The organism is Mycobacterium sp. ABE4_509 (assembly GCF_056160785.1).
In genome coordinates, this window is sequence record NZ_JBSWXU010000012.1 from 1 (window position 1) to 57,671 (window position 57,671).

Sequence of the window (57,671 nt, forward strand, 5' to 3'; positions counted from 1 at the left end):
GCGCGGCGATCGGCGGCGGAGCGGGGGCAGCCGGCACCGGCGGCACGACGGCGGCGGCGTTGTCGACGACCGCGCGCTGCGGAGGTGTCAACGCCGCATACTGTGCCTCCGCGGCGAGTATCTGGCGCTGCAGATCACCGTATTTGGCCTGCAGGTCCGCGCGCACCGTGGCGGAACGCTCGGCCGCCTCACGCGCCTCAGCGGCCGAGTTCTCCGAAGCCCGGACTGCCGCCGCGGCGCGCTCCCGTCCGGATCGGAACGCCTTCACCTGTTCGACCATCTCAGCGGCGACCACCCGCTGGACTGAGAGCTCGTCGATCAGCTGTTGCGGAGAGGATGCGCTCAGCACCGTCGCCAACTGCCCGGTGCCGCCACCGACGTAGGACGCCGCCGCCACCCGGTTGACGGCGGCTTGATAGGGCTCGAGCTGTGCGTTGGCGGCCTCAAGGGCCTGCAGGTCAGCGCGATGATGGTCTTCGGCCGCCGTCTGGGCGGCCAGTTTGGCCTCGGCATCCCGCTGGGCGGAGGTGACAGCCTCCCTGCTCTGCAGGGCCTCACGGGACAGTTCGTCGAGCCGGGACAGCGCATCCGAGGCCGGGTCTGCCGCGACCCGGCTCACCGCCAGCACCAGCACCAGGACCGCGGCCGCCGAACCGCACACCGTTCGCCGAAGCGAACGGCGCACCCCGGTCATACGGATGTCACGATCCTTTTCTGCAGGGACCACCGTGGTCCGGCCGATAGGTCCCGCAAAGGGTACGAAGTGGCCCCGATGATGTCTACTCAGCAAACAAGTCGGCGGCACCCGCGACACCATTGCGGCGCCTGCCGAGAGCGCAGTTCGGCGACTTCGGCCCCGATGCGTGAGCAACTTCCACCATCAGGGCACGATGGGACGAATGGACGTGTTGGTGGTCGGAGCGGGGCCGGCGGGGCTGGCGCTGGCGGGGCAGTGCGCTCGCAGCGGTCTGACGACCGGGCTGGTCGACCCTGCTCCGGAACGGCCGTGGACGGCCACCTACGGCATGTGGAGCCCGGAGCTCCCCGGCGATCTGCCACCGTCGGTGATCGCCGCCCGGGCCGCCGGCCGGGTGTTCGCGCAGACGCAGCACCACCTGGGTTGGGAGTACGCAGTCGTCGACGTGCCCGCCCTGCACGCGCACCTCGTCCGACAGCTGACCGGCGTGCACATCCATGCCGGCCGGGTCGTCGGCTCACCGGAGCGGGGCATGGTCGCCCTGGCCGACGGGTCGTCGCTGCGCGCCGAGGTCGTTGTCGACGCCGGGGGCCGATGGCGGCCGCTCGACCCGATTCCGGCGCGCCGCGGAGCGGCGGAACAGACCGCCTACGGGCTGATCGTCAGCGAGGACGACGCCGCTGCCCTGCTCGGTCCCGGCGACGCGCTGTTCATGGACTGGCGCCCGGACCATGGTGAGGCCGGCTGGCCGACCTTTCTCTACGCCGTCCCGCTCGGCGGCGGCGAGGTGCTGGTGGAGGAGACCTCGCTGGCACGCCGGCCCGGGCTGCCGATGCCGACGCTGCGCCGGCGGCTCCACGCCCGGCTGGCGCGGCACGGCATATCGCCACCCGAGGACGCCCGCAGTGAGAAGGTCTGGTTTCCGGTCGACCATCCGCGCCACGAGGTGCGGGGGGTGCTCGGCTTCGGTGCGGCCGCGCCGCTGATCCACCCGGCGACCGGTTTCAGCCTGGCGGCGTCGCTGCAGCTGGCACCCCAGGTGGCCGAGGCGCTGGCCGCACATCTGCCGGACGGCCCCGGCCGAGCGCTGACAGCGGCCCGGCGAACCGTCTGGCCACCGGCGGCGAAGGTGATCCACCGGCTCCGGCGGATCGGTCTGGAAGCACTGCTGCGGATGCCGCCGGACGAGGTTCCGGTGTTCTTCGAACAGTTCTTCACCATGCCCGAGCGGCACCGCTGGACCTATCTCACAGCCCGCGACGACGTGCGCGGCACCGCGGCGGCGATGGGGTGCCTATACCGAAGCACCGGCGGGCCGTTGCGTCGTCGCCTCGTCACCTCGGCGGTGCGCCGGCCGGTGAAGTCCAATGACGCGTCGGCGACGGGTGACCCACCCTCCGACCGGTGACGAACCATCCCGGCCTGCGGCGCGTCTCCCCTGTTCACAACAGTCACTCTGTTAACATCGCGCGGTGCGAGACGCGTCGGGGACCACGGGCGGCCGCCCACCGCGCCCGGTTTCGCGGCGTGACGTGCTGCGCTACGCCGGCGCGGTTCCAGCCCTGGCCGGGTTCGGCGCCGTGGCGGCGGGCATCGACATGCCCTCGGCCTCCGCCGCCTCTGCGACGCTGATCGACTACGCCATGCGCCAGATCCCCGCCGCCGACATCCGCGCCGCCGGTCACGCCGGGGTGATCAACTATGTCTCGACATCGAGGCCCGGCTCGAACTTCGGCGCGAAGCCGATCACCCTGCCCTACGCCCGGTCACTGAACGCCGCCGGCCTGGTGATCGTCAGCAACTACCAGTACGGCAAGCCGGGGGGCACGGCACCGTCGGACTTCACCCGCGGGTTCGCCGGCGGCGTCGCCGACGCGCGCACCGCCTGGCACCTGCACACCGCCGCCGGCGGGGGCCGCACCGCTCCGATCTTCTTCAGCGTCGACGACGACATCGACCGCACCACCTGGAACGATCTGGCACTGCCGTGGTTTCGCGGCATCAACTCGGTGATCGGGGCACTGCGCACCGGGATCTACGCCGGTGTCAACCCCTGTATGTGGGCCGCCGCCGACGGCGTAATCGGGCGCTCGAGCTCGCCCGGCCACGTCTGGGCGTGGCAGACCCGGTCCTGGTCGCGCGGTCAGATCTACCCCGCCGCAGTGCTCTATCAGCGCATCATCGACACCGCGTCGAATCCGGGACCGGTGGTCGGCGGCATCCGCGTCGACGTCAACGACGTCCTGGCCCAGGATTGCGGCCAGTGGAACCTGCACCCCTGATTCCCGGCGATTTCGCGTCTTTGAGATCGGGCCCGCGCGGGTAGCCCACGTAGAATCGCGGTCCATGCCGGCGAGCCGGCAGTTCGGGCACGGCCGGCGGGCCGGCAGTCCGGGCAGCGATGCGGGAGCGCACAGCGTCCGCGGGCTCACGATCATTCGGAGGACTTATGCGGCGCCAGCTGTCGACATGGGTGGTGGCGGTCGCCGGGGTGGCCATGCTGGTGAGTTCCTGTGCGGCACCGGCCGGCGAGGCGCCGTCGGGTTCGGCGAGCACCGCCGGCGCCCCCGTGGTCGCCCCGAAGGCCACGTCGGCCGAGTTGCCCCAGCAGCCGCCAGCGCGGCCCGCCGACCCTTTCGCCGGACTCGATGCCCGTACCCGTGCAGCCACCGCCGATGCAGCCGCCGCCGGGGCCGACGTCACCGTCGAGGTGTTGGATCGCAACACCGGCCAGGTCGTCTCCCACAGCGCCAACCAGCCGTTCCCGATCGCGTCGGTGGTGAAGCTGTTCATCGCCGACGACCTGTTGCTGCAGGTGTCCAGGGGCGAGACAGAACTGACGCCGGCTGACCGCGCGTCCCTCGACGCCATGCTCCGGTCCTCGGATGACAGTGCGGCCCAGATGTTCTGGGACCGCAGCGGCGGTAGCGCGATCATCGGACGCGTGGTGGCGCGGTACGGCCTGACCGGAACGACCGCGCCCTACAACGGCAAGTGGGACGTCACTCAGAGCACCGCAAGCGATCTCGTCCGCTACTACAACGGGCTGTTGAGCGGCAGCGGGGGCCTGCCGCCCGAGCAGGCTGACGTGATCATGCGCAACCTCGCCGGACACACCCCGACGGGAACCGACGGATACCCACAACGATTCGGCATCCCCGATGGACTCTTTGCGGAGCCCGTCGCGGTCAAGCAGGGCTGGTTCTGCTGCTGGAACGGCGCCAACCAGTTGCACGTCTCCACCGGCGCGATCGGACCCGAACGCCGCTATGTGATGGCCATCAGCTCACTGCAACCGGTGAGCGCCGCCGCTGCGCGCGACACCGTCACACAGGTGGTCAAGACGATGTTCCCGGACGGCCGGATCTAAAGCCGCGCCACGAAGGGGTCGCGCGCGTTTTCAGCGCTTCTGGCGCGGGATGCCCGTGGCCCACAACGCCCAGGCGATCAGCACGGGCTGGAACAGCAGCCGGATGAAGCGGCTGGTGTCGCTGTTGAGCCCGAACCCGTCTGCCTGGTTGACGAACTGGGCGATGTTGCCGGGGAAGATCAGGATGAAGAACGCCGCCAACAGCCGGCCGACCAGAACCCGGTCACGGTTGAGCAGGGCCAACCCGACGCCGAGGGTGATCTCGACTCCGCCGGAGGCCATCACCACGCCGTCGGCGTCCATCGGCACCCAGTGGGGCACCTGGGCCTGGAACTCCTCGCGGGCCCAGAACAGGTGGCCGAGCCCGGCGAAGATCATCGCGAAAGCCAGTGCGAACCTGCCGATGGTGCGGGCGCAGGTGGTCGGGGGCGGTGGGGGCAGTTCGGACAACGATCCAGCCTTTCGTGGTTTCAGCTGCCGCTGCGGGCGTGCAGCTCGGCGGTGATCAGATTGAGTGCGTCGCGCAGCGCGGCGAGGTCGGCCGCCGCGGAGTCGGTGGATCCCAGCAGTCGATCCGGGATGCACGCCGCCCGCTCCTCGAGGGCGCGGCCCTCGGGTGTGAGGGTGACGCTGACCCGTCGCTCATCGGCTGCGCTGCGTTGGCGGCGCACGAACCCCGCCGCCTCGAGCCGCTTGAGCAGCGGTGAGAGGGTGCCCGAGTCCAGATGCAGCCGATCACCGAGGTGCCCGACCGTGCAGGAATCCTCTTCCCACAGCACCAGCAGCACCAGGTACTGCGGATAGGTCAGGTTCAGTTCGTCGAGCAGTGGCCGGTACGCCGCCGTCACCGCCCTCGACGCCGAGTACAGCGCGAAACACAACTGGTCGTCGAGCCGTAAGCGTGACACGACCCAACCATATCGCACGCTGTTTAATTGTGCACAACCATTATTCCGGCGGGCCCTGCCGTGGACATGCTCCAGCGGTACCGCGCCGTAAGGTCGATGGGGTGTGCGCCGTCGACCTGCCAGCGCTGCGTCGACGACGAGGCTGGACCCAGCCCGGACGTCCGGTGCCCGCGTGATCGGCCTGCTCGTGGCGTTGGCGGGGCTGGCGTTCCTCGACTCCCTCAACGTCCTGAACATCGGGGTGGTCTCCGCGGTCGTCTACGGCAGCCGCCTGAATCGGCAGTCCGCGCTACCGGGAGGTCTGAGCTACGTCACCGGGGTCTTCGCGGTCCTGTTCACCTTCGGCGTCAGCGTCGTCCTCGGAATCGGATTCCTGACCGAGCTCACCGACTTCGAACTCACTCCCGCCGTGCGGTACTGGGGCGAGCTGCTGATCGGCTTCACGCTGATCGCGCTGGCGTTCTTCCCGCTGGTCGCCCAGACCGCGGCGCCGGGCTGGGCGTTGGCGACCATGCGCGACCGTCCCTGGCTGCTCGGGTTCGTCGGCGTGGCGGTGGGTGCGGGCCAGGCGCCGACCGCGGTCCCCTACCTGGCCGGCCTGGCGATGATCGCCGCTCGCGATCCACTGCCGCCGGCCTGGCCGGTGATCGTGCTCGCCTACTGCCTCATCGCCGTGACGCCCTGCCTGCTCGTTCTGACCCTGTCAACCAGCCGGAACAAACGAGCAGACCGCGCGCAGCGCTGGTTGGTGCGCACGCTGACCCGATACGGGCCCATCGCGGTGCGCGTCCTGTTCGTCATCGCCGGGGTGGCCCTCGTCGCCGACGCACTGATCCACCGGCGCCTGTGGTGGTGAGGCCCGCCTACGTTGTCGCACCGAGCGTTTCGGCGGTGGCGCGCGCCGCTGGGAGGCGTCGCCGGTCACGCAGCAGGGCGCCAAGCGACGTCTCCGCGGACAGGTGTGCCAGCTCGCTCACCCGGCCCGGAACCGACCCGTCGCGACGGTAGCGGTACTGCAGCCCCTCGTTCATCGCCAGAGCGGCCGCGGTGGCCGAATCGGGTTCGACGCCGAGGAACTCACCGGTGTCCTGGCCCTGCTGGATCACCGTGCTCATCAGTTCACCGAGTTCGCGGTAGTCGGCGAAGAAGTACTTGCCGAACTCATCGGGCTGGGCGAGCGCGACGCTCTCCAGATCGTAGAAATCCAGCGGCGCCGAGCACATCTGCACGACGTCGATGTAGATGATCCGGTAGAGCCTGGCCGAGGCCGGCTCCGGACGGTCCACCATCTCGCGGGCGATCTCGAGCGACTCCCGATTCTTGTCGATGAGCTCCTGCACGATGGCCTCCTTGTTGGGAAACCAGTAGTACAGCGAGGACTGACGCAGGCCGGCTGCGCGGGCAATGGCGCTCACGCTGGTCTGGGCGTAGCCGTCGGCGGCGAACAACGCCGCCGCTGCGGCCACGATGTCCTCGCGTGGCGATTCTGCGTGCACGTTGCTGTTGCGCGGTCGGCCGACCCTCGGCACGTCACCCTTGCCCATACCGAGATAGTGGATCATCGGAGCACCCTTTACCACTCCGAAACAGCCAGGACACGGCCGTGAAATCGCCCACCAGCAGGGTTTCGATAGGTCATCGAAACCGAGTGGAAGTGCGATGCGCGAAGGAGTCCTCATGACCACCACCGAGCCGACCGCCGACATCGACGTCGTCAAGGACCAACTGCGCCAGTCCGGCGTCAAGTACGCCATCGCGAGCTTCGTCGACATCCACGGAATCTCGAAGGGAAAGTTCGTCCCGATCGACCATCTGGACAACATGATCGCCGGATCCGAACTGTTCACCGGCGCCGCACTGGACGGCCTGCCGCAGGATGTCAGCGACGAGGAGCTCTCCGCGCGCCCCGACCTGTCCCGGTGGTTCCAACTTCCGTGGAACAAGGAGTTCGCCTACTTTCCCAGCAGCCTGTACACGGCCGGGCAGCCGTTCACGGCGTCCTCGCGCGACATCCTGAAGCGCCAGCTCGGCCTCGCCGCGGACCTCGGCTACACGTTCAATCTGGGCGTCGAGACCGAGTTCTTCGTCCTGCAGGACTCCGCGGCCGGCCCGACAGAGGTCAGCGACCGAGACACCCTGGCCAAGGCGGCCTACAACGTGACGACCACCCTCGACAACGCGGGATGGCTCGGCGAACTCGTCTCGTCGATGAACGAACTGGGTTGGGATGTCTACTCGTTCGACCACGAGGACGCGTGCGGCCAGTTCGAGATCGACTTCACCTACACCGACGCGCTCCTGATGGCCGACCGCTTCGTCTTCTTCCGCATGATGGCCAACGAAATCGCCCGCAAATACGGCCACTTCGCCTCGTTCATGCCCAAGCCCTTCGCCGACCGCACCGGTTCGGGGGCGCATTTCAACATGTCCCTGGCCGACATCGACAGCGGTGCGAACCTCTTCGCCACCGGCGACGACCCCCGCGGGCTCGGTGTCTCCGCGCTCGGCTACCACTTCATCGCCGGCGTGCTCCGACACCTGCCCGCCATCACCGCGGTCATCGCGCCGACGGTCAACAGCTACAAGCGCCTGGTGCGCCAGGGCAGCATGTCCGGATCGACCTGGGCTCCGGTCTTCGTCAGCTACGGCAACAACAACCGGACCAACTCGTTGCGCATCCCGTTGGCCGGCGGCCGGGTCGAGTGCCGCGCGGCCGACATCAGCTGCAATCCCTACCTCGGTGCCGCAATCGTGCTTGCGGCGGGCCTGGAGGGTATCCGCGAACAGCTCGACCCCGGTGAGCCGCGCACCGAGAACATGTACCGCTACACCGACGCGCAGATCGCCGAACTGGGCATCTCGCAGCTGCCCCGCAGCCTCGGTGAGGCCATCGACGAGTTCCGCACCGACAGCCTCTCGCGTGAGGTCTTCGGCGACGAGCTGTATCAGGCCTTCATCGAATACAAGACCGAAGAGTGGGAGTCCTACCAGGCACATGTGTCGTCGTGGGAGACGGACCGCTACCTGAAGTTCTTCTGAGATGTCCGCGGCGCGGCGGTTCGGGCTGGGCGGCTTCGCCACGGAGTGCGGCGCGCAGCTCCCCGAGGCGGCGCTGTCCTATCGCACCCACGGAGAACTGAACGCGGCGGGCACCAACTGTGTGCTGCTGCCCAGCTACTACACCGGAACCCATCGCAGCTACCAGCCGTGGATCGGCCCGGGCGCCGCGTTCGATCCTGCGGAATGGTTCGTCGTCGCCGTCGACATGTTCGGCAACGGCCTGTCGACCTCACCGTCGAACACGGCGGGAAACCAACGCTTTCCGCTCGTCACGGTGGCCGACAACGTGCGGGCTCAACGGGTGCTGCTCGACTCGCTCGGGGTGCGCAGCATCGCGCTCGCCGCGGGATGGTCGATGGGGGCGATGCAGTGCTACGAGTGGGCGGTCCGCTTCCCCGACATGCTCCGGTCCCTGTTGCCGATCTGCGGCAGCGCCCGGTGTTCGGAGTTCAACCGGGTGTTTCTCGACGGAATCGCCGCGACTCTGCGCGCCGATCCCGGGTACGACTGCACGCCGACGGCGGGGCTGCGGGCGTTCGGAATCGTCTACGCGGGGTGGGCCTATTCACGAGACTTCTTCGCCCACGGCATCTATCGTGAACTGGGGTACGAATCGGTCGCCGCGGTCCTCGACGGTTGGGCCGACGACCATGTCGCGATGCACCCCGGGGATCTGATGGCCATGCTGGCCACCTGGCGTGCGGCCGATGCGGGGCGCTCGGTGCCCGGCGGTCTGGACTCGGCGCTGGCCGCGATCCGCGCCCAGACCATCGTGATGCCGGGAACCACCGACGCCTATTTCACCCTCGCCGACAACGCCGCCGAATGCGCCCTCATCCCCGGTGCCGAGCTGCGGCCCATCGAATCGGGTCTCGGTCACATCGCCGGCCGGCCCGGGATCCGGGCGCGCGAGACGGCGCATATCGCCGCGGCGGCACGCGAGCTGCTCGGACGGGTTCGGCGGTAGGCGGCGGGGGTCAGATAGGGAAGGGTCCACCGGTCACCTCGTCCAACACCTCTCGCAGGTGAAGGAGAACCCAGAGGTGCCCGGCCCCGGGAATCACGTGGACCCGACAGGACGGGATCGCTTCACTCAAGTACCGCCCCATGGCGGGTGGAACGCTGCGATCCAGCTCGCAGGACCACAACAGCACCGCACTGCTGATCTCCTCCAACGGAAAACCCCACGGACGACCGTGATTGGCGGCCATGTCGTCGGCCATCCCCGACCCACCGCCTCGCACCGCTTCGGCGAAGTCGTCGACCAGCATCCGGTGAATCTCCGGCCGGTCGAGGACAGCCCGGTCCACGTCGTGGACCTTGTACTTCATCGTGTCGAGGTACCGCCCCGGATCACGTCGGATGACCGCGGCCAGCAATCGGGTGTTCGCACTGGACAGCGCGGGCAGATGCCAGGCCAGCTTCATGAAAACCCGATTGGTCGTGCTGATTCCGTCGAAGACGCCCGGTCCGTCGGTCGGTGCGGGAGACGACACGAGACCCACCGTTGTCACGCGCTGCGGCATGCTCCAGGCGCATGCCAGCGCACCGGGGCCACCACCGGAGACACCGACGACCGCGAAGCTCTCGGTCTCCAGCGAATCCGCCAGCTGCCCGACGTCATCGGCCCAGTCCAGAAGTGTTCGGCCGGGGTTGGGGTCCGAGCCACCGTAGCCGGGGCGATCCGGTGCGATGATGCGCGCTGCCGGCGGAAGCGAACCGTCGGGCAGCAGACCCCAGCTCAGACGTGAACCCGGTAATCCGTGGAAGACGAACACAGGCACACCGGCGGCATCGCCGTATTCCGCGTAGGCCAATCGCCGACCGTCGGACAGGCGAATCACAGCATCGAGGCGCGGCCCGGTCACGGCGACCGCGCTCCCCGGCTCATCACACGCATACCGCCTGCCCGTACCCCAGGATCGTGCACTCGACGCCCAGCAGCTCGACCTCCCGCTTGAACCGCTGAGCATCTGCCACCGCAAACCGGCGCTTCCAGAAGAACGGCACGCTGTAGTGGCACGGAATGACGCGCTTGGGGGCGATCATCCGCACCGCCTCGACGGCCTCATCGACGTCCATCGTCCAGGTGTCGGCGCCGAGTCCGCCGATCGGCAGCATCAGCACGTCCGCGCAGACGTGTTCCCAGTCGGACACCAACACCGAATCGCCGAGGTTGAAGACCGAGGTGTCGCCGATGGTGATCTTGAATCCCATCGAGCCGATACCGACCCGCTCATCGGGTCCCGGCTGCGCACGAAAGGTGAAGCCGAGCAGGGGTACGGCGATCGGGCCGTGCTGAGTCCGGACCGCCTCGATGTGCACGCCGTCGAGCAGGATCGACTCACCCACGTCGAGGGGGTGCAGATCGTCGAACGGCATCCAGGAGGTCAGCGCGCGGCCGCGGGGGTGGACGACCAGAGTGCGGCCGGCGACGGTACGGGTGAGGCCGGTACCGCAGACCACGTGTGCACCTGATGCTCGTGCGACGCGATCGGACTGCCAGTGGTGGTCGGGGTCGCCGTGCGTGATCACGACGTGGGTGACGCTGGGCCACTGCGACTTCGGGATCAGGCTTCGAAGTCCGAAGATCCACAGGTTCTGCCCCGGATCGAGCGCGACCTTGACGTGACCCTGCTCGATCAGGAATGCGTTGTACAGGTAGTGGGTGATCTTCATGGTTACCCGGGCTTTCCGATGTCCAGGCGGACTTTACTCGGGTGACAGACATCCGGTCGACCTCGTCAGGGACCGCATCGGCTCGCCGGGAGCGGCTGCACTCCGGCGCATCCGGACGTTCGCACGCCCGCTGCTGTTGGTGGGACGTATCGTTCGCGGTATGGAGTCCCACCCAGAGGACCGCCTGGATCCCGTTGCGAAAACCGCCAGGTGGACCGCCGCCCAACGGGCGCAGGAGTCCGCCCGCCCGGACGGATTGTTCACCGATCCCCTGGCCGAGGTGCTTGCCGGCGATCACAACGCGGCGCCGGCAACGGATGGCGACGACGCGGATGGCAGTCCATTCATCGCGGTTCGCACCCGCTACTACGACGACGCCGTCACCGACGCCGTGACCGCACGCGCGATGACCGCGCAAGTCGTGTCGGTTGCCGCCGGTTTGGACACGCGCGCCTATCGCCTCGAGTTGCCGGTCGAGGTGGCTTGGTACGAGTTGGATCGCCCCGAGTTGCTCGAACTCAAGGATCGGGTTCTGACCGAGGCGGGCGCCGCGCCGAGGTGCGCACGCCGCCCGGTCGGAGTCGACCTGACCGGCGACTGGGTCAGCCCGCTCACGGCCGCCGGCTTCGATCCGGACCAACCTACGTTGTGGCTGGTGGAGGGGATGATCTTCTACCTGGATCAGCCCGCGGCTGACGCACTGCTGGACAAGATCACCGAACTCTCCGCGCCCGGGAGCGAGTTGCTCATCGACATCATCGGCCAATCCCTGCTCGACAGCCCGCAGATGCGGCCCCTGTGCGAGCAGTTCGCGCGCGACGGCGCAGCCTGGCAATTCGGCACCGACCGTCCCGAGCAGGACCTGTTGCAGCCGCGGGGCTGGCGGGCAACGGTCCAGTTGTTCTCGGAGGTGGGCAACCAGTTGGGCCGCTGGCCCACCCCCGCCCTGCCGCGTGACACCCCCGGGGTCCCCCAGAGCTTCCTCATGCACGCCACCCGGTGAGATCCGCGTCGCCGAACTCTCGCGCTTTGTGACAGCCGACCGAGACGACCAGACGCCGTTGGCTCACAGCACCCCGGCGAGCCAGTCCCGGGCGTCGATCATCATCTCGATGGTCTGGCTGTGAGCCATGTCGTAGGCGTGGTGGCGCACATCCCACCCACCGGATTCGAGCAAGGCGACCGCCTCGCCGGGTTGATCGGGACCGATAACCGGATCGCGAGTTCCCCACTGGAACAGAACCGGTCGGCCGCCACCGCTGGACAGATCGACATCGAACCCCAACCTGCTCGGGACACCGCAACAGATCGCCCACACACCCCCGTACCGTCGGCCACCCGGCTTGCCGGCCAGAGCGAGCGCCAGATATCCACCCTGGCTGAACCCACCGAGGATGCACCGCTCCGGTGGGATCCCGGCCTTGTCGGCCTGTTCGGCCACGAACGACTCGAGCGTCGCCAGCGCCGGCCCGACACCCGACAGATCAGGTTCGAACGTGTCGAGATCCATCGGCCACCAACCGGCACCATCACCGTCGGGCATGGTCAACGGACCGCGCGGAGCGATGGCAGTGAACCGCTCGTCGGGGTCGACCAACGGGACATACGACGCGAGGTGATGCTGCTCAGCGGTATAGCCGTGCATGAGGAACAACAACCTGTCGACACCGTCTCGCTCGATTCGATACTGAGTCAGCGGCATGGAACGAGTCTTTCATCCGGCTGCCACGGCGACCACCCGGCCCGCCCTGCGCTGCCGTAACGCTGCGGTTCTGCCGTGTGCCCTCGTGTCGTCAGTGCAGGTTGCGCCTGAGCAAGTCGTGCACACGCTCCCAGTGCAACTCGGAGGCGGCCCGGTCATAGCGTGGCCCCGCCGGAGCGAACCCGTGGACAGCGTCGGTGATGACATCCACCGTGTACACCGCCCCGGCGTCGTCGAGCGCGTCGCACGTGATCGCCCGGGTTTCGGCCGGTGCTGTCTCGTCGGGATCGACCCAGGCGAAATAGAGCTCGGCCTGGGTCGGGTCATGGTGCAGATGTGGCGAGTCGTCGGAGTCACGAACGATCCAAGCGCCGTGGATCGACGCCGCGGCCCGCACCCGATCGGGGAAGGCGCGTGCCACCGACAGCGCCAAACCGCCGCTCATGCAGAAGCCGACCACCCCGGCGGGGCCGTCGCCGGCCGCATCCGGGCGATCGCGACCGCGACCACCGCAGGTTCGCGTTCCCGGCGACGACGCGGGCTCCCACGCACCGGCGCCGGCAGCTGGCACTGGCGCTAAAAACTTTGTCCTGGTGAGGTTTTGCTGACGTCTGCGGGATCGGAACTGATCTCAGTAATGAAAACTGTTTCCATCACGGTAGGCTCCGGCCGTGAGCGAACTCCTTGCACTGAAGTTGCTGGCGATCGTCTTGATCTTCGGGGCGGCGATCCTCGGCGGGCTGCTGCCCTGGCGCGTGGCCGGCGCTCGCCGAAGTGAGGTCTATCTGGGTTGGGGCAACGCATTCGCCGGGGGTGTGCTCCTTGCCGCCGGCCTCGTTCACCTGTTGGGCGATGCCGCGACAGGATTCGCAGGACTGTGGCCCACCGTCGACTACCCCTGGGCTTTCACGATTGCCTCCGGAGCCTTCCTGCTGGTCCTGGGGATAGAACGAGTGCTACCCAGGCTGTCTCGGGTTCCGGTGGGATCGGATGGTCTGGGCAGCGATCCGTCGTCGGACCCGATCGTGTCAGCCGCCGAGGAATCCGAGCGCTACCCCTACCTGCTCCTGTTGACGCTGTCCGTCCATTCCGTCATCGCGGGCATGGCCCTGGGCGCTCAGCGGTCCCTCGCCGGATTCCTGGTAATCGTCGTCGCGATCTTGGCTCACAAGTCGGCGGCGAGTTTCGCGCTGGGGGTGAGTTTGCACCGCATCGGCATCGACCCGTCCCGCGCACGCGCGCTCGTAGCCGGATTCTCCGTCACGACTCCTGCTGGGATCCTGCTCGGAGCCGGTATTTCGGCGCTCCTGGATTCCACCGGTGAGCAAGTGTTCGAGGCGGTCTTCGACGCGATCGCCGGCGGCACTTTCATCTACATAGCCAGCTTGGACATCCTTCGCGAGGAATTTCTGCCGCCCCGAGCAGACCGGCGCATCAGATGGATGTGGGCTGCGGTCGGCCTCACCCTCATGGCTGTGGTGGCCATCTGGACATAGCTGGGCGACGGTCAGGACATCAACGGCGAATCCGACCATCGCCGGGGTCCCTCTGCACCTGACTTCCACCCCGGTTCTCCGCCAATCTCCGCACGGTGTCTGCTCTGCCCCCGCCAGCGCGCGCCGTTGAGATCACGCTGAAAAGAAGTTCGGGCGAACTTCGAACCTTCCAGGGCTGCCTACCGTTAAACCGAAGGTGAACGCTCCGGTGTGGGCGCCAACCTGCGCACGGTCCGGTGCGCGCCATTGAGCGACGAGGAAAGGCACTGCTGTGACGTCCGCACTGACAATGCTCGGTAGGACCGACGATCTGGGATTTGTGGCGTTCCGGATCGGCGGCATAGGAACCAGCGCGATCGGACAGGATGTAGGCACCACGGTCCTGAATGGCGCCGCTATCGCCGCCCAGCTCGCGTGGTTCGCCCGTCCGGATTGGCTGGCGGACCAGATCGAAGAGGCCACGAAGGGCACCAAAGCGCCAGTGGCGATCATCCATGTCACCCAGGCCATCGTGTTGATGATGAATTTGTTGTACGGATTCGACTCCCCCGACGACGGCGCCTCCTTCGAGGACGGCGCCGACGAGTACGACGATCTGATCTTTCACTTGGAAAATGCCTTTCCCGACCCCCGAGACTGGAGTGGCGACGCCGCCGACGCCTATACCGCACAGAACATCGCGCTCCTGGGTCTCGTCGAAGAGTTGGCCGCGCTCGACCGGCAGGTCAAGAATCTCGTGGCGGGTCACGCCGACGAAGTTGCACGGGCACACCTCACCCATTCCAGCCTTGCATTCAGTCTCGTGATGGCCGAGTACACCGCGCTGTGCCTGTTCACGATTCCGGTCTGGGGCCCGGCCATTTCCTACGCATTCCAGAGCGCCATGGCCATGACGTCGCTGGGAATCGTGGTCGACCAGCTCCAGCGGGTGTCCTTCTCGGCGCGAGAGGTTTCCGATGCAGTGGAGGTCCTCGACGCGCAGTACGATTCGGTCGCCGAGCGGGCCCAGAAGGTCGACAGCTCCTACACGGTCTACGTGCCGGTGTCCGAGCAGACCTCGGTGGGCACCTTCGACACCGCCATGTCCGGCCCCTCGGCGCTGACCGCCCAGATCGCCGCTCGCGCAGCAGCAGTGCCACGCGCGGCCACTTCCAGCGCGGCCGCCAACAACGTCACCGACGATGCCCCCGGTACCGGCGGGTCAGATGACGCCCCTGATGGCGGCGGCACCGGTACCGAGGGCCCCGAGGGCCCCGAGGACGGAGCCCCGGCAAATCCGGAGGCCGGCACACGAGTTCCCGGCCAATTCGTGAACCGGGCGATGACTGTGTCGTCGCGGGCGGCCCAAGTCTCCGCAGATGCCTCGCAGCATATGGCCGTCGTCGAACAGGTCACCGGACAGGTCGAATCGGTCTCGGATATGGCTCAGGGGTGGCAGGACGCGGCGGCTACCCCGGAAGAGCCAGACGAGGAGCTGTTGCCCGCCGAAGAGACTCCGGCCGAGGAGATTCCGGCTGAAGGGATCGACGCCGCTGCCGGTCCGGAAGCAGGGCAGCGTGCACCGGTGGGGGACCCGGCGGACCCGTCCGCGGAGCCGACATCGGTTGCCCTGTAAGCACAGGACAGCCCGGGCCGGCAACGCTGCCGGCACCGGTCATCGACCACACCGAGAAAGAGGGACCCTTCCATGACCGGAATGACGGTAGACCCGGAACACCTGAACGGACTAGCCGACCGCCAGCAAGAGGCCGCCCTGAAGGCCCAAGAAGCCGAGGGCGAGGTCTTCCACATCGGCACCCAGCTGTGGCTGACACACGGTGTCTTCAGCGAGCTGTCCAACGAGGCGGTCCACCACCTCGAAGCCCACCGCCGCACCGCGGGCGAGCGGATCGCCGCAGTCTGCACCGCGCTGGCCGAGAATCTGAGCTCCGCCGCGCAGGCCTACACCGTTGTCGACGAGCAACTGGGCCCCAATCTCAACGGGCAGCTGCAGGCCCGCGCCGGCGAGTAGCCGTCGCGTCGCTGCGGCTCCTCGGCCCCTGGGCTAGGAATCACGGGCTTGGTAGATGTGCTGCAGGCCCGCGCACCGGCCGACACGTGCCCTCGCGTCGTCAGCGAAGGTTGCGTCGCAGCAGGTCGCGACCCAGGAGAAATGGGGCTCGGCCTGGGTGGTGTCGTGCTGCAGAGGTGGCGAGTCGTCGGTGTCACCGACGATCCAGGCGCCGTAGGTCGACGCCGAACAGAGCCGCGGCGTCGCCATTTCGACGTAGCGGTCGCTCAGCACGCGTCTGGTACGCCTGTGCGTGCACTCCTGTATCCCTTTGGGGAGATCTTCGCTCCTCGGCATTGACCCCCGCGGTGAACCGACGCAGCATCGACTACACGGATGTGCGCTGCGCCACACGTGGGCCACCAGAGACCGGGCGGATCCGTCATCTATAGGAGGTCACTGATGTCCCTCGTCGACGCGAACGGCAAGACGCAATCCCAGCGCCGGGACGAGTCGGTGCAGCAGTTCATCGATCGGTTCGTGCCGGCTGCCGGGTCTTGCCTGCCTGCCTATGACTGCGTGGTCATCGCAGGCAACGGTATCGGCGCTCAAACGTTCGCCGCTCAGCTGGCCAAGCATTCGCGGTTCGCGGGAAAGGTCACCCTGGTCGCCCCGCCGGCCCAGGAGTCGCGCCGACTCATCAACGGGGTCAGCCTGCGCGGGGTTGCCGCTGACTTCCTGAGCTCAGCCGTCGGGGTCGACCATGCGGCTCTCGTACAGGCCGCGACGGGCACCGCCTTTCCCGGCCCGGTCGCCCACCGCCAGACTGCTGCGATGGCCGTCAGCCGCAACGGCGAGTGGACGTTCAGCAAGGCCGGTCCGTGGCAGGGCGGAAGCAAGGGATCTCCGGCGCCGCTCGTCTACGGTATGCGCAACAGCCGCCTGGTTGTGGGGCTGCGTGAACTGCTCGCCGAGCATCCTGTCGAATACGTCGAAGACATGGTGGAATCCGATGCCCACCTCCGAAGCCACGCCGCCGGGAGGCGGCCGCTATTGGTCAACGCGACCACCAAACCCACACTGCTGGGCGGCGAGTCCAGCCCGCCACGGCGGCTGGTGCTGGCCGTCCAAGCCCCCATGATCGAAGCGGCGGCGGGGATTTCGTACCCGCTAGAGCGGGATACCACCTTCGCCCCGCTGATCCGGCGCGAAGGCATCATCGACGTCGGGTACTTCACCCCGTTCGCCGACCCGCTGTCACCGCGCTCGAATTGGTACGGGATCTTCGCCCGTGTCGTGGACGCGGATTCCGGCTTCGACAAGGACGCAGAGCTGGCAACGATGACCGACCAACTGTACGGAGTTGCCAAGAGCCTGGGACTGGTGATCGACGACGCGGCCGAGACCCTGGCCGGAGCCCTGGTGCCGGCCTCGTCATGGGGCAAGGTGGCGCCTTCAAAGCCAGGCACCCTCGAGCTCAAGCGGATGTATTCGGGGGGCGCACCGTGCTACTACGCCGACGGCATGGTCTCCGCGGCCATCGGTGGCGTCATCGGCGCAGAAGCCGTCGTGCGCAGCCAGGATCCCGACGCCGCGATCCGGCGTGCGCTGCGCCCGTGGCGCCGGCACAACTTCCTGTGGTGGGTGGAGACCAACAAGATCTCCCCACTGGCCGACCGGTTGCTCCGCGTCAATGTCCAGGTGGCCATGGCCTACCCGCACAGCGCGGGCCTGCCCATGTGGAAATCGGCGGCATGACCGGACTCGCGCCGCCCCCCGATCGGACCCATCACCGACATCCGGACGAGCACAGTGGGTGAACCGCTCATCTACTGCGACGGCGCCTTCTGCGGGGTACTTGCGCTCTGACTCCTTGGCACCCTGCGGCGAACGCCCGGCGTCAGTGTTGGTCCATACTCCGCATCAGGTTGGTGTACTGTGCGACGGCTTGGCCCCGGTTGCCGGCGTTGAGCTTTCGCAGAATTCGCTTCACGTGCGTCTTGATCGTTCCCTCCGCGACGACCAGCCGTGCCGCGATGTCGGCGTTCGTCGCGCCGGTACTCATCAGTTGCAGCACTTCGACCTCGCGTCGGGTCAGACTCCGCACCGATCGCATCGTTCGGGCCGCCTGGTCTGCTGCCGTGTCCGGCGCGGGCACCAGATCGGGCTGCATGGTCAGATGGCTCATCGCCACGTTGGTCAGCTCGCCCGAGCCGGCGATGGTGCGCAGCTGCGCCTCGGTCCGGCAAGTCAGACTTTCGAGGACGGCGCGCTGGCGCAGAAGCTGTTGCAGCGTCACGGCGCGTTCCAGCGCCTGGCCGATCGAGGAAGCCAGGTCGGCGGCGATGTCACGGTCGAAGGTGTCCAGATTGCGGCCACTGTCATAGGCGTCGAGGTGCAACGTGGCCTCGACCTGCCCGTTGACGAAGATCGGTGTGGCCACATACGCCCTGGTCCGGATCATCCCGACGATCGGCTGGTAGGCCTGCGGGTCCTGCTGGGCGTCGAACACCAGCGCTGGCATCCGGCGACGGACCACCTCTGCCTCCAGCACTCCGGGCACCAGCGGTATCGCGATCTGCTCGGCGCGGGTCTGGCAATCCGCGGCCCACCGTTCATCGGACGAGAAGTAGGTGGAGGTGGCGCGCAACCGACCGTCGTCGAGTTTGAACACCATCGCACGATCCAGACCGGAGGCTTTGCACGCCGCCCCGGCGGCGGCCCTGAGCAGGTCGGCCGGATCGTTGTACCCGGAGAACGCCATCTGCTGGCGGATGCTGCCGAGCGCGCGGATCCGGTCCTCGACCATCACCTGCTGGTGTTTGGCGGTGAGTTGCTGCAGCGTCAGCGCGACCTCGCAGATGGTTGCCATCCTGGTCGGGTCATCGGTGGCGGTTGCCATCTGCCGGCGCAGTGCTGCGATGACAAGCTCGACGTACTCCCCGAGCTCGCCGTACCGGGCCTCGCCTACCGACGGTGACCATTGCGGGACGTCCGCGACGGTACGGGCGCGCGCCAAGGTCTCAGCCAGTCGCACGGAGAAGGGTCGGCCGCCGGAGTCGCCAGCCCCGTTCCCTGGCGAAGTCCGCGCGGAGGCGAACCTGATCGGCATGTGACCTCCCTCACGACCGAGGACATCCTCGCAGGATGCACGCTGCGCGGATCCTTGCGCAACGGATTCGGCCCGATCTATCTCGAACTGGGTACTCTCGCACCCGTACGAACTGCTGACCATGGAATCTCGACAGTCAAGCGGGGGTCGGTAGACTCGGGAAGCACTATGGTCGCGAAGCGCGCCGTCCTCGGATTGGCGCTCATCCTCACCGTCCTGGTCGCCGGCGCCGGCCTCGGGTCAGTTGCTGCCGGTGCCGCCGAGCTGGGTGACTACCGCTGGGAACGCCGCCCCTTACTGCTGTTCGCACCCACCGACAACGACCCGCGAGTCGTTGAGACGCTGGGCCTAATCGAAGCCAATCGATGTGAGTTCGTGGACCGCGACATGGTGGTTGGCCTTCTCGTCAACGAAGGCACCAGCACACTCGATGGTCAAGTGATCGACGCCGAGCAGTCACAACGCCTGGCCGACCGGTACGCGGTCGGTGAGAACGACTTCACGGTGCTGTTGATCGGCAAAGACGGTGGCGAAAAACTGCGCGTCGACGAGGTCCCGGATCTTCGAATGGTCTTCTCCGTCATCGACGGGATGCCTATGCGAAGCCGCGAGATGGCTGCCGACCCCGGCCGGTGTTGACGGTGGAGGCCGGGCGCTGTGCAGCAGATGCGCCGGTTTGAGCGTGCGCTAGTCGTGTGCTCGGCCGTTCTGGCTGTGTCGTGCGCCCAGGCCGCTGCGCCGCCAGGGTCCGACGTCACCCTCGTCAACCTCGACGACGCCGACGAGGTGGCGACCTGGACAACGGTCAACGACCCCGTCATGGGCGGCAGGTCCACCTCGAGCATCGCGTTCGGGAACGGCGGCCTCGTCTTCTCCGGGACCATCTCACTGGAGAACAACGGCGGGTTCGCCTCGGCTCAGAGTCCGCCCGACCCCGATATCGGACGCCGGGCAGCAGGCGCGAAGTCGCTGCGCGTGCACGCGCGGGGCGACGGAAAGACATACCTGTTGAAGGTGGGCGCTGCGGGGCAGCCCTGGTCCTACATCCAGCGCTTCTCTACCGAGGCCGGCGTCGCGCGGATCTACGAACTGCCCGTGGACGATTTCGATCCGGTTGGCATGCGTCTGGCTCCCGCACCCGATGCGCCTGCGACTCTGGATCCTGCGAGCCTCGACGAGGTGTCAATCTACATTCTCGACAAACAGGCGGGCCCCTTCGAAATCGCCGTCAGTGCCATCGACGCGGTGACATAGCGCAGCCCGATCTGTGGTTTCGTCGGTCAGGGTCGCTCAGCGAAAATAGGGTTCAACCGTGCCACTGCGCTTGACGACGATGGGATTTCCGCGGCGGTCCTTCGCGGTAGGAATTTCAACACGCACCCAACCCTCTGTCACGTCGTATTCGTGAACATTGGTTGTCTCGACGCCGTTGAAGCGAACACCCACATCGCGGCTGAGGACCTCTTCGCTGTAGAAATCGCTGCGCGGATCGATGGAGAGGTGCTTCGGTGGAACGTCTGGGTTCTGATCGTCGGACATGATGACCTTCGTTGAATGCTGCGTCAGGTACTCGGATTGCTCGTCGAAGAATCTACGCGACCGCCGCGCAGCTAAAAGCCCCTACCCGGCGTACATCGTCTCGATGATGCCCCTGGCGATGGAGGTCGCCGGGTCGTGCCCGTCGACGCCTGGGGCGAGATTCGCCCAGACCACGAGGGTGACGGCGTTTTCCGGGTCCGATGCCATGAACGAGTTGTAGCCGGGCAACTCACCGGTGTGCCCGTACATCGGGCCGAACTTCGCCATCCCCCAGCCGTAGCCGGCGGCTGCCGGGTTGGACGGGTCGGTCGATTGGATACTGGCCATCCGCTGTTGTTGGATCTGCCTGTCGAGTGCCTTCCCGCCGGCGAGGGCTTCCACCCAGGTGGCCAGGTCGTTCGCGGTCGAGATGCCGGCTCCCGCCGCCCACGTCCAGGACGGGTTGTTGTGGGTGACGTCGGCCGGTGCAAGGGATCCGTCCTTCGCGGCGGCCTGAATGTCCTCGGGCAGCGCCGGATCGCTGATGGTCAGCAAGTTGGTGCCGTAGAAGTAGCCGTGCGAGTAGGGATCCGGCAGCGACGTGTCGGGAAGCTCGGGGAACACCGTGCTGGTGAGTCCGGCGGGCGTGAAGATCCGCTCCTGGTACATCTCGGCCAGCGGCTTGCCGTCGAGTTGCTCGGCGATCAGCCCGAGGAGCACGTAGTTGGTGTTGGAGTAGTGGTATCCCTCACCGGGCGGGAAGTAGGGCGCGTTCTGATAGGCGATCGTCAACAGTTCGTCCGGGGTCCACACCCGCTGCGGGTCGCTGTCGAGCGCCTCGTTGACCTCTGCTGCCTCGCTGTAGTTGTAGAGGCCGCTGCGCATGTTCAGAAGCTGCTCGATCGTGATGTTATCGCCGTTCGGCACGTCCGGGCGGTACTTCGAGACGGGGTCGGTGACCGCGAGCTTGCCCTCCTGCACGAGCTCGAGGATGACGGTCGCCGTCCACGTCTTGGTGTTGGATCCGACCCGGAGGTGGTCGTCCACGGAGACGGGGGTGCCGCCGCCCCGCTCCGTGGTGCCGTAGGTCGCGGTGACCGTGCCGGACGGAGTGCGAAGCAACGCCAGTGCGCCGGGCAGCAGGAACTGCTGGGCGCCTTCGTCGAGGGCTGCCTGCAACGCGGCCTGATCGAGGGGTTCGACGGTCGGCGCCCCGGCCGTGGTGGACGAATCCGCCGACGACGACTCGTCAGCGGAGTCCGAGCAGGCTGCGACGATGAGCCCCAAGGCCGCGGCGGCGCCGAGCAACCGGAAAGAATGGGCACGCATTGCTCGACGGCTCATGTCCAAGAACGGTACGCCGTGGAACCCGACGGTGTGAAGGCATCCGAGTGCGTCGTGAAGCCCTGTTCCGCAGTGGTTTCTGTCTTGCGCACTCGACACCGATCAGGCACCGCGACTCCCGGCACAATCAGGTTCGGCTGTCGAGATCCATCGGCCGCCAACCGGCACCGTCGGGCATGGGGAACGGACCCCGCGGGGCGCGGTAGCCGTGTGCCCTCGTGTCGTCAGTGCAGGTTGCGCCTGAGCAGGTCGTGCACACGCTCCCAGTGCAACTCGGAGGCGGCCCGGTCATAGCGTGGCCCGGCCGGAGCGAACCCGTGGACAGCGTCGGTGATGACATCCACCGTGTACACCGCCCCGGCGTCGTCGAGCGCGTCGCACGTGATCGCCCGGGTTTCGGCCGGTGCTGTCTCGTCGGGATCGACCCAGGCGAAATAGAGCTCGGCCTGGGTCGGGTCATGGTGCAGATGTGGCGAGTCGTCGGAGTCACGAACGATCCAGGCGCCGTGGATCGACGCCGCGGCCCGCACTCGATCGGGGAAGGCACGTGCCACCGACAGCGCCAAACCGCCGCTCATGCAGAAGCCGACCACCCCGGCGGGGCCGTCGCCGGCCGCCGGATCGTCGGCCGCGACGTCGAACAGCGCCGCGGCGTCGCCGACGATGTTGGCGGGTGTGATCGAATCCATCAGCTCCTTGCGGGCATGCATGTCCTCATCGCTCATGCCGAACTCCCGGAACGGGCCGCCGCGGTAATAGAGGTACGGCAGCATCACGTAGTAACCCGCCGACGCCAGACGGGTGGCCATGTCCACCAATGCCGGCCGGATGCTCGGCGCATCCATCAGGTACAACACGACCGGATGGGGACCTCCGTTGGTCGGGTGGAAGATGAACGTCGGCATGGTCCCCTCAGCGGTGGTGACCTCGACCCTGCGCTCGATCATCGTCTGAGTGTTGCATGGTCACCCCCGCCGGCGGCGCCAGCGTGGGGCGCGACGAGAACGTGAGAAGTGTGTGAATCGCGGCGCGGGTTTCGGCGCCTGTCGGGGCGGCACGGCACAATGCCGCAGAAAGCCTGGGCCGATCCCACGCTGTCTCACCGGAGGGAACGAGCAGTGAGTTACACCGCCGCCGACATCACCGAGCTCGATGATGTCCAGCACACACGCCTGCGGCCAGCGGTGAATCTGGGCCTTGACGTGCTCAACACGGCGCTGCGCGAGCTGGTCGACAACGCGATCGAGGAGATCGCCGAACCCAGCCACGGCGGCACCCAAGTCACGGTAACGCTGCACACCGACGGATCGATCAGCGTCGCCGACGACGGCCGGGGCCTACCCGTCGACTCCGACCCGGCCACCGGCAAGAACGGCATCGTCAAGACGCTGGGCACCGCGCGGGCGGGCGGCAAGTTCTCCGCCCACTCCGATGCCGCCGCCACCGGCGCCGGGCTGAACGGCATCGGCGCCGCCGCGGCGGTGTTCATCTCCGCGCGCACCGACGTGACGGTGCGCCGCGGCGGAAAGACCTACCTGCAGAGCTTCGGCCGCGGCTACCCCGGCACATTCGAAGGTAAGCAGTTCGACCCAGACGCCGGGTTCACCCGCGCCGACTCGCAGAAGTTGCGCGGCACCGGCAACCGCAAACAGGATGCGCACGGCACCACAGTGCGCATCCTGTTCGACCCGACCGTGGTGCCGGATACCACCATCGACATCGGCGAGGTGCTGTTGCGGGCCCACGCCGCGGTGCGGATGTCACCCGGTGTGCACCTGGTCGTCGTCGACGAAGGCTGGCCCGGCGAGGAGGTCCCCGCCACGCTGCTCGAACCGTTCAGCGGCCCCTGGGGCACCGACGCCCTGCTGGATCTGATGTGCACCACCGGCGGCACCCCGGTGCCGGGCATCCGGGCGACGGTGGTGGGCCGCGGCGAATACACCACCGGCCGCGGGCCGACCCCGTTCCGGTGGTCGTTGAGCGCCGGCCCGGCTGAACCCGCGACGGTGGCGGCGTTCTGCAATACCGTGCGTACCCCCGGCGGGGGATCACATCTGAACGCGGCGATGAAGGGGTTGTCCGAGGCGCTCGCCGACCGGGCATCGCGGGTCCGCGACCTGGGCCTGGCCAAGGGGGAAGAGGGCCCCGAGCCACAGGATTTCGCCGCAGTCACCGCACTCGCGGTGGACACTCGTGCCCCCGATGTCGCGTGGGATTCGCAGGCGAAGACGGCGGTGTCGTCGCGATCGCTGAATGTGGCGATGACCCCGGATGTGGCGCGCTCCGTGACCATCTGGGCGGCCAACCCCGGCAACAGCGACGCGGTGACGCTGTGGACCAAACTGGCACTGGAATCGGCCCGGGCGCGGCGCAGCGCCGAGGGCGCCAAAGCGCGTTCTCGCGCGGCCTCGAAGGCCAAGGGGCTGGGTACCAACCTGTCGCTGCCTCCGAAGCTGTTGCCCAGCCGGGAATCCGGCCGCGGGTCAGGTGCCGAACTCTTCCTGTGTGAGGGTGATTCGGCGCTGGGCACGATCAAGGCGGCCCGGGATGCGTCGTTCCAAGCCGCGTTCCCGCTGAAGGGCAAGCCGCCCAACGTCTACGGCTTCACGGTGAGCAAGGCGCGGGTCAAGGACGAATTCGATTCGATCGAGCGCATTCTGGGCTGCGGGGTGCGGGACAGCTGCGACCCGGAGCAATGCCGCTACGACCGCATCCTGTTCGCCTCCGACGCCGACCCCGACGGCGGCAACATCAACTCCAGCCTGATCTCGATGTTCCTGGACTTCTACCGACCGCTGGTCGAGGCCGGCATGGTCTATGTGACGCTGCCGCCGCTGTTCGTCGTCAAGGACGGGGGCAGCGAGCGGATCTACTGTCACGACGAGTCCGAGCGTGACGCGGCGGTGGCCCAGTTGAAGGCCACGTCCAAACGCAAGGTGGAGGTGCAGCGTAACAAGGGCCTCGGAGAGATGGACGCCGACGATTTCTGGAACACCGTGCTCGATCCGCAGCGGCGTACCGTCATCCGCGTGCATCTCGACGATGGCGAGAACAAGCTGCATCACACGCTGTTCGGCGGGCCGCCGGAGGGGCGACGCACCTGGATGGCCGACATCGCCTCCCGTATCGACACCGCCGCGCTCGACCTCACCTAGGAAGCACCCCTGTGACCGCCACCCTCGATGTCCCAGAGCAGAACCCGGACCTGGTGCTCGACCAGAGCGCCGAAGAATACTGGAACCACTACCAGCTGACCTTCGCGCTCTACAGCGTCAGCGACCGCGCCATCCCCTCGGCGTTCGACGGGCTCAAACCCGGCCAACGCCGCCTGCTCTACCAAATGCACGACTCCGGTCTGCAACCCGGGAACAAACCGCAGAAGTCCTCCAAGATCTGCTCGGCGGTGACGGGCAACCTGCATCCGCACGGGGGCGCGTCCATGTACGGGGCCGCAGCCCTGATGGCCGCCGAGTTCCAGCGCGTGAAAGTCATCGACGGGCAGGGCGCATTCCCGCGTATCCAGGGCGATATCCCGGCCGCTGACCGCTACACCGAGATGCGGCTCTCCGCTCCCGGCGCCGCGCTGACCGCCGAACTCAACGACCATGCGGTGCCGATGGTGCAGACGTTCGACGGCGAGTGGACCGAGCCGACGATGCTCCCCGCTCAGTGGCCGGTGCTGTTGTGCAACGGCGCCGTCGGTATCGCCGAAGGCTGGGCCACCAAGGTGCCCGCCCACAACCCGCGTGAAGTGATGGCCGCCTGCCGCGCGTTACTCAAGACCCCGAAGATGACCGACGACCGGTTGGTGACGATCATTCCCGGACCCGACTGGGGCTGCGGCGCCACCGTGGTCGGCACCGAGGGGCTGCGGGAGTACATCACCACCGGCCGCGGCCAACTCACCGTGCGCGGCACCACCTCGGTCGACGGCAAGAACTGCATCATCACCGAGCTGCCGCCCGGAGTGGCGAGCAATACCGTGCAGGACCGGATCCGGGCCCTGGTCGAATCCGGCGAGATGCCGGGTGTCGCGGACATGTCGGATCTGACCGACCGCCGCAACGGGCTGCGCATCGTGGTGACCGCCAAGCGCGGCCACAGTGCCGAGCAGATCCGCGACCAGCTGCTGGCTCTGACCCCGTTGGAGTCGACGTTCGCCGCCAGCCTGGTGGCCCTCGACGAGGATCGGGTGCCCCGGTGGTGGAACGTGCGCGAGTTGATCGGGGCATTCCTCCATCTGCGCGACTCGGTGGTGCTGCACCGCAGCGAATACCGACTGGATAGGGTCACTGCGCGAAGGCATCTGGTGGCCGGCCTGATGACGATCCACCTCGACATCGACACCGCCGTCGCGATCATCCGCAGGTCCGACACCGTCGACGACGCCCGCCGCGGCCTGCAGGACCACTTCGACATCGACGAAGAGCAGGCCAATTACGTTCTGGCGCTGCAGCTTCGCCGGCTGACCAAGCTCGACGTGATCGAGCTGCAGGCCGAGGCGGACAAGCTGGATGCCGAGTTCGCCGAGCTCACCGAGCTGGTGTCGAACCCCGATGCACGCCGCACCGTGATCGACCGAGAGCTGGTGGAAACCGCGAAACTGTTCAAAGGACCAGAGTTCGACCGCCGGACGATGCTGGACTTCGACGCCACCCCGGTGTCATCGGGTGCCGACGGCGACGGCCCACGGGAGCGCAAGGTCAACACCTCCTGGCGGCTGGACGACCGCGGGGTGTTCTCCGACAGCCACGGCGATCTGCTCACCGCCGGCCTGGGTTGGGCGGTGTGGACCGACGGCCGGGTCAAGTTCACCAACGGCAACGGTCTACCGTTCAAGATCCGCGACATCCCGGTGGCGCCGGACATCACCGGGTTGCTGCGCTCCGGCGTGCTGTCCGACGGCTACCACCTCGCGCTGGTGACACGGCGCGGGAAGGTCCTGCGCCTCGATCCGGCCGCGGTCAATCCGCAGGGCGCCGCGGGCAACGGGGTGGCCGGAGTCAAGCTCGCGGGCGACGGCGACGAGGTGGTCGCGGCGTTGCCGGTGTCGGGCGAGAACGGCGAGGCGATCCTGTCGATCTCCGAAAAGGGTTGGAAAGTAACCGAAGTCGCCGATATCCCGGTCAAGGGGCGCGGTGGGGCCGGCGTCGGATTCCATCCGTTCGTGGGCGGCGAGGAAGCGCTGCTCGCGGCGTCGATATCGGCGACCGGGTACGTGCGGGGCAGCAGGCGGGTGCGGGCAGAAAAGCGAGCCAAGGCATCGATCAAGGGGTCCGGTACGGATGTCGCGCCGGCCGGGTAGGGCGAAGAACCGTTGCAGTCGACCCACTGGCGCCGCCTCGTCCCTGCACCTGGCGGCTGATCCCCACCTGGCCAGCCAGTCTTGAAAACGCCCGGCGAGCATCGGCACAGTCTGAGTTGCTGGCGGGTCGATTTCCCGATTCCGTGTCAGCCCTTGCTGCTCCGAACCGCGGCAACCTACCCGGCCGCTGGACGCCGGCCCGTACACGTTCATGGCCGCTGATGCCCTGACAGGGGTGGCCTGGCAGCGCCGCCGTACGCACTACACGACCAACTTGATGGCCGTCATCCCGAAGGCGTCCTGGCCGTGGGTCACGACGCTACTGCACTCGGTGTTCGGCCAATCAGACTCTGAATCCATTGCTGCTCAATATGATCGGATCATCGATGCACTCGCCGACAAGCTGCCCAAGACCACTGGACACCTGGAAGCGGCCCGCCCCGATCTGCTGGCCTTCACCGCGTTCCCCAAACAGATCTGGCGCCAAATCTGGTCGAGCATCCCCCAGGAAAGTCTCAACAAGGAGATCCGCCGGCGCACCGACGTCGTCGGGATCTTCCCCGACCGCGACGCACTGTCCGTCTCGTCGGCGCCGTACTGGCCGAACAACACCACGAATGGGGCGAGTCCCGCCGCTATCTAGCCCTCGACGTCCTGAGCAAATCACGCACCGTCAACGACACCGCAACAGAAACAGGAGGACGACCCCGCGGCACTAACGGCCTGAACCATCACGACGACGAATCACACGACGACGTCGTACACCACGTCCCTGGACTTGACCAGACAGCGCCGGCGATCACCTGCGCCTGGACTGCAAACACGGCCAACCGAACAATCAGCACCACTGCCAGCATGCATCACGAAAGATCGAGGCTAGCCGGCGCTGCGGCTCTGCGCCAGCGACAGTGCAGGCGGACGCCACCGCGGCAGCGGGGACGTTTGCCAGATGAGGCAAGACCAGTCCTACGGGGCCGCTCAAGACCGAAGCCAGTGCCCGCAACCCCCTCAGATTTGCACCGGCGACCGCCTCGTCAACCGCCATCAAGATGGCCCCCAACCGGCAGACCAGCGTGCCCCATCCTCATGGGCGAACCAGCGGTCCCCTCACCCCGGCAGCCAACGGCCCGTGTCGGAGTCGGGGTCACAGGAGCGGTTCGTTGGTGACGATGTATTGGCCGGTGCCGTTCGGATTGGGCGAATCCAGGGTGACTCCGACCAGCTGCCAGGTGGTGTTGCCGACGGTGACGGTCATGGTGCCCGAATCCCGATAGGCCGGCGCCCCGCAATAGATGTAGGCGGTTTCCCCGGCCGGGATCGGGACCTTGATCGTGTCGGTCCAGGTGTGGGTTTCGGTGGTCGAGTGACTGTATGTCTGACTGATCTGAACGGAGAAGAGATCCTTGATCTTGCCGAGGGTACCGGCCTTGACTTGGACCGACGTCGCCCATGCGATCGACGAGCTTTCGGTCACCGACGCGCTGTACTGGTACTCGATCTGGCTCCCGGTGTTGTTGGTCACCGGTGACCCCGCCGCGACGGGATCCAGGTAGATCTGTTGCTCGGTGGCCAACAGCAGAGGTGCCGGTGCCGCTAGCCGACGGTGCCGTGGCCGCGATCGCATTTTGCACCGCGGTGGACGAATACGGAATTTGGTAGGTGATGGGGAAGGTTTCTCCGGGGTGGATGGAGCTGCCCACGACGGGGGATTGGGTCAGATACTTAGCCGTGGTGGACGCCGGGGTGGTGCCGTCTTTGGTGGTGTAACCCAGGAACATGGCGGTCTCGCCGGTGAAGTTGGCAATGTCGAAGCGCGACGTGTAACCGCCGCCGACGGTGTCGGGGGCGGTGATGTTCACGGTGATGGTGTGTTCGGTGCGGTGAAGACCGAACGGGTCCCATCCGGGTCGGTCGGTGGCGGCGACGACGAAGGTGTCGATGCCGCCGTTCTCGGCTAGTTCGGTCTCGGGGGTGTAGGTGAACGCGCCATGCTGGTCGATCTCGACGCTGCCCTGGGCCGGTCCGGAGATGACGGTCAGCGTGGTGGGGTCTGCGTCGGGGTCGGTGACATGGATCTGACCGGCCACGGTGCCCTCGAAGGTCTCGACACTGGCGTAGGGGTTGTAGGTGATGGTGGGTGCTTGGTTGACCAACAGCCGGTGGACGCGTTCACCGATGTCGGTGGCCAGGGTGCGGGTGCTGTCCAGCAGGCGGCGCAGAAGCCCTACCGGTTGAGCGTCGTTGATCTCGGCCGACGCCGATAGGCCGGGTTCGGCGGTATCGGAGAGTTCGGCGACGCTGATGGTGGCGTCCGCACTGTTGGGGGTGAAGAGCAGTCCCTCGGGGCTGACCGCGACCGCGTTGGGTCCACCACCCACCCCGACGGTGAGTACGGTCTGTTCGGTGGTGGTGTCGATGACCCGCACAGTGTCATCGTGGAACTGGCTGACGAACAGGTACTCGTATTCGACACCGAAACTGTCGGTGAGGGTCTTGACCGTGTCCCCGCTGGGGGCTGAGCCCACCGCGATCGTGTAGTAGTTGTCGGGATCGTCGACCGGGATCACCGAGACCGTGTTATCCAGACCGTTTGCCACGTAAAGGGTTTCACCGTCGGAGCTCAGCGCGATCCCGGTGCCGTACCGGCCTCCCTCGAACCCGGCGTGTTCGACCGAACCGTCGCTGCTGATCACGCTGATGTTGGCGGTCAGAGGCTCACGCGGGAAGAAGTTGGCCACATAGACCTCGCCGCCGGGACCCACCCACGACCAGCTCGGTGGGTCCGCTGAAGCCGTCGATGGAGTCCACCGATCGGTTTGCGGTGTTGACTTTGGCTACCGTGTTATCGCCGGTGACCGCCACGTAAAGCCACTGGCCGGTGGAGTCCAGCGCCAGCCCAGTGGGATTCGACCCCACGTTGATAGTGGCCGAGGCCGACCCGTCGGTTTTCCACATCGTGACCGAAGCGCTGTCGTAGTTGGTCACATACGCCGTGGCGCCATCAGCGCTGAGCGCCACCTGCTGAGGACGTCCCCCGGTCGGTAGCCCGTAGCTGATGGCGTTGCTGTCGACGTCGATGACCAGCAGTTGATTAGTGTTCTCGTCGACCACATAGGCCTGGGTGCCATCCGGGGACAACACCACATCACCCGGCTCGTAGCGAGGATTGGACGGGGTGTCAACCAGCCGGTAGGAATCGACCTCGAAATCGGTCGACTCGGCGGTCACCACCACCGTGACCGTCACCTCGATACTCTTGGCATTCCCGAGCAACCCCTGGGGTACATCGGTGACGGTGACCACGAAGCTGTCCACCCCACCGGTCTGGGCCAGTTCCGCGTCGGGGGTGTAGTAGAACGTGCCACCACCGTCGACCGTGGCCAACCCCTCACTGGCCTGTTCGCTCAAACTCACCGACACCGGATCGCCGTCGGCGTCGGCGGGATTGAGGAACCCGGTGATCGTGCCGTCATCGACCACACTTTGGGTCGGGTCGTAGTTGATCGTGGGCGCCACGTTGGACAGATCGCCCAATTCGCGGCGCACCATCGCCAGCACCGACCACAACCACGGCAACTGCGCCGGCGACTCGGGTGTCTGCTGGCTGGCCGGGGTCACCCCGAAAACCGACAACACCGCGCCCACCAGCGTCGAGACCGGACGCTGCACCGTGCTTGACGCCGCGGCCTGTGGAGTCGACACCACCACCGCGGCCCGAGCGGCCGACCCCGAACCCGTCAGAGTCGCCACCGTCTGCGATGACGCCGAATCATCAAGCCCAGCAACGGACTCGGCGCCGTCGTCATCAACACTTACCGAATCGTCAGAACCCTGCACCGACACCACGACAGAGTCATCAGCGTCACCCGAATCAGAGCCAGACCCACTGCCGGCATCGGCCCCTGCATCAGCATCCGGCCCCGAATCCGAATCCGACCCATAATCGGAGCCACTGCCGGAACCGACATCAGCATCCGCGTCGGCATCAGAACCGGAATCGGCGTCAGCGCCGGACCCGGTATCGACATCAGCATCCGCGTCGGCGTCAGCGCCGGACCCGGTATCGGCGTCCACATCGGAATCGGCATCGGCGTCCACTTCGGACCCGGTATCGGCGTCCACTTCGGCGTCGGACCCGGAATCCGCGTCGGCATCGGAATCAGAGTCGCTCGCGGAGTCCGGGCCCGAATCAGTGCCCACACCCGCATCCTCGCCGCCCGAAGACGCCGCCCCCGACCCCGACGACACCGACGACACCGACGCGGCATCATCAGCATGCGCCAACCCCGGAGTGCTCAAGAAGGCCAGGCCCACCCCACACGCCAACGTCAACGCCCACAACCGGTCCCGCACCACCCCTGACGCAGCGCGCCCGCCCCACTACTCCGCCGAACACGACCCCTGATACACCACGTCATCCCCTCTTGCTATTGGCACGGCACTCAACTCAAATACCGACGAATTCGCACTGCGAAGCCTCCCAAGAACGCAAACATATTGCAAGTCTAGTGAATTGGAGTGCGGCGCTGTTAATCTCTTTTACATGGTCTAAAACGTGAAGACCGCACTTATAGCTAACATCGAGCCAAACTAAGCGTGAATACCGTCTTACAGACTGGTTCAACCAGCATCGAAACGGATCGTTTCTTTGCTATCGTCACATAACATTGCAGAGAAGGGCGGGCAAGCGTTCCGTCAGTCTTGGGCACGCGCGAACAACGTTTTCCTGCATGGCATATCACTGCTCGCACTCAGGAGGGTTGGCATGAATAGGTCCCACGGGAATCGCGGACGCCGCGCCCCCATTGGACAACAGCAGCCAATCGTTTCCATACCCGACAACCACCTGGTAGCGGAGAGCGCGCGGGACTCGACAGAGTTGCCGAATCGCTATGGGCGATACATTGGGCGCGTCGGGGCATTGGCGGTGGCGTTGGGTGTGGCTGCTGCTGGCGCCGCCGGCGCAGCCGTGGCCGACGCCGATGCCGACAGCGACGGAAGCCAATCAGCCGGTTCATCCACTAGCTCGACCGCGGGACGGGACGACAGCAGCTCCTCGGAGCAGTCACAAACCGACAGCACGACCGGGCACTCCGGCTCGACATCAAGCGGCACCGACAGTTCCGCAGGATCCTCGCGCGAGGACTCGGCCGACAGCGACGCTGACACGGCTGAACCTGTTGACGGCGAATCCGAGGACTCTTCCTTGGCTACGGATTCCACCGACGGCGAGAATTCCGACGACGACTCCGGTACCACGACGGAATCCGTCGTCGAGATCTCGTCGAACCCGGAAACGACCACCGATCCCAGCATCGGGATCGTCGACGACGAACCTGGTTACACCACAATAGATTCCGAAGCACCAACCGAAACCGGTCCCGATCCCGCCGTGCTGGAGAGTCCGCCCGCCACTGCGGCCGAAGCCACCCCGCCCCTTGCTCAGTCGCCGACCAGGGCCGATGACTCGCCGGCACAAGCTGCCGGCGCACGCATTGGTCATCGCGTCAGCGACGACGACGCCGAGGAAGCTAGCGCCCCACCGGCGGACACCACGCCGACGGCGGCAATCTCCGTGGTCGCTGACCCTGCGGTCACCGACGCGGGAACGACCGATTCCGAGGTCGCGCGCGATCCCCAGATCGCGCGCGCAATGAGCTCGGCGGCGCTCGCCGACGTTGATGCTGAATCCGCTGCTCCGCAGAGCATTCCGGCGAAGCTGGTTGCTGCAGTGCTGGCACCACTGGTCAATCCGGCGCCAGCAGCCCCGGCGCTCCCCTCACTGATGCACTCATTCCTCGGCTGGATCGTCACCGAGGTCCGTCGCACATTGTGCAACCAGACCCCCAATGCTGTCGATCAGCAAGTGGTCGTCGAGCTCGAAGAACCCAGCGACGTGAGCGATCCGATAGCTTTCGACGTCAGTGATCCAGACAGCGAGATCCTGACGTTTTCCGTGCCCGCCAACGGAGAGCCTGGTGGCCCCAGCCACGGCACCGTCACGGTCGACCAGACCACCGGTGCCTTCATCTACGACCCCGACAACGACTTCGCGATCACCGGCGGCACTGACACGTTTACCTACACCGTGTCCGACGCGAACTCCGGCTTCCATCTACACGGACTGTTCGGATTCCTCAAGCCCGGCTGGGGCCACACTGACACCGCCACTGTCACGATCACGGTCGCCCCTACCGCCGTCAACGAACCTCCGGTCGCTAATGACGACACCCTTACCGTCGCCGAGGACGGCACCGCCAGCATCGATGTGTTGTCCAACGACACCGACCGCGACAACCCGGTTGACGAGTTCAGCGTCGCTGTCGTGGCCGGACCCACCCACGGATTGCTCACCGAAACGTATAGCGGGCTTTTCTCCTACACCCCCAACGCGGACTACAACGGCCCGGACTCGTTCACCTACGCCATCACCGATCCGGCGGGTGCCACCGACACCGCGACCGTGTCGATCACCGTCACCCCGGTCAACGATGCCCCCATCGCCCGCGACGACACAGTCACCACCACCGAGGACACCCCGGTCACTATCGACGTGTTGGCCAACGACGCCGACATTGACGATCGCCCCAGCGACTTGACCGTAACCGTCGGCATCGGACCCGCCAATGGCACCCTCGGCATCAGCGGGACAGGACTGCTCATCTACGTTCCCGACGACGACTACAGTGGCGACGACTCGTTCACCTACGCCGTCGCCGACCCCGACGGCGGCACCGCCACCGCCACCGTGTCGATCACCGTCACCCCGGTCAACGATGCCCCCCTCGCCGGCGACGACACGGTCACCGTGATCGAGGGTCAGCCCCGTGACATCGATGTCCTGGCCAACGACTACGACATCGACGACGCAACAGTGGATGTGACGTCGCTGACGATCGTGCGAGCACCGACTTCGGGCACCGCCACAGTCAACCCCGACGGCACCATCGCTTACCAATCCGACGACGCGAACGTCACCGCGGACTCGTTCACCTACACTATTGCCGACCCGAGTGGTGCGATCAGCCAGCCCGCCACGGTCAACCTGACTGTCATCGCTGAGCCCGCCGAGTTGCAGGCTTCCTTCAGCATCGGTATAGCAGTTTATCCCAATCAAATAAGCGTCGATGGCACTGACACCACCGTTGTTGATGACGGCATTCTGATCACCAGTCGAGAGTGGGACCTCGCGGATGCCGATGGCAACACTGTTGCTTCTAGCAGTGGCACCGCATTCTCCCATTCGCTAAAGGCCCCCTTTTCCGGCCCCTATGCTCTGACCCTGAGTGTGACGGACAATCTGGACAGGCAGGGTTCTTCTGTACAGATCATCCCGGTATTTGTCCTATGACCTTCCGGGACAAGCGGGCCAGCAGGTCTTCGGCGACAACCCCGTACCGATTCTCGGCAACGCGATGCTAGCCGCCACAGGCGGCCACGGGGCACTTTCTTGTGGCATGCCAACACCATCAACTACATCCCACCGTCAACGGATATCGCAGGCGGAGAACAGGTGCCCGACCAATTCACCTACACCGCCACAGACATCACCACCGGCGCCACAGCTGTCAACACCATCACCGTGACCATTGATGTGCCAAGTCCCACGCCATGAACACCGATGACATCGCGTGAGACTACCGGGATCCATCGCAGGTCAACGGTCGGTAGGCGCGCACCGAAACGAACTCAGTCTGCCTGCGACCCAGTTGCTGCAGTCATAGGTCGGGGCTGGCCGGATTCGGCGTTCCTGACCGTCACAGTGGTTGACCGCAAAGCTGTTTGGAGTTCGCGTTCATGTTTCGTCGCCGCCTCGGCAGCAGCTTCGCCCTGCGAGGTCGACCTACGGAGATCGGGAAACAAGAGCGGCACAACCCGAGGGCAAGCTCCAGCGGGCGCCCACACCGATAGTCGAACCAGTTAGATTGGGTGTCGACGAACGGCGGACAATCCCGGCGCCGGGACCACAAATCTTAGATAGGCTTCGGCGAGTCATGCCGCGCTACAACATTCGGTTTGGCAGTCGCATATCGTGGGAGGCCGGTTGTATGGGACGCTATCGGTTCCTGCTTACCCGGGGCATCCTTTGGGAGTACGGGATGCAGGTCGCGAGCGTGCCGGTCGTCATGACCTTCATCCTTGCGCAGCAAGGCCTTGCGTGGGCTGCGGGCATGCTCTTCCCCGTGTTCAACGCTGGCGCAGTAATTGGTAGTGCGCTTGCCCCGGGATTCCTCGAGCGATCTCATCAAAAGAGAAATGTCTCGCTGGCGGGGACCGCTTTCATCATTGCCGCCCTGATCGCGCTTATCGCTGTCTCCGCGCGGACCAACGCTTCCACCGCCTTGGTATTCCTGTGCTTGTCGGCCGCCATCGGCGTGGTGCTCACCATCGCCGATGTCATCTTCTCTCAGATCATTTCCGATACTCTGACACCAGCTCGTGGCCGAAACCTGATTCTCGTCCAGGGAGCCATCGGCAGCGCGATGACGATCGTTACGGTACTGATTGCGTTGCCCTGGATTGCCGACCGCGACCCCGCACACGGTCACGCAGACCTCCTGTGGCTGGGGGCGGTGGGCGTGGCCGCGGCCGGCCTGACTGCAATTTTCGTTGGGCAACCCAAGCGAATAGCGGTTCCCCGACGGCGCCTGCGTGACACCTATCGCGACGGCATCTCCGCCGTGCGCTCGGAACGATGGTTCCGAACCTACATCGTGGCGCAATTCTTCTTCATTCCAGTTCTGCTCAGCACCACATTCTTGACTATTCACGCCTCCGGCCAGCTCGGCGACCGAGCCGGCAGCCTGCACTTCTTGGTAATCGTCGTCGGCGTCGGCTGGATTGTCGCCGCGCCACTTCAACACGTCATCGGCCGACGCTTCGGGACCCGGGGGATGCTCGTCACGAGCGCATTGTTATGCATGGCCGCAGCGGCAATATCGGTCGTGGCAGGGGTATTCCACGCGTGGTCTCATCCCCTCGTGCATGGCATCGCCATCGGGTTTTCGGTGATCGCAGGGCAAGGAGCGTGGGTAGCGATCTTCGCATGGCTAAGCTATTTCTCCACTGACAAAGACCGCGGAGCCCTCACCGGATTCGCCTCGATCCTGATAGCAATCGAAAGCGCCACTATAGGAGCTGCACTGGGAGCCATAGCCCACAATATTCATGCAGTGTGGCCGGTCGCCGTGGTTCTTACCCTAAGTTTCGCCGCGGCCGTTGTCGCCCTATCCACGCCCGATGTGGCAGCCCAGGAACAACGAGGAGAACCGGTGGACGCATACCAGAGATCTTGTCGGACAGAGGATAACCGCCACAACAGAGGTTCGGCATCGATCAGGCGCGAACCGATCGTCGGCAGCGGAGGGCCGGGGCGATCAAACCTCTGACAGGTCCCGCGTTCGGCTCATATGATTCCGACGAAGTGCACTGGCTATTGCGCGACCTATCTGACTGGTACCCAGATACCGACGATTCTGCCCGCGAGTCAGCCATACTGCCCGGCCGCACGAACCTCTACGAGTCTATTCCCGCCGAGTTCGCACCCGACCAGGATTGCCGCGACGTATTCGCCTCAGTGCTCACTGAGTCTGCTGCCCGCCTCGCCCACACCGTGGGGGTGCTCACGGAGCGCATCTTGACAAAACGGGGTCACAACATAGTGCTCGCCTCGCTGCTCCGCGGCGGTACCCCCTTCGGGATCCTCATCCGTCGGTGGGCACAGCGGGTCCACGGACTCACGCTCCCGCACTATTCCGTCTCCCTGCTCCAGGGTCGCGGAATCGACACTGCCGCGCTGGATTATCTAGCATCGAACTATGATCCGGCGGCGGTGGCGTTTGTCGATGGGTGGAGCGGAAAGGGCACGATCGCGGGTGAACTGAAGTCGGCGCTGCGTTCTTACGGAAGGGCCACCGGGGTCGAGTTCAACAGCGATTTGGCCGTCCTCGCCGACCCTGGCCGCTGTGTAAGCACCTTCGGCACCCGGGACGACTTTCTCATCGCATCGGCCTGCCTGAACTCAACTGCAACCGGGTTGGTGTCCCGGGCAGTCCCGACCCCAAGAGCTATTCGCTCCGGCGACTTCTACGGAGCGCGTTACTACCGAACTCTCGTCCACTGCGATGACTCCGTGGCCTTCCTGGATTCAGTATCGGGTTGCTTCGACTCAGTGTCGGAATCGGTTCGGCGCGACACAGTGGACAGTCATACGCGCCACAGCGCGCCGAGCGCGCTAGCCATCGGCGCAGCTCGACGCATTCAACGCCAGTACCAGCTCGACAATGTCAATTTCGTCAAGCTCGGACTCTCCGAGACTATGCGAGTTCTTCTGCGGCAACGTCCATTCCGAATCATTTTACGTGAACCCAACGATTTCGTGCATAGGCACCTTCGAGCACTTGCCGCCGCCCGACGAGTTGAGATCATCTGCGATCCCGATCTTGTGGTCTCCTCGGCCGGTCTGATCAAGGATTCATCGGTGGCCGCGCCGGGGGATCGCCAATGAGGTGAGCCCGTCGCCGTGGTCCAAGCGGTTGTGTGATGATGCCTGCGAAATCGGCGAACCTGACCGGACCGTAGGGCCCAGCGGGCATCCGCCCTTACCTCCTCAGGGCAGTTCTCCGTCTGTTTAGTGATAGGCCACTGCACTGACAACGACACGCTATTGACGATCCGCTGCGGTCATCCAGAACGCGCCGGGATAGTTTGACAAGATCGCGGGGGCTTGGCAGTGTTCGTGCAGAACCCAGCCGTGTGTTGGCGATGTTTGAAAGTCCGGTCCGCATCTTCGGCGATTTCATCATCTCGCCGTTATAGGACTGTCCCGGACGGTGCGAGAACATGTTCGGGGAGCGCGCGGTCCAGGTTTGCCACGTGTGGAACACCGCTGTGGCCTCGTCCGCGCCCGATTGATCGAACCGGAATCGTAATGGGGATGCGCGAGACGGAATACGAGCAACGCGCGATGATCGCCGAGGCGCTCCTCGCCGGGCTGACCACCTCGGTGAGGGAATGGGCGGTGACCGCAAATCGCGTTCGCCCGGAGCGCACGCCGATTGCAGTTCGCGCGGACGGCCGTGTGTTGGACCTGATCCTCAAGGCCGGAGAAGTCCTCAATTGGTCGCAGACGACGGTCTCGATGGCCAACTCCCTACCCCGCGCCGCGCCGCATGGTTCTACGAAGGGGCCCATCATGTCCGTCTTCAACCCCGAACAGCGTTCGATCGAGTACGTCCCACACCATGAGCGCCACGGCCGTGCCCGCAGCCTTTTCACCCTGTGGTTCGGCGCGAACCTCCAAGTCACCGCCGTCGCTGCGGGCGCCATATCCGTAGCCATCGGCCTGTCCCTGCCATGGGCGCTGCTGGCGTCGCTGGTCGGAAATCTGATCGGTGCCGTATTCATGGCGCTGCACTCCGCGCAGGGGCCGATTCTCGGTATCCCGCAGATGATCCAGAGTCGGGCGCAGTTCGGCTTCTACGGTGCAGTGCTGCCGCTGGTCCTGGTCATCCTCATGTACATCGGATACTTCGCCACCACCGCAGTGCAGGGCGGAGCCGCGTTCTCGAGCTTGACCAGTGTCAACATCGACGCCTCGATCGTGATCGTCGTGGCGTTGACCGCGGTGCTCACCATCTTCGGCTACCGACTGATCCACGCCTCCGAGAAGTTCCTCTCGGTCGTCAGCGGCCTGGCGTTCCTCTACTTGAGTTACCGCTTAGTGACGACCAACAACCTCAGCGCGGTGTGGCACGCTGGCGACTTCTCCTGGGCCCTGTTCCTGGCCGCAATGGCGATTGCGGCGACCTGGCAGCTGACTTACGCACCGTACGTCGCTGACTACTCTCGCTACTTGCCCGCCGACACCTCGGTGCGCGCCTCGTTCTGGTTCACCTATGCCGGCTCTGTGCTCTCGACGATGTTCATGTTCGCCTTCGGCGCCACCGCGACCGCCATGGCCGGCGACGCGTTCGACGGTGGATCGGTCGACTTCATCGTCGACCAAGCCGCCGGCTGGCACACCCTGTTCTTCCTGATCATCATCGCCGGCGTCATCGGCGTGAACTCGCTCAACCTGTACGGGATGTTCATGTCAACCACCACGGTGCTCAACTCCGTCTTCAAGATGAAGGTCTCCCCGCTGCTGCGGGCTGTCCTCATCATGGTCGTCACTGCCGTTGCCACCACGGTCGGATTGCTCGGCAAAGACGACTTCCTGACCAACTTCAGCGATTTCATCCTGCTCCTGGCCTACTTCCTCATCCCGTGGACCTCCATCAACCTGGCCGACTTCTACCTCGTCCGCAGAGAGCGCTACAGCATCGACGACATGTTCAACCCTCGGGGCCACTACGGCGGCGTGGACTGGCGGGCCATGACCGCCTACCTCGTCGGCATCATCGTCGAATTGCCGTTCATCGCCAGCCCCTTCTACACCGGTCCGGTTGCCATCTGGCTCGATCGCGCCGACATCTCTTGGATCATAGCGATTTTCGTCGCTGGCGGTCTCTACGCCTTCTTGATGAGGCACTATCCCAACCGTCCCGGCTATCCCGAGCCCACCTACGCGATCCCCTCTACCGCGAGTGTCCATTCCACGGCCGCCGCCGGCGAACAGGAAGCAGCACCAGCATGAACGCACGCACGTGGAGGCCGTCCTCCATTGCGGCGCCGCGTTGAGGAAGTGCGCCGCTCTCGGCAACGGCGTGGGCATGGCGAATCCCCCGTGATACGGGCTGGCGAAATGCTCATTCGTGATCAGTAACTGGTGGATCGAGGCGTTCTTTGGGACATGCGGTCTCCAGGACATGCGCCGCATCGACGCGAAATTGGGCGGCTCTTCTGATGCTGACGTTCGCCGGTGCCCTGCTCCTGGATCGTATCCCTCCGATGCAATTCTCGATGCGCAGGGGATCGAGCTGCGCGACATGCCCCCTGTTCACCGCTTGGTCGCGGGCGCGCTGGCGACCGACGGGCAAGCTGGAGTAACGCCTGCATGCCGCCTGTGCCGCCCACTACGAGACCGAGGTGTTCGTACTTCCGGCCGAGTGAGACAGGCGGGGTAGACCGCCATAGTCAGCCCTATGCCTGGCCGGGACGGGTGCTCGGCAAGGTCGCCGGTGAAACTCCGCTGGAGAGCAGAACGGGCAACCTGCTCTCGGATTGACGCTTGTCGCCAAGGCGGCGTCGGCTATTGCGCTCCACGGAAATACGGCTCGACCGTGCCCTTGAGCTTGACGACCATGGGTCCAAAGCACCAACTGCTCGGATTACTCCCCGGAGAATCTAGGCCACCCTGCAGCACCAAACGATCCACTCCACCCAGCCCCGCACTCATCCCATCAAGAGATTGCGGATCCCGCCCTCGCCGGTCGGGCCGACAGCCCCGCAGCAGTTCGTCGCTTCTCGGAAGATCGACGTTCCGCACCCCCCGGCGGACGTCACGGTGAACGGCAGTCGGACGACGAACTTCGCGCCCCCGGCACGCTCGTTGGTCGCTGACAGTTCGCCTTGGTGACGGTTGTCGATGATGTCCTTGCAGATGGACAGCCCCAGTCCAGTACCACCGCTGTCGGCTTTGGTGGTGAAGAACGGCTCGTAGATTCGTGGCAGCATCGCTGCGGCGATACCCGGGCCGTTGTCGGTGATGGCGATGAGCGCCGCGGCGGCGTCGTGGCTGACGACGACACGGACCTCAGGGGGTCCCTCGACACCCGAGGCGGCGGCCTCCATGGCATTCATGATGAGGTTGATCACCACCTGGGCCAGGTCACCCTCGAACCCGTCTACGACAGGATCGGAGTCATCGAGTTCCACACTGATCGCACACTGGCTGTCCCGGTTCTCGATCCGCCACGATTGTTCGGCCAGGCGGGCGCTCTGCTCGACGATCCCATTGATCTGGCACGGTGCGCTTTCGCCCGATCCCTTGCGCCCGATCTCGAGCATCGTCTCCATGACCGCGAGAGCACGCTGAGCATGGTGCAACACACGCTTGTTGTTGCTCTCGATCTCCTCGACCATGGCCTTTCCGTCGGGACCGAGGCCGACGCGCAACTCGTCGAGCAGATCGAGATTGCCTTCGGCGAAATTCACCACGAAGTTCAGCGGGTTCTTCGTCTCGTGCGCAACACCCGCAGTGAGCGTGCCGAGCGCTGCGAGTCTGGACTGATCTATGGTCGCCTCACACATGGCGATATTCGCCTGGTTCAGCTCGCGTTCGGTGATGAGACTCGATTCGAGTGCGTCCAGTAGGTAGTTGTAGGCCTCGACCAACCGGCCGAACTCGTCGTCGCTGTCGACTTGGACGGCATGCCTATCCGCGAACCCCGCCACCGAGTCGGTGCCCGCACACTCGGCGATTTCGCGCTGAGCGTCGACGAACAGGCTCGTCAGGCGCCGCAAGCGGTGTTTGACGATGCGACTGACCAACAGGTAGTTGACCAAGGCGACAGCGACCGCCGAGGCCACGCTGTCCAGGAAGTAGCTCGGATGCAGAAATTCTTCGGACGGCACGCCCCACCACCTGGCGAGCGCGAACGGGAGCAGACCGCCGACCACCAACCCCGCTCCGGACATCACAGCGACGATGTTCACGAAGGTATTCCTCGTCGGCCACTGCGAGGGGAACCTCCGCGTTCCCGCGCCCGTCGGCGCGATGCCTTTGATTGCTAGCACCGTTCGAACCTTTCCCGATCCGACGGCGCCCCGTCGGCGACACTGCTGGAGCTATCATCAAGATACTCAGCGCATATCACAATCGCTTCTCGACAATGCGACGTCCGGAGCAGCTCACCCGCGCGGCACCTATGAGATTGCTACTTTCGCCTCAGGGTTCCCTCAGCCTCGGCCGACGCTCTGCCCATCGTCCGAAGTGTGCGGACCTGCGGCTAGACGTCCCAGGCGGTTGCCGCAAAGGAGGTCGCCGTGATCGCCCATCGTGGACTGGCCGGTCCGGCACCTGTGATTTCACACCGATGACCGAAGTGTTGTCCAGATGACACTTCGTCGAGAAATGACACGGATCGGAGTGCCCGCTTTGGACGGCCGACGCGACGATCGCCCTTGTCGAAACGTTCCGGTTTCGGCCACAAGGCGCGCTGGTGTCGTTCTCCAAGTCCGCCGTTCCACCCATTCAGGCTGGACCACTTCCGGTCCTCATCAGGGAAAGATCGTGTTGACCCGACCCTGACGGCATGCGGCCACGCGTCATACTGGCCATGCCTGGGCTGTTCCCGGTAGGCGATCGCCGTCGCCCTCGACATTCGCACGAAGTGGGCAAGGTCGGCCGCAGCCAACGTCACTACATCGTCCACAATCGTGACGATGTTCCTGTAGCCGACGCTCTGACGGATCCGACCCTAAAGTTTCATCGCGCCTCAGCGAGCCGAGGCTCACTACCCATTCGTGAGCTCGAGCCACCACGCCGAACACCAGGATTCGGCAGTTCGTGGAGCGCCACGGCGCCCGCGGAGTGGGCCTGCGAGTGCCTACACATCGTCGTGATGCACGCCGGCCTTCATCACGTTGCCCCGTTCCCCGGCGAGGGACGGTCAGCCCAGGTACGCGATGATGGGGAAGCTGAAGCTCAGGCTGCCGTTCTCCATGAGATGGAACATCGTCTGGATGTAGTCGGGCGATTGGGGCATGTAATCGCGGGCGGTGGCGCCGGAAATGTAGGGGTTGTTCTCCTGTAGCCGGCTGACGTTGGCCCACAGGTAATCTTGAATCTCTTCGAGAGAGTCGAGGCCGGCAACGTCGGAGAAGACCTCGTAGATCGAGTCGGGGTCGTCGCCGTCTTCGATCAGTTCTTCGACCAGTGCGTCGAAGGTGTCCTCGTCGACGGTGAACACGTTGGGCTCGCTGGCGGACTTCGACGGAAGATACCCTTCGAGAGCGGCGATCGCGAGCTGGGTCTCCTTGAGCGCTTCTTGAGCGTCGGGTACATATCCCAAGTCATACGAGGCGATTTCGGTGTAGGGATTGAAGATGTACACCTCGGCCCAGCGGGTGTGACCGTCGACGATGTACGTGCCGAAATCCGACGTCACGATGGGCGAACCGGGGTTGATCAGTCCACCGTCGAGGACCACTTCGAGGAAGTCGGAGTTCTGCAGTGGATAGCTGATCGCACTCGATACCGAGATCTCGTTCTGCGACGAGGTCAACGACCCCACGTTCGGTGTCATCGCCGTGACCTCGATAGCGGCGTTGGGGATTCCCCGGTCGGTACCGCCGTACGCGATGAGGTCATAGAGCGCGGTGTTGCAGGGCTCGTCGACGCAGACCTCCCCCGAGGACGACGTTGCCAGCAACGTCGAGAGCAGGTCGACGAAGCCGGTTTCCTCCTCGTTGTAGGCGGCCATCAGAATCTGCGCCAGCTGGTCGACGGCCACCATGTCAGGCAGCGGGACCTCCGAGGTCGTCATGCGCGTGATGTTCTCGGCGCTGTTCAACAGGTTCCGGGTGATGCCGGATTGCCCGCCGTAGCGCCACCAGCTGTCCACATAGGCGGCGACTTCTTCCTCCGTGCCCGCGCGGCCCAGCACGACCCAGTAGGCCTCTTGAACCTTGACCTCGCGGTATTCGCCGCTGGTGACGAACTGAAGCGCCACCCACAGCCGAGGAGCGCCGCCCTGCAGTTGCTGCACGTAGGTGGGTAGAACACTCTCGTCGACGTTATCGCCCAACACGCTTCGGTACATGTTGTACACGAAGTCTGTGGCCGTATCGCCGCTGTCCTCGTAGTACTCGGTGGTGCGCATTATCGAGGTAACCACCAGCGGCTCCGGCAGGCCGACCCTGAGCAGGAACGTCTTCCACGCCAGCTCCGGCGCCGAGGGATCACGGCCCAGCAGTTCGTTGTAGTAGCTCTGCACCTGACCCTGGCGGAATTCCCTGGAGTTGTAGAGCCTGTTGACAACCCACCCCGTCCCGCCAATATTCAGCAGGGTGGTGTCGAAGGCGAGTTCGGAGTCGCTGGGATCGCGGCGCAACATCTCCCGGTAGAGCCCGGTGACGATGTCGTCATCCTCGTCTCCCACTGTCGCGTCGGCCGATGCGGTCGGGGCAGTCTCGACCTCACGGGTCGCTCCCGCAACTGTGGCCGCCAACGCCACGGGGTCCACCGGTGTCGCCGGATCAAGTGTCGTTCCGGCTGAGTCGCCGGTGGGAGCTTCGTCCTCGTCCGCGGCAACGCCGACTGATTCGGGGTCAGTACCGATACCGGCTTCGGTGGTATCGCTGGCCGGGACAGACTCCTCGATCTCGGAGTCGGCAGACTCGATCAGCTCATCTCCGCCTGAAGCCGTCTCGGCATCCACAGTCTCGGAGGCGAACTCATCATCATCGCCCGGGTCCGCCTCGTCGGTGTCGATATCACCGACGCTGTCTTCGTCTTCGGCGTCGCCATCGGTGTCCGAGTCGTTCGTCGTCGAGTCGGCGGCCTCCGATGACGGCGCTTCGTCACCATCGCGGGGGGATGTCGATGACTCCGGTCCCGACGACGACTCCGCCGACGACTCCGCCGATCGAGGGGACCTGTCGGTGTCCGCCGCTGCCACGGCCGCCTGCGACACTGCCATGCCCACACCCAGTGCCACCGCCAACGATCCGACATGGCCGATGTACTTGGCATAACGCGTCACCGACAGCCTCCGGCCGGTCATCGTCGCGTCGCTACGTCGGGTCAGGGCCGCTGGGCACGGCTGTACACCCTCCCACGAAATCTCGCCACACGCATCGGGTCCGGAACTCATCGAGTCAGCACTCCGGCTACCATCAGCGCCCATCGCGAGCTCCCCTTGCCTCGGTCCATCCACACCGGGATACGGTTCTTGTCAGGAGTATTCAGGGTTCAGCCAGCTCTGCTTCTGGGCACGCGCAGTGTTCTCCCAGGGTTCACTTTCGACGACTTTCCTGCCACGGTTACGCCACCAAACCCAACCCCTGCGTGACGACCGACGTCGACGTAATCGAGGTCACCACCACCGAGAGCTGACCGCCAACAAACACCCCTTTACTCCAACCTGACCGAAACTGTCACCAGATCGTGCAGCACACCCCTGCAGCCGCGACCGTCGACTGGGACACCCTGTGACGGCACTGCTTCCAGACTCACCCTCGGCTGCCGCCGACCTCGCCGACATGGTTGTCGGGGATCGAAGGGTCAGCCGGTCAACACCTGTTGCGGATCGTGCCCAAGGTAGGCAGATGTCGCCCGTCCGGAGCTTGGGGTGTGAAGTCACAAGGCACGTCTATTTCGGCGCCGCAGAGAACTTTCCGGGGAAGGCGACGTCGTCTCGGGCGATGTCGCCGGGAAAGCACGGGGACATCGCGTTGACGGTCGGTGGGTACCCCGGCGGGTTGGCGGCCACGATCTGCAGGCGGTATCCATCCGGTGCATAGCCGAATTGGTTCGGCCTTCTGAAGCCGTCCCGTTCGACGACGTACCAACCCCAGCTGCGCCAGATGTCGCCGGTTTCGGCGATGAGCGCGGCGCTGTCGACGGGTTCGGGTGCGATGAGTTCGCCGGCCGTGGTGAAGTACGTGGGTGACTCCCCAGGGCCGGTGAAGTCGTCGTCACACGAGATGTTGTGACCGGTCATCGGATAGCGCCCGCTGTCGTAGACCGTTCCCGGTGGCAGCGCATCGATGGTTTTCTGCAGGTACTCCGCGATCGTGTCCTGGGCTTGCTGTTGGCTCTGCGGGACGACATCGTGCGGTTCCCAACCCTCGGGCGGTGGGGGCAGCTCGGTCATCGGTGGTCCTCCAATATCGGTGGCGCCCGAGGGGGTAGGTGGGCCGAGCCGGTCGTCGTTGCCGCAGCCGGCGAGCAGCACAGCGCAAGCCAGTAGGACAGCGATCGCGCCGGGAGGCGCACAGAACCGAGCGTTGGTCATGGGCTGGTGACTCTTCCCTCCGGTGTGACGATCTGCAGCGGTGGCTGTCCGGCGATGAGCGCGCCGAGGTTGGCCAGGCCCGGGTTGCCGGCATCCCAGTAGCTGCTGTGGGCGGCGACGTCACCGATCATGCCGGTCGGGTCCCAGCTCGGTCCCGGATCTGCCCAAAGGCGTGTCGCGCCGTAGTTGATCCCGAACGGGTCGTCACCCAGGCTGGTGTCGGTGGCCCAGCTGATGATGTCGTTGCGCGCGGTCATCGAATACACCTGAGATCCCGTGCCGAGGTTGAGTTCGCTGGCATGCTCGACCAGCATGCCGGGGCTGCCGACCGCGATGACGTTGTCCGCGGCCAGATCGTTTCCGCCGGTGGCTGCGCCGCCGACCACCGTTGATCCGTAGCTGTGTCCCACGACGGTGTCGATGGCCGGTGGGCCGACATGGGAGGCGTGCATGCCGTCGAGGAACTGGTCCAGCGAGGTGCCGCCGACCTCCGCGCGTCCAGGGAACGCGGCTTCGCCGAGGTTCATCGGCCGGTCGTAACCCATCCACGTCGTGACGGCAAGCTTGCCTTCCAGGCTGCTATCGGCTTCGAGCGCTGCGCCGTACATGCTCAGCGACTTGTCGAAGGAGCCTTCGAATCGGGTGAGGTCCTGGCCGGTCCCGGGCACCAGGATCGCGTTGCGGGTCGTGGTGTCGGGGTCGCCGAGTGACACCGCTGCCCTGCCCTGATCGTCGAGATAACCCAGTAGCCTCGGGATGTCGTGTGCGTTCGGATTGTTCGGGTCGACACTCAGGGTGTTCTGCACGGCTCGGTAGCCGTCCAGTTCGTGCCGTGCGGCGCTCAGTCGGGGGCCCAGCGCGGCCAGTTCGCTGCCGGTGGTGCTGCTGGTGTCGCCCATGTAGACATCGCGGGCCAGCTCGTCGAAGCGCTGCTGCATGCGGTCGACGTCGGCCTGGGTGGTCTCGATCAGTTCGTGGAGATGCCGCTGGTTGTAGAGGTCCTTGTCGTCGAACGGCATCCCGGGGTGGTTGCCGACGAACGGGTCGTGCTCGTAGAGGAAATCCTTCTGGGCCTCGGTCAGATCTTCCCACATGTCGTGGAACTCATCGGGGTCCTGCGGGATCGGCTCGGAGAGGATGTCCTGCAGGACTGGATCGTTGGTGTGCGGGCCTTCGGGGATGGGTGCGGCGCCGGTGGCCATCGCAATCGCGTTTGCGAGTTCTGTGTCGATGCCGGCGGCCTCGGCCAGAATCGCTGTCAATCGGGCCTGCAGCTCCTGGCGGGTCGCCTCGGCGGCGAGCATCTCGATCATGTCGGCCTCCAACGCCGGGCCTGGCAGCACCTGGTTGCCGATGGGGTCGATCTCGAAACCGGCATTGGCGGCGTCGAACCGCAGGTGCGCCAGGTGCGATTTGACCGTCTCGATGTCGTCGGCGGCCTTGCCGGCCGCTTGCGCAACGGCCAGAGCCTCGTTGCCGTGGGCATCGAGATCCTTGCGGGTCTGTCCGATGGCGCCTTCGGCCGTCTCGGCGGCTTCGCCGCCCCACGTTCCGAACGCCGGCAGCTCGGCGATGCCGTCGGCGGCCTCGAACGCCGCCTCCGCACGGCTGCGGGCAGCGTTGAACACCTCGCGGACGTCCCCGGCGTCCCACCGGTCGATGTCTTCAACCGAGACCGTCACCCGTTCGACCGGCTACACGTCGATGTCCGGCGGGAGCTGACTACCGGCCGTGTCGAGGTCGGCCGCATTGTCTGAATCGGAGCCGACGTAGGCCCAAGCGCCACCCCGCAAGCCGGTGCTGTGATCGACCATCCGGCCGAACAACGCGGTGCTGTCGGCCTGCCACTTCGTCACCGTGGCACTCAAAGCCGCCGCCGACGCAGCAGGAACACCCCGCTGAGCACCATCGATGCGACCGTCGGCGGTAGCATGCGCGACCCGCACAGCATCAGCGTGCGCATCAACGGTCGCAGCAGACAAACTCAGACCCTCCGGAACCACACGGACGCTCTTCGCCACAAGCCCTCCCCGCTTCGCACGACGAAACACCCCTTTCAGAACGGTACCGCCGTTTCGTCGCATACCGGCACACCAATGTGTCAGACGGCACGAACTGAACCACCGATCCTCGAGCTCGTCGTAGAAGGTGCGCGCCCACAGACGCGGGTCCTCGATCAGCCCGGCGGTGACGTAGTCGACGCACGGATGGAGCGGGTCCGGACCCGGACGGGCCGGCGCCCCGGGTCAGCCATCACCAGCCAGGCACTCGGAGACCGTCTTACGGCCGAAGCCGGTGTGGCGGGCGATCGCCGAGACCGCCCGACCACGATTGTGTACGCGATGTACTTCCACATCGTTTTCCCGGGTGAGCATGAGCAGGCGGGCGTCCCTCGGGCAGCGCTGCAGGCGTCAGACACCAGCAGACATCGAAGGAGGCCCGACCTTCTCGGCGGAGCCACACCGGTGGGGAATTTCGATGAGTGCCAGCAGGAGTTTCAGCGCGCGCGGCCAACGCACGCTCCGGGTCTGTCGACAGCATCCTCCAGGGCATGTCGTTGCTCGCACAACCGGCCAGTGACTAATCGGTCGCTGTCGAAGAGTGTTCCTGGCCCAATAGTTACACCCCGGGTCCTTCGAGCTCGCCCACGACAGCCGAATAGCGCCCGGTCATGACCAAGGGCAACGCCTCGCCCGTTCCGCGCACTTCGGGCCCTTTGCCGGCGGATCAATCGATGTCGCTGGCTTCCAGTGGCACACCGTGGGTGCGGCGCGCGGTGCCGATCACCGGGCTGATCCGGGCATAGTTCAACGAGACACGAAGCCGCTCATGCGGAATAGCCCGCAGGAGTACCAGTGGACGGCGAACGTCTTGGTGGTGGATGACGCACTCGATGAGTGCCACCCGGCTGCCGTAGAGCGCATCCGCACATGAGGGCTCGATACCGCGGCGCATCAATGCGACGAGACGCTCGGGCGTCTGATCGGCGACGTTCTGCAATACTCTCGCGTTGAGGCGGGCGCGCAGGCGCGATAGCTGCCTCGATTCTCGGGAACGAGCATGCATACGGCGCCGCGCCTCTGGAACGGGCCCATCCCTCCCGGCGGTTCAGGTCGCACTAGTCGTCGAGGGAATCACGGCGCACCACCACCAGGTACTTGGCTGTGAACGCCACGATCGGGTCGTGATCCTCGCTGAGCTCCGTCAGGACTCGAAGTGCCTGGGAACCGGGGATCTCTGCGAGCGCCTGGGTTGGTCGCCCTCGCGCGTCGAGGGTCGTCTCCTCCGCGCGAAGCTGGTCACTCATGGTGGCCGCGATCTGGCCACTCATGTTGTGCCGACCCGCGAGGTCGCCTAGCGCCGCTGCGGATTCGACGTCTCGGGAACCCTGCACGATCGTGTCGAGTAACTCCGGAATGACACACGCTAACCGCTGATACCGGGCGGACGTTCCGCTGCGCGCGGTCCCATCCGGCTGAGCTGCAGCTGCTTGCGTGGCGAGGGCTGGCCGTTCTCGACGTAGTGGGCCAGATCGGCCAGCAGCTGACGGCCCGTGCGGCTCAGCTGCACCCACAACACCGGGACCGCCGCACGGCCCAGCAGACCCCGGGTAGCCAGTTCGGCGTCAAAACTGACCCGCGAGCGGTTGCCGTCCACCGGTGACACCGTCCACCGATTGCGCGCTTCGGTCACAAACGACGGCCCGGTGGCCTCGTATGTCAGAGTGCGGTTGCCATCGTCGTAGGCCACGATCGTTTCCGATACTTCCGGAAGTATCGGGATACCCGTATGGCAGACGCGACCGTCTACCGGTGCTGCAAGTTCTGTGGAGGTCTTCGATGTCGGCGCTGACCAACTGATCGCGGTGGCCCACTGCCCGATACGGTCGAACTGAGGCCCGATCACGTCCCATACGACGTCAGCGGGTGCTTGGATGGTGGCGTGTTTCGATATCTTCATGGGGACACCATGGTGTCGTGCGGGGTGGCCAGTCGATTCCCTATCGGGGAATGGACCCGGCGTGCCGATGCTGTCAGATTGTTGGTATGACCGCGGCCGCCCCGTCGAGCCCTTTCGGCATTCTGCTGCGCCGTTGGCGGGCGCAGCGCAACATCAGCCAACTTGCTCTGGCCACCGAGGTCGGTTCGACTTCGCGGCATCTGTCGTTTCTCGAGACGGGACGCTCAAGGCCGACCGTGCAGATGGTGCTACGTCTCTGCGAGGCGCTCAACGTTCCACTGCGGGAACGAAATCGGTTTTTGGCCTCCGCGGGACTGCCCAGCGTCTACACCGAGCAGCCGCTGGAAGATCCCGATCTTGCGCCATATCGCTCGGTGGTTCAGCAGCTGCTGACCGCGCACATGCCCTACCCGGCGTTCGCACTGGACGTGCAGTGGAACGTCCTGTTCGCCAACGCGGCAACATCGAGGATGTTCGGGGGCGAGATAGCCGACTCCAACCTCGCGCACCGCTTCTTTGCCGACCCGGAGGCTGCGGCCGCGGTCTTTGTGAATTGGCCCGATGTCGCGTGGGCCGCGAAGGAGCGGCTGCGCCATCAATTGGCCGAGCGTCCCTTCGATTCGACACTGCGCGAGCTCGCAACCATGGCCGAGCGGGCCACCGCCGGACTGCCGCGGCCCACACCATCCCCGCAGCAACTGGTCATTTGCCCATGGTTCATCGTCGAAGGACAGGTCATCCGGACTCTTGGGATGGCCGCCCGTTTCGACACCGCCTCCGCGGTGACGCTCGACGAGCTCCGCGTCGAACTCTTCTATCCGCTGGACAGCGACGCCGAGATCTTCTTTCGAGATCAGTAGTCGGCACCCGCGGCGCCATGGTTCGGGCAGGGTCAAGTCGACGTGCGCGCCACCGGATTGCTGGTCGACCGCCTCGACGCGGGTCGTCAGCTACCCGTAAGCGGGACATGTTTGTCGAAAGCGATCAGGTCCTGCTGGCCGTCATCGCATTGGCCGCGCCCCGCCAGCTCTTCGCGCCCGGGGCCATTGTGCTGCACGCAATGACTTGGGCATACCAGCGGCGAAGGACGCGTGCTGATAGTTGTCCGTTCTCATCGAAACTGAGGCAGGCGATACAGCCCGTGACCTGCATTGCCTCTGTACGGCTGCGTACCAGGCGTTCGCGACGCATTCCGCCTCAAGCTCGTCAGCGGTCCTTACCATCCATCACGGGGCCAGACGATTCACGAGCCACACCCCACCAGGACGGCGACACCGATCCTGCCAGCCAGCATCGGGCCAGCCATGCAAATACTGACAGACGGTTCAAGGTTCGTTGAGAACCGGAGTGCCGCGTCCGTCATGACACGTCCTGAGACACAAGACAACAGCATGACAACGCCGCTGAGAATACGACACGCGCGCTGAGACCCTACAACAAGTGTTGCTTGTTGAATCTCGAGATGCGTGTCAATCTCGCAACGCCATGACCTGCGGCGATCGCTACTGTCTCACTCCGTGTCATGGGTTCTTTGTCTCATCTGCGTGTCATTTTTCGAGGCTGCCGACGATGCTCGGGTGACAATGTCGTGGTGTCAGAGTTGGTGGTTGCGGCGGTTCAGCCGCGCGTCGTCGATGGTGACGTCGATGCGAACATCGCCTCGCACGTGGAGTCCATCCTGGGGGCCCAGGCCCGGTTGGTGGTGTTCCCCGAGTTGTCGCTGACCGGCTATCAGCTCAATTCCGCACTCGTCGACATCGATGGAGCCCGCCTGCACGCCCTCGTCAGAGCCTGCGGGGAAACGGGTTCAGTGGCCCTGCTCGGAGCACCGGTAGAGGCCGCGGGTAGCCGATTCATCGCAATGGTGCGCATCGACGGTAGCGGCGCGGCGGTCGCCTACTGCAAGACATTCCTCAGCGGCGACGAACACGAGTCATTCCGCCCCGGTGGCGGGCCGCGCGTCATCGACGTGGATGGCTGGCGTGTCGGCATCGGGATCTGCCGAGATACCGGGATCGCAGAACACGTGCATCGCACGGCTGCACTCGAGATCGATGTCTATGCATGTGGCGTGCTCCACCATGAGACAGAACTGGCTGAGCAGCAGCGCAGGGGACGCAGTATCGCCACGGTGTGTCACGCCCCGGTGGTGATGGCCAGCTTCGCCGGCCCCACCGGTGGCGGATATTCCAGAACCGCAGGCCGCTCCGCGATCTGGTCTGAAGACGCAACCATCCTGGCGGAAGCCGATAGCCGCCCCAGCAGCATTGCTCGCACCAGGTTGAGGCGACCATCATCGACGGGCGCTGGCCAGCCAGGCGCCTAGCCCGGTTTGCCGAACTCTCGGCCGCCACCTTCGTCTGGTTCCCCGCCAGGGCCGCAGATGTCGCCGTCGTTCGGATGTCGCGGCAGGATCGCCGGTGCCAACGGCTGGTACACCGTGGCTGTGTCTGACGCTGATGTTGCTTTCCGCCGGTTCAGCTGTCTCGGGGCTGCTCGATACGTTGCATCCGCCGTGTCAGGGGGCGCTGGGCGAGCGGCGTCGCTAGCAGTGGTTTGAGCCAGCGCGCCGCCGCAACCCATCTCGGAACATCGACATGGCGTTTGCGGTGTTCGATCGCGGCGACGAGGCGTGCCGCGCATGTTTCGGCCGTGACAGGGCGTCGCATCGGCGGCGGTAGTGCCTTGAGCAACGTGGTGAATTCTGGAGATGCCGAGCTGGTGTGGCGCAGCATCGGGGTGTCGACCAGGGCCATGTGGGCTGAGCCCACATCCACGCCATAGTGGGCCAGTTCCATTCTCAGCACCGTCGCGAACTGCTCGATGCCGGCCTTGCTGGCGGCGTAGGACGCCATGCCTGGCATCGCGGTGTAGGACGACACCGAGGCCACCACCAAGACGTAGCCGCGCTGATCGATGATCGATGGCAGGGCCACGCGGACGGTGTTGAACGCGCCGATCACGTTGGTCTGGATGACCTGGGCGAAGTCGTCGGGGTCAACGGCCTGGACGGGCGCCCACTGCTCGATGCCCGCATTGGCCACCACGACGTCGATCGCGCCGAAGCGGGCCACCGCCGTGTCGGCCGCTTCGTGCATCGCATCAAAATCGTTGACATCACAAGTAATCGGGACAACATCGTAGTCACCGAGCTCAGCCACGAACTCCGTGAGTGCGTGCTCGTCGACGTCGGCGAGCACCAGGCGCGCACCACGCTGGTGCAGGAGCCGCGCCATGCTCGCTCCGATTCCGCGAGCGGCTCCGGTGATCATCACCGATTTCCCGTCAAGCATTGGTGCCCCTGCGCAATGGATCAGTCAACGGAGCCAGCCGCCGGGTTGGGAGGCGGCCCGCCGCCGGGCGATGGCTCTGGCTCACAAACCGTGATTATCGCGTGCGGCACCCGATGGATACCTTCAGCCGCGCCCAAGATGGCCTTGTCGTCTCACATCTAGAGCAGGTGCGCGGCTCAGGTCCTGTCTCACATGGTTGATGGCAATGGCGTGTAAGCGCCCTCTCGACTTCTACTACCTCTCGTCGTAGCGTTGGGTGATGCGAGGGGTCTGCTGCACGATCCCATTTCAACCGCCAGGCGTGTGTCACTCCACATAGCGGAGCGTCGGTAAGAGGTCGTCGATCACCGATAACACCCGAATACGTCAGCTGATCGGGCTGGGATGGCCGCTGATGGGCGGGCGCCAATCATCAGCCCCGCACCGTGCTGTCTCGACCATCCGCGGACACGTGATCGACCTAGCAGGCAATGGGTGATTGGGCTACAAGCTGCCAGCTTCGATCGCCGCGACTCGTTCTGCGGCTTCAGGTCCGCAGATCGTCTGTAGGTTGACTGGGCCGGCGGCTAGCAGTTCGTTGACGCGGCGATCGAGTTCTCCCGATGCGACGTGGGCGTACAGGTCGGCTCCGGGGCATGCTGTGGCAGCGAAATCCCGGTGTCCATAGACGATGCTGGGGCTGATCGGGAAGGTGGAGGCGGCCCAAGCGAAGGCCATGGCCGCGCCGTGGAGTTGTTCTGGTGTGACGGCTTCTTCGTCGAAGTTGCCTTCGCAGAGGACAAGGAAGTGGCCGGTTGGGTCGTACTCGGTGGCGGTGTCCCCGACGAGTCCCGGATCGCGGAGTTCGTAGATGTTGCCGTTGCGGTCGACGCCTACGTGGTAGGCGATGTCGATCCAGCCTCGTTCGTTCTGGTGGAGCTGTTGGTGCTGGCGCAGTCGGGCCGGTGCGTTGCGGTTGTCACCGAGGGCTGAGCCTGTGTGGTGGATTGTCATCTGGGTGAGGGTGTGTGGCACCCCGCCGGGCCGGGCGGGCAGTGCACCCCATCCAGAACGACAGATGATGGGCTGCGAGGCCGCTGGGGCGGGTGGTGGCGTCTCGACAGGTGGGGCGACCGGGGCAGCGATTGACGGCGTCACCGTCGGGGGAGGCGGATTTTGCGGCGGTGCCGAGTTCGCCACCTGCGTCGGTTTCGAGCAAGCTCCGAGCGCGGCCGCTAGCCCTGCCGTGCCGGCGAAGGCCAATAGCCGTCGACGGTTCACAGCGCCGTCGACGGCGCTGTCGGTGCCGTCTGCCCCCGCGTCTGCATGTCAACGACGATACGACTGTTGCCGCCGGTGCACGGTGTCTTCCTCCAGCAGCAGTGCGACACATTCGCTTGGCGGCAAGATCGCCGCAGGCCAACCGGCCCGCGGCACCCCTTCGGGGCCGGACACCCGCGGCTGGCCGAAGCGGTCGTGCGCGTCGGGCATGCTGGTTAAGATTCGGCCATGCCCATTGCTGAAGGGGCGGTCTTTGCCGGATACACCATTCAGCGCTTACTGGGCAGCGGGGGGATGGGCGAGGTCTATCTTGTGCAGCACCCTCGGCTGCCCCGCCGGGAGGCGCTCAAGATCCTCCCGGCCAGCGTGAGCGCTGACCCGGACTACCGCCAACGGTTCGCCCGCGAGGCCGACATCGCCGCCTCGCTGTGGCATCCGCACATCGTCGCCGTCCACGATCGTGGCGAGGACGACGGGCAACTGTGGATCGCGATGGACTACGTCGAGGGCACCGACGCGGCGCAATTGATGCGCAACCGCTACCCGCACGGGATGCCCCCGAGCGATGTCATCGAGATCGTCACCGCGATCGCGGACGCCCTGGACTACGCCCACGAGAGTTTTCTGCTGCACCGCGACGTCAAACCGGCGAACATTCTGTTGGGCGAACAACGCCACGGGGAGCGGCGCATCGTTCTCGCTGATTTCGGGATCGCCCGCGGTGTCGATGACAGCAACGGGTTGACTGCGACCAACATGACGGTCGGGTCGGTGGCCTACGCAGCGCCCGAGCAGCTCACCGGCCGGGCACTGGACGGGCGCGCTGACCAGTACGCGCTGGCCGCGACCGCGTTCCACCTGCTCACCGGCACGGTGCCGTTCGGTGATTCCAATCCGGCCGTGGTTATCGGCAACCACTTGTCCTCACCGCCGCCGACGCTGAGTCGACTGCGTGGCGACCTAGGGCAGATGGACTCGGCGCTGGCCACCGCGATGGCCAAGGAGCCTCACCAACGGTTTCAAACGTGCCGCGAGTTCGCCGAGGCGCTCGGCCGCCCACCCACCAGCGGTAGCGGCTCGGTGGTTGGTTCCTATGATCCGACGCAATTGGCGCCGCGTACCGCCCCCGTCTTCGCTGATCGGCCGACCCCGCCGCCAGCGCCTGCCTCGACACCGCCGGGGCCAAGGAGCGATGCCCGACGGATGGCACTGATCGGCGGTGCGATCGCCACCGTACTGGTGGTCGTTGGACTCGTCGCGTTTCTGGGCGCCCGGCTCGGGCAGTCACCAGCAGAGCCTCCCGCCGCATCACCGTCGCCCTCGCTGACCCGTCCCGTCTGGCCGGAGACGATGTCACCGCCGCGCACGGTCACACGCACTGCACCGCCGGTCACTGTGACCCAACCCAACAGCCCACCCCCTGCTGTTTCGCCAGCCCCGCTGCCACCTCGCGCACCGGCCCCGGTGCCTCGTGCAGGATCCGGTGACCTCGGACTTGCCCAACCCATGAGCAGACCGAGCTGCAACGGCCAGGGCATCGTCATCCTCGGATCGGTGACCACCCCAGGCCAATACGAGGCCGGGGTCCAGCGTCTGCTGGCCGTATACCCCGGCGCCTTATATCTGCGCACCGACCAGACTTGCCCGTCACTGCGGGCAGCGACCGAGGCAGGGAACCCGATCTATGCGGTCTACCGGCCAGCCGGAACCACCCAAGCCGAGGTTTGTTCTGCCGTGCGGTCGGCGGGTGGCGACGCCTACGGCAAGTGGCTGGACTACACCACCAACCCCAGTTTCAAGATCCCGTGCTGACCCGTTGCCCTTCCTGGGCCAGGAACCCTCGTGGCTGTCACCTCGCCGGCCGCCAGCTCCTCAGCGCGGCGGTGTTGGCGGCGCTGCTGGTCTCCTGTTCGTCGGCCCCCGGTCCCGCCTCGGACCCGGAGGTCGATGAAGTCGAGCACCTGGTGGGTGGGCTGACCGTGGTGGAGGGGCCCAGCGGTGTCCGTGATGGCGCCCCTGCACCGCGCCGTCAAGCGGGTTTCAGCGACGGCGGCGCGGTCGATGCGCTGGTGCTGGCCGCCGTCGATGACGTCGAAATGTTCTGGCAGCAGGCGTACCCCGAAACGTTTGGCGACCCGTTCGAGCCGGTCGACGAACTGGTGTCCTATGACTCGCTCGACCCGTACAGTCCCGAGGTTTGCGGACACGACACCTACGACCTGCCCAATGCCATGTGGTGTTCACCGGCGTTCTCCGACGATGAGTTCATCGCGTGGGATCGCGGATTCCTCGTCCCGACGGGACAGCAGTATTTCGGGGACGCATCGATCGCCGCGCTGATCGCTCACGAATACGGCCACGCCGTCCAGCACCACGCAGGTACGGTCAATCGGTTCACCGACACCATCGTCAAAGAACAACAGGCCGATTGCTTCGCCGGCGCCTACAGCCGCTGGGTCGCCGAAGGCAACTCTCCGCGCTTCGCCCTCAGCACCGGTGAGGGCCTCAACCGGGTACTGGCTGGGGCGATCAGCCTGGCTGATCCGGTCTGGTCCGAACACGAAGCAGAGATGGTTGAGGAGGGCCACGGCACCGCGCTGGACCGCACCCGCGCATTTCAACAGGGCTTCGTCGACGGCACCCCCGCCTGCGCTGCCATCGATCTCGCGGCGATCGAGCGAGAGCGCGGCGACCTGCCGCTGCTGCTGCAACGAGACTCATACGGCGACGTCCAGAGCGGCGAGCTCCCACTCGACGAGTCCACCCTGTCGATCCTCATGGAGCTACTCGACCAGATCTACGCGCCGCAAAGCCCGCCCGGGCTGTCCTTCGACACCCACTCCTGCCCCGACGATGCGGCCAGCCCGCCGGCCTCGTACTGCCGGGCGACCAACACGATCGTGGTCGACCTGCCGAGCCTGCAGGCGATGTCGGTACCGGCCGGAACCTCGGACTACGCCCTGCCCCAGGGCGACAACACCGGGCTCTCTGCAGTGACGTCGCGCTACACGCTGTCGATGCAGCACGCCCGCGGCGAGCCACTCGATGCCGTGAGCACTGCACTGCGCACGGCAT

At 65.8% G+C, this 57,671-nt stretch carries 48 protein-coding genes and 3 pseudogenes (1 of these 51 running past the window's edge); 25 read left to right on the forward strand and 26 right to left on the reverse strand.

All coding sequences use genetic code 11. The annotated features are described in order from the left end of the window. Nucleotides 1–694 (reverse strand): annotated as a pseudogene (locus ACXAID_RS04505) (glycoside hydrolase); the annotation flags it as partial. Nucleotides 695–899: 205 nt separating this feature from the next. Here ACXAID_RS04505 and ACXAID_RS04510 point away from each other — a divergent pair. From ACXAID_RS04510 to ACXAID_RS04520, 3 genes are all read left to right on the forward strand, one after another. Further along, nucleotides 900–2,105, forward strand: coding sequence for a lycopene cyclase family protein (locus ACXAID_RS04510; protein ID WP_475020989.1), 1,206 nt, complete (start codon nucleotides 900–902; stop codon nucleotides 2,103–2,105). A gap of 64 nt (nucleotides 2,106–2,169) precedes the next feature. Beyond that, a complete protein-coding gene (locus ACXAID_RS04515) occupies nucleotides 2,170–2,979 on the forward strand; it encodes a DUF1906 domain-containing protein (RefSeq protein ID WP_475020990.1) in 810 nt (269 codons plus the stop codon). 167 nt (nucleotides 2,980–3,146) lie between these two features. After that, a complete protein-coding gene (locus ACXAID_RS04520) occupies nucleotides 3,147–4,067 on the forward strand; it encodes a serine hydrolase (RefSeq protein WP_475020991.1) in 921 nt (306 codons plus the stop codon). A 30-nt stretch (nucleotides 4,068–4,097) separates the two neighbouring features. Here the strand turns inward: ACXAID_RS04520 and ACXAID_RS04525 are convergent, their stop codons facing one another. After that, nucleotides 4,098–4,445, reverse strand: coding sequence for a DoxX family protein (locus tag ACXAID_RS04525; protein WP_475021038.1), 348 nt, complete (start codon nucleotides 4,443–4,445; stop codon nucleotides 4,098–4,100). A gap of 92 nt (nucleotides 4,446–4,537) precedes the next feature. Beyond that, nucleotides 4,538–4,975 carry a MarR family winged helix-turn-helix transcriptional regulator gene (locus tag ACXAID_RS04530; protein ID WP_475020992.1) on the reverse strand — a complete coding sequence of 146 codons (438 nt, stop codon included), beginning with the start codon at nucleotides 4,973–4,975 and terminating at the stop codon, nucleotides 4,538–4,540. A gap of 172 nt (nucleotides 4,976–5,147) precedes the next feature. On the opposite strand from ACXAID_RS04530, the gene ACXAID_RS04535 reads away from it, so the two are divergent. Continuing rightward, nucleotides 5,148–5,831, forward strand: a complete 684-nt coding sequence (locus ACXAID_RS04535; protein WP_475020993.1) for a GAP family protein — start codon at nucleotides 5,148–5,150, stop codon at nucleotides 5,829–5,831. Between the two features lie 7 nt (nucleotides 5,832–5,838). Here the strand turns inward: ACXAID_RS04535 and ACXAID_RS04540 are convergent, their stop codons facing one another. Beyond that, a complete protein-coding gene (locus tag ACXAID_RS04540) occupies nucleotides 5,839–6,537 on the reverse strand; it encodes a TetR/AcrR family transcriptional regulator (RefSeq protein ID WP_475020994.1) in 699 nt (232 codons plus the stop codon). 115 nt (nucleotides 6,538–6,652) lie between these two features. Here ACXAID_RS04540 and glnT point away from each other — a divergent pair, with 115 nt between their 5' ends. Then, nucleotides 6,653–8,014: a type III glutamate--ammonia ligase gene (glnT, locus tag ACXAID_RS04545; RefSeq protein WP_475020995.1), complete on the forward strand. Its 1,362-nt coding sequence runs from the start codon at nucleotides 6,653–6,655 to the stop codon at nucleotides 8,012–8,014. 1 nt (nucleotide 8,015) lies between these two features. Then, nucleotides 8,016–9,002, forward strand: a complete 987-nt coding sequence (locus tag ACXAID_RS04550) for an alpha/beta fold hydrolase (RefSeq protein WP_475020996.1) — start codon at nucleotides 8,016–8,018, stop codon at nucleotides 9,000–9,002. A gap of 10 nt (nucleotides 9,003–9,012) precedes the next feature. Here the strand turns inward: ACXAID_RS04550 and ACXAID_RS04555 are convergent, their stop codons facing one another. Both ACXAID_RS04555 and ACXAID_RS04560 read right to left on the reverse strand, forming a co-directional pair. After that, on the reverse strand, nucleotides 9,013–9,852 hold the full coding sequence (locus ACXAID_RS04555; protein WP_475020997.1) for an alpha/beta fold hydrolase: 840 nt from the start codon (nucleotides 9,850–9,852) through the stop codon (nucleotides 9,013–9,015). Between the two features lie 73 nt (nucleotides 9,853–9,925). Further along, entirely contained in the window at nucleotides 9,926–10,714 is a 789-nt protein-coding gene (locus tag ACXAID_RS04560) for an MBL fold metallo-hydrolase (protein ID WP_475020998.1), read from the reverse strand. A gap of 160 nt (nucleotides 10,715–10,874) precedes the next feature. Between ACXAID_RS04560 and ACXAID_RS04565 the strand changes: the two genes are divergently transcribed. Then, complete coding sequence (locus ACXAID_RS04565) at nucleotides 10,875–11,717, forward strand: class I SAM-dependent methyltransferase (protein ID WP_475020999.1); 843 nt, start codon at nucleotides 10,875–10,877, stop codon at nucleotides 11,715–11,717. Between the two features lie 63 nt (nucleotides 11,718–11,780). Here the strand turns inward: ACXAID_RS04565 and ACXAID_RS04570 are convergent, their stop codons facing one another. Both ACXAID_RS04570 and ACXAID_RS04575 read right to left on the reverse strand, forming a co-directional pair. Continuing rightward, nucleotides 11,781–12,416: an alpha/beta hydrolase gene (locus tag ACXAID_RS04570; protein ID WP_475021000.1), complete on the reverse strand. Its 636-nt coding sequence runs from the start codon at nucleotides 12,414–12,416 to the stop codon at nucleotides 11,781–11,783. 91 nt (nucleotides 12,417–12,507) lie between these two features. Further along, nucleotides 12,508–12,987, reverse strand: a complete 480-nt coding sequence (locus tag ACXAID_RS04575) for a dienelactone hydrolase family protein (protein WP_475021001.1) — start codon at nucleotides 12,985–12,987, stop codon at nucleotides 12,508–12,510. 124 nt (nucleotides 12,988–13,111) lie between these two features. Between ACXAID_RS04575 and ACXAID_RS04580 the strand changes: the two genes are divergently transcribed. The 3 genes from ACXAID_RS04580 to ACXAID_RS04590 all read left to right on the forward strand — a co-directional run bounded on the left by ACXAID_RS04580 (nucleotide 13,112) and on the right by ACXAID_RS04590 (nucleotide 15,923). After that, the gene (locus ACXAID_RS04580; RefSeq protein WP_475021002.1) at nucleotides 13,112–13,912 is read left to right on the forward strand and encodes a ZIP family transporter; all 801 of its coding nucleotides are present in this window, start codon (nucleotides 13,112–13,114) and stop codon (nucleotides 13,910–13,912) included. Between the two features lie 271 nt (nucleotides 13,913–14,183). Then, nucleotides 14,184–15,527: an EspA/EspE family type VII secretion system effector gene (locus tag ACXAID_RS04585; protein WP_475021003.1), complete on the forward strand. Its 1,344-nt coding sequence runs from the start codon at nucleotides 14,184–14,186 to the stop codon at nucleotides 15,525–15,527. Nucleotides 15,528–15,608: 81 nt separating this feature from the next. After that, nucleotides 15,609–15,923, forward strand: coding sequence for a type VII secretion target (locus tag ACXAID_RS04590; RefSeq protein WP_475021004.1), 315 nt, complete (start codon nucleotides 15,609–15,611; stop codon nucleotides 15,921–15,923). Between the two features lie 33 nt (nucleotides 15,924–15,956). On the opposite strand, the gene ACXAID_RS04595 is transcribed toward ACXAID_RS04590, so the two are convergent. Then, complete coding sequence (locus ACXAID_RS04595; protein WP_475021005.1) at nucleotides 15,957–16,196, reverse strand: hypothetical protein; 240 nt, start codon at nucleotides 16,194–16,196, stop codon at nucleotides 15,957–15,959. A 168-nt stretch (nucleotides 16,197–16,364) separates the two neighbouring features. Between ACXAID_RS04595 and ACXAID_RS04600 the strand changes: the two genes are divergently transcribed. Then, nucleotides 16,365–17,660: a hypothetical protein gene (locus ACXAID_RS04600; RefSeq protein ID WP_475021006.1), complete on the forward strand. Its 1,296-nt coding sequence runs from the start codon at nucleotides 16,365–16,367 to the stop codon at nucleotides 17,658–17,660. A 142-nt stretch (nucleotides 17,661–17,802) separates the two neighbouring features. Here ACXAID_RS04600 and ACXAID_RS04605 read toward each other — a convergent pair whose 3' ends face one another. Further along, nucleotides 17,803–18,939, reverse strand: a complete 1,137-nt coding sequence (locus ACXAID_RS04605; protein ID WP_475021007.1) for a LuxR C-terminal-related transcriptional regulator — start codon at nucleotides 18,937–18,939, stop codon at nucleotides 17,803–17,805. 129 nt (nucleotides 18,940–19,068) lie between these two features. Between ACXAID_RS04605 and ACXAID_RS04610 the strand changes: the two genes are divergently transcribed. Together ACXAID_RS04610 and ACXAID_RS04615 are read left to right on the forward strand one after the other, a co-directional pair. Then, nucleotides 19,069–19,653, forward strand: coding sequence for a DUF4174 domain-containing protein (locus ACXAID_RS04610; protein ID WP_475021008.1), 585 nt, complete (start codon nucleotides 19,069–19,071; stop codon nucleotides 19,651–19,653). Between the two features lie 27 nt (nucleotides 19,654–19,680). Next, nucleotides 19,681–20,268 (forward strand): CIA30 family protein, encoded by a 588-nt coding sequence (locus tag ACXAID_RS04615; protein WP_475021039.1) that lies wholly within the window; start codon nucleotides 19,681–19,683, stop codon nucleotides 20,266–20,268. A gap of 36 nt (nucleotides 20,269–20,304) precedes the next feature. Here the strand turns inward: ACXAID_RS04615 and ACXAID_RS04620 are convergent, their stop codons facing one another. From ACXAID_RS04620 to ACXAID_RS04630, 3 genes are all read right to left on the reverse strand, one after another. After that, nucleotides 20,305–20,553, reverse strand: a complete 249-nt coding sequence (locus tag ACXAID_RS04620; protein WP_475021009.1) for a DUF3297 family protein — start codon at nucleotides 20,551–20,553, stop codon at nucleotides 20,305–20,307. A gap of 81 nt (nucleotides 20,554–20,634) precedes the next feature. Continuing rightward, nucleotides 20,635–21,876, reverse strand: coding sequence for a serine hydrolase domain-containing protein (locus ACXAID_RS04625; protein WP_475021010.1), 1,242 nt, complete (start codon nucleotides 21,874–21,876; stop codon nucleotides 20,635–20,637). Between the two features lie 224 nt (nucleotides 21,877–22,100). Beyond that, nucleotides 22,101–22,823, reverse strand: a complete 723-nt coding sequence (locus ACXAID_RS04630; protein ID WP_475021011.1) for a dienelactone hydrolase family protein — start codon at nucleotides 22,821–22,823, stop codon at nucleotides 22,101–22,103. 171 nt (nucleotides 22,824–22,994) lie between these two features. Between ACXAID_RS04630 and ACXAID_RS04635 the strand changes: the two genes are divergently transcribed. From ACXAID_RS04635 to ACXAID_RS04645, 3 genes and pseudogenes are all read left to right on the forward strand, one after another. Further along, nucleotides 22,995–25,031 carry a toprim domain-containing protein gene (locus tag ACXAID_RS04635; RefSeq protein WP_475021012.1) on the forward strand — a complete coding sequence of 679 codons (2,037 nt, stop codon included), beginning with the start codon at nucleotides 22,995–22,997 and terminating at the stop codon, nucleotides 25,029–25,031. 11 nt (nucleotides 25,032–25,042) lie between these two features. Further along, nucleotides 25,043–27,181, forward strand: a complete 2,139-nt coding sequence (locus ACXAID_RS04640; RefSeq protein WP_475021013.1) for a DNA gyrase subunit A — start codon at nucleotides 25,043–25,045, stop codon at nucleotides 27,179–27,181. A 190-nt stretch (nucleotides 27,182–27,371) separates the two neighbouring features. Then, nucleotides 27,372–27,901, forward strand: a pseudogene (locus ACXAID_RS04645) (transposase); the annotation flags it as partial. A gap of 424 nt (nucleotides 27,902–28,325) precedes the next feature. Here the strand turns inward: ACXAID_RS04645 and ACXAID_RS04650 are convergent. The 3 genes and pseudogenes from ACXAID_RS04650 to ACXAID_RS04660 all read right to left on the reverse strand — a co-directional run bounded on the left by ACXAID_RS04650 (nucleotide 28,326) and on the right by ACXAID_RS04660 (nucleotide 30,931). Next, the gene (locus ACXAID_RS04650; protein WP_475021040.1) at nucleotides 28,326–28,805 is read right to left on the reverse strand and encodes a hypothetical protein; all 480 of its coding nucleotides are present in this window, start codon (nucleotides 28,803–28,805) and stop codon (nucleotides 28,326–28,328) included. 235 nt (nucleotides 28,806–29,040) lie between these two features. Then, nucleotides 29,041–29,943, reverse strand: a pseudogene (locus ACXAID_RS04655) (Ig-like domain-containing protein); the annotation flags it as partial. Beyond that, the gene (locus ACXAID_RS04660) at nucleotides 29,897–30,931 is read right to left on the reverse strand and encodes an Ig-like domain-containing protein (protein ID WP_475021014.1); all 1,035 of its coding nucleotides are present in this window, start codon (nucleotides 30,929–30,931) and stop codon (nucleotides 29,897–29,899) included. The pseudogene ACXAID_RS04655 and the gene ACXAID_RS04660, both read right to left, overlap by 47 nt. 442 nt (nucleotides 30,932–31,373) lie before the next feature. Here ACXAID_RS04660 and ACXAID_RS04665 point away from each other — a divergent pair, with 442 nt between their 5' ends. From ACXAID_RS04665 to ACXAID_RS04685, 5 genes are all read left to right on the forward strand, one after another. Further along, nucleotides 31,374–31,586, forward strand: a complete 213-nt coding sequence (locus ACXAID_RS04665; RefSeq protein WP_475021015.1) for a hypothetical protein — start codon at nucleotides 31,374–31,376, stop codon at nucleotides 31,584–31,586. 522 nt (nucleotides 31,587–32,108) lie between these two features. Further along, the gene (locus ACXAID_RS04670; protein WP_475021016.1) at nucleotides 32,109–34,532 is read left to right on the forward strand and encodes an Ig-like domain-containing protein; all 2,424 of its coding nucleotides are present in this window, start codon (nucleotides 32,109–32,111) and stop codon (nucleotides 34,530–34,532) included. A gap of 748 nt (nucleotides 34,533–35,280) precedes the next feature. Further along, on the forward strand, nucleotides 35,281–36,570 hold the full coding sequence (locus ACXAID_RS04675; RefSeq protein WP_475021017.1) for an MFS transporter: 1,290 nt from the start codon (nucleotides 35,281–35,283) through the stop codon (nucleotides 36,568–36,570). After that, nucleotides 36,567–37,688, forward strand: a complete 1,122-nt coding sequence (locus ACXAID_RS04680; RefSeq protein ID WP_475021041.1) for a cysteine protease StiP domain-containing protein — start codon at nucleotides 36,567–36,569, stop codon at nucleotides 37,686–37,688. Before ACXAID_RS04675 ends, ACXAID_RS04680 begins: the two co-directional genes overlap by 4 nt. A 429-nt stretch (nucleotides 37,689–38,117) precedes the next feature. Then, nucleotides 38,118–39,818, forward strand: coding sequence for a purine-cytosine permease family protein (locus tag ACXAID_RS04685; protein WP_475021018.1), 1,701 nt, complete (start codon nucleotides 38,118–38,120; stop codon nucleotides 39,816–39,818). Between the two features lie 698 nt (nucleotides 39,819–40,516). Here the strand turns inward: ACXAID_RS04685 and ACXAID_RS04690 are convergent. The 8 genes from ACXAID_RS04690 to ACXAID_RS04725 form a co-directional block, all read right to left on the reverse strand. Further along, nucleotides 40,517–41,779: a sensor histidine kinase gene (locus ACXAID_RS04690; protein WP_475021019.1), complete on the reverse strand. Its 1,263-nt coding sequence runs from the start codon at nucleotides 41,777–41,779 to the stop codon at nucleotides 40,517–40,519. Between the two features lie 956 nt (nucleotides 41,780–42,735). Beyond that, on the reverse strand, nucleotides 42,736–44,850 hold the full coding sequence (locus ACXAID_RS04695) for a DUF4214 domain-containing protein (protein WP_475021020.1): 2,115 nt from the start codon (nucleotides 44,848–44,850) through the stop codon (nucleotides 42,736–42,738). Nucleotides 44,851–45,438: 588 nt separating this feature from the next. Further along, on the reverse strand, nucleotides 45,439–45,942 hold the full coding sequence (locus ACXAID_RS04700; protein ID WP_475021021.1) for a hypothetical protein: 504 nt from the start codon (nucleotides 45,940–45,942) through the stop codon (nucleotides 45,439–45,441). A 137-nt stretch (nucleotides 45,943–46,079) separates the two neighbouring features. After that, the gene (locus tag ACXAID_RS04705; RefSeq protein ID WP_475021022.1) at nucleotides 46,080–47,765 is read right to left on the reverse strand and encodes an alpha/beta hydrolase; all 1,686 of its coding nucleotides are present in this window, start codon (nucleotides 47,763–47,765) and stop codon (nucleotides 46,080–46,082) included. A gap of 12 nt (nucleotides 47,766–47,777) precedes the next feature. Beyond that, nucleotides 47,778–48,104, reverse strand: a complete 327-nt coding sequence (locus ACXAID_RS04710) for a hypothetical protein (protein WP_475021023.1) — start codon at nucleotides 48,102–48,104, stop codon at nucleotides 47,778–47,780. Between the two features lie 706 nt (nucleotides 48,105–48,810). Further along, on the reverse strand, nucleotides 48,811–49,083 hold the full coding sequence (locus ACXAID_RS04715) for a hypothetical protein (RefSeq protein WP_475021024.1): 273 nt from the start codon (nucleotides 49,081–49,083) through the stop codon (nucleotides 48,811–48,813). A gap of 118 nt (nucleotides 49,084–49,201) precedes the next feature. Continuing rightward, nucleotides 49,202–49,414, reverse strand: a complete 213-nt coding sequence (locus tag ACXAID_RS04720) for a hypothetical protein (RefSeq protein WP_475021025.1) — start codon at nucleotides 49,412–49,414, stop codon at nucleotides 49,202–49,204. A 95-nt stretch (nucleotides 49,415–49,509) separates the two neighbouring features. After that, a complete protein-coding gene (locus tag ACXAID_RS04725; protein WP_475021026.1) occupies nucleotides 49,510–50,043 on the reverse strand; it encodes an SRPBCC family protein in 534 nt (177 codons plus the stop codon). Between the two features lie 86 nt (nucleotides 50,044–50,129). Between ACXAID_RS04725 and ACXAID_RS04730 the strand changes: the two genes are divergently transcribed. Next, nucleotides 50,130–50,903, forward strand: a complete 774-nt coding sequence (locus tag ACXAID_RS04730) for a helix-turn-helix transcriptional regulator (protein ID WP_475021027.1) — start codon at nucleotides 50,130–50,132, stop codon at nucleotides 50,901–50,903. A 731-nt stretch (nucleotides 50,904–51,634) separates the two neighbouring features. Beyond that, entirely contained in the window at nucleotides 51,635–52,369 is a 735-nt protein-coding gene (locus ACXAID_RS04735; RefSeq protein ID WP_475021028.1) for a carbon-nitrogen hydrolase family protein, read from the forward strand. Between the two features lie 151 nt (nucleotides 52,370–52,520). Here ACXAID_RS04735 and ACXAID_RS04740 read toward each other — a convergent pair whose 3' ends face one another. Both ACXAID_RS04740 and ACXAID_RS04745 read right to left on the reverse strand, forming a co-directional pair. Further along, a complete protein-coding gene (locus ACXAID_RS04740; RefSeq protein ID WP_475021029.1) occupies nucleotides 52,521–53,279 on the reverse strand; it encodes an SDR family oxidoreductase in 759 nt (252 codons plus the stop codon). Nucleotides 53,280–53,819: 540 nt separating this feature from the next. Next, nucleotides 53,820–54,329 (reverse strand): N-acetylmuramoyl-L-alanine amidase, encoded by a 510-nt coding sequence (locus ACXAID_RS04745; RefSeq protein ID WP_475021030.1) that lies wholly within the window; start codon nucleotides 54,327–54,329, stop codon nucleotides 53,820–53,822. A gap of 495 nt (nucleotides 54,330–54,824) precedes the next feature. On the opposite strand from ACXAID_RS04745, the gene ACXAID_RS04750 reads away from it, so the two are divergent. Further along, nucleotides 54,825–56,408: a serine/threonine-protein kinase gene (locus tag ACXAID_RS04750; protein WP_475021031.1), complete on the forward strand. Its 1,584-nt coding sequence runs from the start codon at nucleotides 54,825–54,827 to the stop codon at nucleotides 56,406–56,408. Nucleotides 56,409–56,479: 71 nt separating this feature from the next. Beyond that, on the forward strand, nucleotides 56,480–57,671 hold the 5' portion of the coding sequence (locus ACXAID_RS04755; RefSeq protein ID WP_475021032.1) for a neutral zinc metallopeptidase. 230 nt of this gene lie beyond the right edge of the window; only the first 1,192 of its 1,422 coding nucleotides appear in the window; it begins with the start codon at nucleotides 56,480–56,482; its stop codon lies off the right edge, out of view.

What these genes read in the sequence shown, in the direction of transcription:
- ACXAID_RS04565 (WP_475020999.1), top strand. Translation starts at nt 10,875, where the DNA reads ATGGAGTCCCACCCAGAGGACCGCCTGGATCCCGTTGCGAAAACCGCC.
- glnT (WP_475020995.1), top strand. Translation starts at nt 6,653, where the DNA reads ATGACCACCACCGAGCCGACCGCCGACATCGACGTCGTCAAGGACCAA.
- ACXAID_RS04745 (WP_475021030.1), bottom strand. Translation starts at nt 54,329, where the DNA reads ATGACAATCCACCACACAGGCTCAGCCCTCGGTGACAACCGCAACGCA.
- ACXAID_RS04520 (WP_475020991.1), top strand. Translation starts at nt 3,147, where the DNA reads ATGCGGCGCCAGCTGTCGACATGGGTGGTGGCGGTCGCCGGGGTGGCC.
- ACXAID_RS04700 (WP_475021021.1), bottom strand. Translation starts at nt 45,942, where the DNA reads ATGACCGAGCTGCCCCCACCGCCCGAGGGTTGGGAACCGCACGATGTC.
- ACXAID_RS04625 (WP_475021010.1), bottom strand. Translation starts at nt 21,876, where the DNA reads ATGAGCCGTCGAGCAATGCGTGCCCATTCTTTCCGGTTGCTCGGCGCC.
- ACXAID_RS04540 (WP_475020994.1), bottom strand. Translation starts at nt 6,537, where the DNA reads ATGATCCACTATCTCGGTATGGGCAAGGGTGACGTGCCGAGGGTCGGC.
- ACXAID_RS04720 (WP_475021025.1), bottom strand. Translation starts at nt 49,414, where the DNA reads ATGAGTGGCCAGATCGCGGCCACCATGAGTGACCAGCTTCGCGCGGAG.
- ACXAID_RS04550 (WP_475020996.1), top strand. Translation starts at nt 8,016, where the DNA reads ATGTCCGCGGCGCGGCGGTTCGGGCTGGGCGGCTTCGCCACGGAGTGC.
- ACXAID_RS04560 (WP_475020998.1), bottom strand. Translation starts at nt 10,714, where the DNA reads ATGAAGATCACCCACTACCTGTACAACGCATTCCTGATCGAGCAGGGT.
- ACXAID_RS04650 (WP_475021040.1), bottom strand. Translation starts at nt 28,805, where the DNA reads ATGCGATCGCGGCCACGGCACCGTCGGCTAGCGGCACCGGCACCTCTG.
- ACXAID_RS04510 (WP_475020989.1), top strand. Translation starts at nt 900, where the DNA reads ATGGACGTGTTGGTGGTCGGAGCGGGGCCGGCGGGGCTGGCGCTGGCG.
- ACXAID_RS04590 (WP_475021004.1), top strand. Translation starts at nt 15,609, where the DNA reads ATGACGGTAGACCCGGAACACCTGAACGGACTAGCCGACCGCCAGCAA.
- ACXAID_RS04740 (WP_475021029.1), bottom strand. Translation starts at nt 53,279, where the DNA reads ATGGCGCGGCTCCTGCACCAGCGTGGTGCGCGCCTGGTGCTCGCCGAC.
- ACXAID_RS04620 (WP_475021009.1), bottom strand. Translation starts at nt 20,553, where the DNA reads ATGTCCGACGATCAGAACCCAGACGTTCCACCGAAGCACCTCTCCATC.
- ACXAID_RS04750 (WP_475021031.1), top strand. Translation starts at nt 54,825, where the DNA reads ATGCCCATTGCTGAAGGGGCGGTCTTTGCCGGATACACCATTCAGCGC.
- ACXAID_RS04615 (WP_475021039.1), top strand. Translation starts at nt 19,681, where the DNA reads ATGCGCCGGTTTGAGCGTGCGCTAGTCGTGTGCTCGGCCGTTCTGGCT.
- ACXAID_RS04695 (WP_475021020.1), bottom strand. Translation starts at nt 44,850, where the DNA reads ATGACCGGCCGGAGGCTGTCGGTGACGCGTTATGCCAAGTACATCGGC.
- ACXAID_RS04685 (WP_475021018.1), top strand. Translation starts at nt 38,118, where the DNA reads ATGCGCGAGACGGAATACGAGCAACGCGCGATGATCGCCGAGGCGCTC.
- ACXAID_RS04630 (WP_475021011.1), bottom strand. Translation starts at nt 22,823, where the DNA reads ATGATCGAGCGCAGGGTCGAGGTCACCACCGCTGAGGGGACCATGCCG.
- ACXAID_RS04675 (WP_475021017.1), top strand. Translation starts at nt 35,281, where the DNA reads ATGCAGGTCGCGAGCGTGCCGGTCGTCATGACCTTCATCCTTGCGCAG.
- ACXAID_RS04570 (WP_475021000.1), bottom strand. Translation starts at nt 12,416, where the DNA reads ATGCCGCTGACTCAGTATCGAATCGAGCGAGACGGTGTCGACAGGTTG.
- ACXAID_RS04600 (WP_475021006.1), top strand. Translation starts at nt 16,365, where the DNA reads ATGTCCCTCGTCGACGCGAACGGCAAGACGCAATCCCAGCGCCGGGAC.
- ACXAID_RS04525 (WP_475021038.1), bottom strand. Translation starts at nt 4,445, where the DNA reads ATGATCTTCGCCGGGCTCGGCCACCTGTTCTGGGCCCGCGAGGAGTTC.
- ACXAID_RS04730 (WP_475021027.1), top strand. Translation starts at nt 50,130, where the DNA reads ATGACCGCGGCCGCCCCGTCGAGCCCTTTCGGCATTCTGCTGCGCCGT.
- ACXAID_RS04725 (WP_475021026.1), bottom strand. Translation starts at nt 50,043, where the DNA reads ATGAAGATATCGAAACACGCCACCATCCAAGCACCCGCTGACGTCGTA.